At 64.3% G+C, this 57,671-nt stretch carries 41 protein-coding genes and 2 pseudogenes (1 of these 43 running past the window's edge); 22 read left to right on the top strand and 21 right to left on the bottom strand.

Annotated features, from left to right (window positions below):
- The 5 genes from FFY45_RS10975 to FFY45_RS10955 form a co-directional block, all read left to right on the top strand.
- Nucleotides 1-671, top strand: the 3' portion of a protein-coding gene (locus tag FFY45_RS10975; RefSeq protein ID WP_176340453.1) for a sugar MFS transporter. Its footprint begins 604 nt before the window's first position; only the last 671 of its 1,275 coding nucleotides appear in the window; its start codon lies off the left edge, out of view; the stop codon is at nt 669-671.
- Between the two features lie 40 nt (nt 672-711).
- Nucleotides 712-1,779, top strand: a complete 1,068-nt coding sequence (locus FFY45_RS10970; RefSeq protein ID WP_104549636.1) for a LacI family DNA-binding transcriptional regulator — start codon at nt 712-714, stop codon at nt 1,777-1,779.
- A 5-nt stretch (nt 1,780-1,784) separates the two neighbouring features.
- Nucleotides 1,785-2,813 (top strand): SIS domain-containing protein, encoded by a 1,029-nt coding sequence (locus FFY45_RS10965; RefSeq protein ID WP_006451305.1) that lies wholly within the window; start codon nt 1,785-1,787, stop codon nt 2,811-2,813.
- A 2-nt stretch (nt 2,814-2,815) separates the two neighbouring features.
- Nucleotides 2,816-3,970 carry an N-acetylglucosamine-6-phosphate deacetylase gene (nagA, locus tag FFY45_RS10960; RefSeq protein ID WP_176340452.1) on the top strand — a complete coding sequence of 385 codons (1,155 nt, stop codon included), beginning with the start codon at nt 2,816-2,818 and terminating at the stop codon, nt 3,968-3,970.
- Between the two features lie 551 nt (nt 3,971-4,521).
- Entirely contained in the window at nt 4,522-7,185 is a 2,664-nt protein-coding gene (locus FFY45_RS10955; RefSeq protein ID WP_255171932.1) for a TonB-dependent receptor, read from the top strand.
- A 257-nt stretch (nt 7,186-7,442) separates the two neighbouring features.
- Here the strand turns inward: FFY45_RS10955 and FFY45_RS10950 are convergent, their stop codons facing one another.
- Nucleotides 7,443-8,681, bottom strand: a complete 1,239-nt coding sequence (locus FFY45_RS10950; RefSeq protein WP_176340451.1) for a multifunctional CCA addition/repair protein — start codon at nt 8,679-8,681, stop codon at nt 7,443-7,445.
- Between the two features lie 771 nt (nt 8,682-9,452).
- Nucleotides 9,453-11,426, bottom strand: a complete 1,974-nt coding sequence (locus tag FFY45_RS10945) for a transglycosylase SLT domain-containing protein (protein WP_176340450.1) — start codon at nt 11,424-11,426, stop codon at nt 9,453-9,455.
- Nucleotides 11,427-11,695: 269 nt separating this feature from the next.
- Here FFY45_RS10945 and FFY45_RS10940 point away from each other — a divergent pair, with 269 nt between their 5' ends.
- Complete coding sequence (locus tag FFY45_RS10940; RefSeq protein WP_176340449.1) at nt 11,696-14,575, top strand: TonB-dependent receptor; 2,880 nt, start codon at nt 11,696-11,698, stop codon at nt 14,573-14,575.
- A 758-nt stretch (nt 14,576-15,333) separates the two neighbouring features.
- On the opposite strand, the gene betA is transcribed toward FFY45_RS10940, so the two are convergent.
- From betA to FFY45_RS10905, 7 genes are all read right to left on the bottom strand, one after another.
- A complete protein-coding gene (gene betA / locus FFY45_RS10935) occupies nt 15,334-17,004 on the bottom strand; it encodes a choline dehydrogenase (RefSeq protein ID WP_023903500.1) in 1,671 nt (556 codons plus the stop codon).
- Nucleotides 17,005-17,163: 159 nt separating this feature from the next.
- Entirely contained in the window at nt 17,164-18,636 is a 1,473-nt protein-coding gene (gene betB / locus FFY45_RS10930) for a betaine-aldehyde dehydrogenase (RefSeq protein WP_176340448.1), read from the bottom strand.
- 40 nt (nt 18,637-18,676) lie between these two features.
- Nucleotides 18,677-20,656, bottom strand: coding sequence for a choline BCCT transporter BetT (betT, locus tag FFY45_RS10925; protein ID WP_176340447.1), 1,980 nt, complete (start codon nt 20,654-20,656; stop codon nt 18,677-18,679).
- Between the two features lie 136 nt (nt 20,657-20,792).
- Entirely contained in the window at nt 20,793-21,530 is a 738-nt protein-coding gene (locus FFY45_RS10920) for an endonuclease/exonuclease/phosphatase family protein (RefSeq protein WP_176340521.1), read from the bottom strand.
- Between the two features lie 49 nt (nt 21,531-21,579).
- Nucleotides 21,580-22,395, bottom strand: coding sequence for a thiol:disulfide interchange protein DsbA/DsbL (locus FFY45_RS10915; protein ID WP_074058257.1), 816 nt, complete (start codon nt 22,393-22,395; stop codon nt 21,580-21,582).
- A gap of 91 nt (nt 22,396-22,486) precedes the next feature.
- A complete protein-coding gene (locus FFY45_RS10910) occupies nt 22,487-23,137 on the bottom strand; it encodes a thiol:disulfide interchange protein DsbA/DsbL (protein WP_104551501.1) in 651 nt (216 codons plus the stop codon).
- Nucleotides 23,138-23,230: 93 nt separating this feature from the next.
- Complete coding sequence (locus FFY45_RS10905) at nt 23,231-24,031, bottom strand: c-type cytochrome (protein WP_176340446.1); 801 nt, start codon at nt 24,029-24,031, stop codon at nt 23,231-23,233.
- Between the two features lie 144 nt (nt 24,032-24,175).
- Here FFY45_RS10905 and yihA point away from each other — a divergent pair, with 144 nt between their 5' ends.
- The gene (yihA, locus tag FFY45_RS10900; RefSeq protein ID WP_006451633.1) at nt 24,176-24,799 is read left to right on the top strand and encodes a ribosome biogenesis GTP-binding protein YihA/YsxC; all 624 of its coding nucleotides are present in this window, start codon (nt 24,176-24,178) and stop codon (nt 24,797-24,799) included.
- Between the two features lie 372 nt (nt 24,800-25,171).
- Nucleotides 25,172-26,536, top strand: coding sequence for a glutamate--cysteine ligase (locus FFY45_RS10895; protein ID WP_176340445.1), 1,365 nt, complete (start codon nt 25,172-25,174; stop codon nt 26,534-26,536).
- 248 nt (nt 26,537-26,784) lie between these two features.
- Here the strand turns inward: FFY45_RS10895 and FFY45_RS10890 are convergent.
- The 3 genes and pseudogenes from FFY45_RS10890 to FFY45_RS10885 form a co-directional block, all read right to left on the bottom strand.
- A pseudogene (locus FFY45_RS10890) lies at nt 26,785-27,852 on the bottom strand (ATP-binding protein); the annotation flags it as partial.
- A gap of 77 nt (nt 27,853-27,929) precedes the next feature.
- A pseudogene (locus FFY45_RS22460) lies at nt 27,930-28,296 on the bottom strand (two-component sensor histidine kinase); the annotation flags it as partial.
- Nucleotides 28,293-29,012, bottom strand: a complete 720-nt coding sequence (locus FFY45_RS10885) for a response regulator (RefSeq protein ID WP_095575415.1) — start codon at nt 29,010-29,012, stop codon at nt 28,293-28,295. The gene FFY45_RS10885 and the pseudogene FFY45_RS22460, both read right to left, overlap by 4 nt.
- Nucleotides 29,013-29,149: 137 nt before the next feature.
- On the opposite strand from FFY45_RS10885, the gene FFY45_RS10880 reads away from it, so the two are divergent.
- The 7 genes from FFY45_RS10880 to fghA all read left to right on the top strand — a co-directional run bounded on the left by FFY45_RS10880 (nt 29,150) and on the right by fghA (nt 37,897).
- Complete coding sequence (locus FFY45_RS10880) at nt 29,150-30,250, top strand: glycosyltransferase (protein ID WP_176340443.1); 1,101 nt, start codon at nt 29,150-29,152, stop codon at nt 30,248-30,250.
- A gap of 210 nt (nt 30,251-30,460) precedes the next feature.
- Nucleotides 30,461-30,769, top strand: coding sequence for a hypothetical protein (locus tag FFY45_RS10875; protein ID WP_176340442.1), 309 nt, complete (start codon nt 30,461-30,463; stop codon nt 30,767-30,769).
- A 269-nt stretch (nt 30,770-31,038) separates the two neighbouring features.
- Entirely contained in the window at nt 31,039-34,635 is a 3,597-nt protein-coding gene (locus FFY45_RS10870) for a PAS domain-containing sensor histidine kinase (RefSeq protein ID WP_176340441.1), read from the top strand.
- 280 nt (nt 34,636-34,915) lie between these two features.
- Nucleotides 34,916-35,191, top strand: a complete 276-nt coding sequence (locus FFY45_RS10865; RefSeq protein ID WP_023905100.1) for a metal/formaldehyde-sensitive transcriptional repressor — start codon at nt 34,916-34,918, stop codon at nt 35,189-35,191.
- Nucleotides 35,192-35,254: 63 nt separating this feature from the next.
- On the top strand, nt 35,255-36,364 hold the full coding sequence (locus FFY45_RS10860; RefSeq protein WP_006451640.1) for an S-(hydroxymethyl)glutathione dehydrogenase/class III alcohol dehydrogenase: 1,110 nt from the start codon (nt 35,255-35,257) through the stop codon (nt 36,362-36,364).
- 68 nt (nt 36,365-36,432) lie between these two features.
- The gene (gfa, locus tag FFY45_RS10855) at nt 36,433-37,008 is read left to right on the top strand and encodes an S-(hydroxymethyl)glutathione synthase (protein WP_176340440.1); all 576 of its coding nucleotides are present in this window, start codon (nt 36,433-36,435) and stop codon (nt 37,006-37,008) included.
- 58 nt (nt 37,009-37,066) lie between these two features.
- Nucleotides 37,067-37,897 (top strand): S-formylglutathione hydrolase, encoded by an 831-nt coding sequence (gene fghA, locus FFY45_RS10850; protein ID WP_176340439.1) that lies wholly within the window; start codon nt 37,067-37,069, stop codon nt 37,895-37,897.
- Between the two features lie 432 nt (nt 37,898-38,329).
- Here fghA and FFY45_RS10845 read toward each other — a convergent pair whose 3' ends face one another.
- Nucleotides 38,330-39,739, bottom strand: a complete 1,410-nt coding sequence (locus FFY45_RS10845; protein ID WP_176340438.1) for an aminotransferase-like domain-containing protein — start codon at nt 39,737-39,739, stop codon at nt 38,330-38,332.
- Nucleotides 39,740-39,869: 130 nt separating this feature from the next.
- On the opposite strand from FFY45_RS10845, the gene FFY45_RS10840 reads away from it, so the two are divergent.
- Together FFY45_RS10840 and FFY45_RS10835 are read left to right on the top strand one after the other, a co-directional pair.
- Nucleotides 39,870-40,661 carry a PhzF family phenazine biosynthesis isomerase gene (locus FFY45_RS10840; RefSeq protein ID WP_176340437.1) on the top strand — a complete coding sequence of 264 codons (792 nt, stop codon included), beginning with the start codon at nt 39,870-39,872 and terminating at the stop codon, nt 40,659-40,661.
- On the top strand, nt 40,658-41,584 hold the full coding sequence (locus tag FFY45_RS10835) for a DMT family transporter (RefSeq protein WP_176340436.1): 927 nt from the start codon (nt 40,658-40,660) through the stop codon (nt 41,582-41,584). Before FFY45_RS10840 ends, FFY45_RS10835 begins: the two co-directional genes overlap by 4 nt.
- 41 nt (nt 41,585-41,625) lie before the next feature.
- On the opposite strand, the gene FFY45_RS10830 is transcribed toward FFY45_RS10835, so the two are convergent.
- A complete protein-coding gene (locus FFY45_RS10830) occupies nt 41,626-41,964 on the bottom strand; it encodes a hypothetical protein (RefSeq protein WP_023905094.1) in 339 nt (112 codons plus the stop codon).
- A gap of 759 nt (nt 41,965-42,723) precedes the next feature.
- Nucleotides 42,724-43,668: a DegV family protein gene (locus FFY45_RS10825; protein WP_176340435.1), complete on the bottom strand. Its 945-nt coding sequence runs from the start codon at nt 43,666-43,668 to the stop codon at nt 42,724-42,726.
- A 474-nt stretch (nt 43,669-44,142) separates the two neighbouring features.
- On the opposite strand from FFY45_RS10825, the gene FFY45_RS10820 reads away from it, so the two are divergent.
- Together FFY45_RS10820 and FFY45_RS10815 are read left to right on the top strand one after the other, a co-directional pair.
- Nucleotides 44,143-44,958, top strand: a complete 816-nt coding sequence (locus FFY45_RS10820; protein WP_176340434.1) for a GH12 family glycosyl hydrolase domain-containing protein — start codon at nt 44,143-44,145, stop codon at nt 44,956-44,958.
- Between the two features lie 238 nt (nt 44,959-45,196).
- Nucleotides 45,197-45,994 (top strand): GH12 family glycosyl hydrolase domain-containing protein, encoded by a 798-nt coding sequence (locus FFY45_RS10815; protein WP_439333526.1) that lies wholly within the window; start codon nt 45,197-45,199, stop codon nt 45,992-45,994.
- Between the two features lie 201 nt (nt 45,995-46,195).
- On the opposite strand, the gene FFY45_RS10810 is transcribed toward FFY45_RS10815, so the two are convergent.
- The 5 genes from FFY45_RS10810 to FFY45_RS10790 form a co-directional block, all read right to left on the bottom strand.
- On the bottom strand, nt 46,196-47,803 hold the full coding sequence (locus FFY45_RS10810; RefSeq protein WP_176340433.1) for a rhamnogalacturonan lyase B N-terminal domain-containing protein: 1,608 nt from the start codon (nt 47,801-47,803) through the stop codon (nt 46,196-46,198).
- A gap of 209 nt (nt 47,804-48,012) precedes the next feature.
- Entirely contained in the window at nt 48,013-48,339 is a 327-nt protein-coding gene (locus tag FFY45_RS10805) for a hypothetical protein (RefSeq protein WP_043889875.1), read from the bottom strand.
- 138 nt (nt 48,340-48,477) lie between these two features.
- Entirely contained in the window at nt 48,478-48,885 is a 408-nt protein-coding gene (locus tag FFY45_RS10800) for a ribosomal maturation YjgA family protein (protein ID WP_439333527.1), read from the bottom strand.
- Between the two features lie 160 nt (nt 48,886-49,045).
- Complete coding sequence (locus FFY45_RS10795; protein ID WP_176340431.1) at nt 49,046-50,326, bottom strand: amidohydrolase family protein; 1,281 nt, start codon at nt 50,324-50,326, stop codon at nt 49,046-49,048.
- Complete coding sequence (locus FFY45_RS10790; protein ID WP_176340430.1) at nt 50,323-51,723, bottom strand: amidohydrolase; 1,401 nt, start codon at nt 51,721-51,723, stop codon at nt 50,323-50,325. Before FFY45_RS10790 ends, FFY45_RS10795 begins: the two co-directional genes overlap by 4 nt.
- A gap of 140 nt (nt 51,724-51,863) precedes the next feature.
- Between FFY45_RS10790 and FFY45_RS10785 the strand changes: the two genes are divergently transcribed.
- Nucleotides 51,864-52,424, top strand: a complete 561-nt coding sequence (locus FFY45_RS10785) for a DUF924 family protein (protein WP_176340429.1) — start codon at nt 51,864-51,866, stop codon at nt 52,422-52,424.
- 352 nt (nt 52,425-52,776) lie between these two features.
- Here the strand turns inward: FFY45_RS10785 and grxD are convergent, their stop codons facing one another.
- Nucleotides 52,777-53,703, bottom strand: a complete 927-nt coding sequence (grxD, locus tag FFY45_RS10780; protein ID WP_176340428.1) for a Grx4 family monothiol glutaredoxin — start codon at nt 53,701-53,703, stop codon at nt 52,777-52,779.
- 60 nt (nt 53,704-53,763) lie between these two features.
- On the opposite strand from grxD, the gene FFY45_RS10775 reads away from it, so the two are divergent.
- Nucleotides 53,764-54,540: a polysaccharide deacetylase family protein gene (locus FFY45_RS10775; protein WP_176340427.1), complete on the top strand. Its 777-nt coding sequence runs from the start codon at nt 53,764-53,766 to the stop codon at nt 54,538-54,540.
- A 415-nt stretch (nt 54,541-54,955) separates the two neighbouring features.
- Nucleotides 54,956-57,139: a TonB-dependent siderophore receptor gene (locus FFY45_RS10770; RefSeq protein ID WP_176340426.1), complete on the top strand. Its 2,184-nt coding sequence runs from the start codon at nt 54,956-54,958 to the stop codon at nt 57,137-57,139.
- Nucleotides 57,140-57,671: the final 532 nt, after the last annotated feature.

The following is a 57,671-nucleotide window of genomic DNA, read 5'->3' as shown; positions in this document are numbered from 1 at the left end:
TACTGTTGCTGTTGGCCATCGGCGTATTGTTCTCGCCGTTGCCCGAACTCAAGGCCTCCGAGGCCAATGCAACGCCCGGCGCTGCCGGCGTGCAGAAATCCAGCATCTTCCAGTTCCCGCATCTGTGGCTGGGCGTGTTGTGCCTGTTCGTGTACGTGGGCGTGGAAGTGATGGCCGGCGATGCGATCGGCACCTACGGTCACGGCTTCAATCTGCCGTTGGACAGCACCAAACTGTTCACCTCCTACACGCTGGGCGCGATGCTGGTGGGCTATATCGCCGGCCTGGTGCTGATTCCGCGCGTGATCTCGCAGGCACGCTACCTGAGCGTGTCGGCGGTGCTGGGTGTGCTGTTCTCGCTCGGTGCCTTGCTCACCCACGGCTATGTGTCGGTGGGCTTCGTTGCCGCGCTGGGCTTTGCCAACGCGATGATGTGGCCGGCGATCTTCCCGCTGGCCATTCGCGGGCTCGGCCGCTTTACCGAAATCGGTTCGGCATTGTTGGTCATGGGCATTGCTGGTGGCGCGATCATTCCGCAGCTGTTCGCCATTCTCAAACAGCACTACGACTTCCAGGTCGTGTTCGCTGCGCTGATGGTGCCGTGCTATCTGTACATCCTGTTCTATTCGCTGCGCGGTCATCGCGTGGGCCTGCCGGCCCAGGCCAAGTGAGCGACGCGGCATGATGCGTTCCGACGAACAAGGTACCTCCATGCGCAGGCCCACCATCAAAGATGTCGCCGAGCGCGCCAAGGTCTCGTTGAAGACCGTGTCGCGCGTGATCAACAACGAGCCATCGGTGATGCAGGCCACGCGCGCGCGCGTGCTGCGCGCCATCGCCGATCTCGACTACGAACCCGATCCGTCCGCACGCAATCTGCGCAGCGGTACGCCGTTCGTGATCGGTCTGGTGTACGACAACCCCAACCCGTATCACATCATCGCCATTCAAAATGGCGTGCTCGCCGCGTGCCGTGAAACCGGCTTTGGCCTGCAGATCCATCCCTGCGATTCCACCTCGCCGCTGCTGGCCGAAGAATTGGCCGAATGGGTGCAACGCTCGCGTCTGGCCGGCGTGGTGCTGACCGCACCGATGTCCGAGCGCCCCGAGCTGATGGCAGGGCTGGCCGCGCGCGGCATCAAGAGCGTGCGCATCATCGCCGCCACCGATGACCCCGGCGATGGCCCGTGCGTGTATATCGACGACCGCGCTGCGGCCTACGAGATCACCGAACATCTGATCCAGCTCGGTCATCAACGCATCGGCTTCCTGTGGGGCGGCCCGCAGCATCGCTCCAGCGGCGAGCGCTACGCCGGTTACGAAGCTGCGTTGAAGGATTACGGCATCACGCTGGACAAGCATCTGGTGATTCCCGGCGACTACACCTTCGACGATGGCTTTCGTGGCGCACGCCGTTTGCTGTCGTTACGAGAGCCGCCCACCGCCATCTTCGGCAGCAACGATGAAATCGCCGCCGGCGTGCTGGCGGCGGCCAAGTCCACCGGCATGAACGTGCCGTATCAACTCTCGATTGCCGGCTTCGAAGACAGCCCGTTTTCGCGTCAGTCCTGGCCGGCATTGACCACCGCCAAGCAGGCCACCGACGACATCGCGCGGCATGCCGCACGCCTGTTGATCAGCCAGCTGCGCAGCGATGCCTACGACGACCAGCCCGCGCAATTGCAGAACCGCGGCTTCGTGCCGCAACTGGTCGTGCGCGGTTCCACTGCACCGGCGCAACCGCCGGCTGCCAAATCCTCTCCCACCGAATCCGTCTGAGCCCGATGAGCCTTCCCCTCGAAACCGATACCTTGATGTTCCGCGAGGCGGCGCAGACCGCCGACGTGGTCGCCGCACAGTTCGCCCGCAACGCCGACACCATCGCCGCACTTGCGCAATCCCTGCGCGACACACCGCCGCCGTTCGTGGTGACCTGCGCGCGCGGCAGTTCTGATCATGCAGCGACCTATGCCAAGTACCTGTTCGAAACCCAGCTTGGCATCGTCACTGCCTCGGCATCGCCGTCGGTGGGCTCGGTCTACGCGGCACCGCTGCAATTGCGCGGCGCGCTGTACATCGTGATTTCGCAATCGGGCAAGAGCCCGGACCTGCTGCGCAATGCCGAGGCCGCAAAGGCTGCCGGCGCGCGCGTGGTCGCCCTGGTCAACGTGGAAGATTCGCCGCTGGCGCAATTGGCCGAGGTGGTGATTCCGCTGGGCGCAGGCCCGGAGAAAAGCGTGGCCGCCACCAAGAGCTATCTGGCTTCGCTCGCTGCAGTGCTGCACCTGGGCGCGGTGTGGAAGAACGATCCCGCATTGTTGGCCGCGCTGGATGCATTGCCGCAGCAGTTGCGCAACGCCTGGCAGGCCGACTGGTCTGCACTCACTGCCGGCCTGGTGCCCGCACACAACCTGTTCGTGCTCGGTCGCGGCCTGGGCCTGGGCGCGGCGCAGGAAGCGGCCTTGAAGTTCAAGGAAACCTGCGGCCTGCACGCCGAAGCCTATAGCTCGGCCGAGGTCAAACACGGCCCGATGGCGCTGGTGGGGCCGGGCTTCCCGGTGCTGGTGTTTGCCCAGCCGGATGAAACCGGTGCCGGCACGCGTGCACTCGCCGCCGAATTCCGCGCGCGTGGCGCACAGGTGTGGCTGGCCGCGCCCGATGGCGACCTGCCGCTGGCCGATGCCGCACATCCGGCCAGCGCACCGCTGCTGACCGTGCAAAGTTTCTATCGCGCCATCAATGCGCTCGCATTGCAGCGTGGCCACAATCCCGATTTGCCGCCGCATTTGAACAAGGTTACGGAAACGGTTTGAACATGGATGCTTCCCCGATTCAAGCGTTGTGCAATGCACGCGTGCTCATCGACGACGGCCTGCAGGATGGGCTGGTTGTCTTGCTGGCCGGCACGCAGATCCAGGCGGTCGTGGCGGCCGACGATGCGCGTGTTGCGCAGGCGCACACACGTGTGGATCTGGGTGGCGCCACCTTGTTGCCGGGCTTTATCGACATCCAGGTCAATGGTGGTGGCGGCGTGCTGTTCAACAACGCGCGCGACCCGCAGGCACTGGCCACGATCGCTGCGGCGCATCGCCGCTTCGGCACCACCGGCATGTTGCCCACGCTGATCAGCGACACCGCCGAGGTGATGGCCGAGGCGATCGACGCCACGCGCCAGGCGATCGCGCAGGGCGTGCCCGGTGTGCTCGGCATCCATCTGGAAGGCCCATACCTGAGCCCGGCCCGCAAGGGCACGCACGACGCGCACAAGTTCCGCCTGCCGGACGCGCACGAGATTGAGGTCGACACCTCGCTGGACAACGGCGTCACCCTGATCACGCTCGCGCCCGAGCGCGTGCCGTTGGACGACATCCGCGCCTTCGTTGCCGGCGGTGCGATCGTGTTCGCCGGCCACACCGCAGCGACATACGAGCAGGCCCACGCCGGTATTGCTGCCGGCGTCAGCGGCTTCACCCATCTGTACAACGCGATGTCGCAACTGACCGGGCGCGAACCCAGTGCTGTGGGCGCCGCGTTGGAAGACCCTAACGTGTGGTGCGGCGTCATCGTTGACGGCGTGCACGTGCACCCTGCCAGCCTGCGCGTCGCGTTGGCGGCCAAGCCGCGCGGCAAGGTGCTGCTGGTCACCGATGCCATGCCGATGGTCGGCGCCGACAGCCCCAGCTTCGATCTGTATGGCGAGACCATCACCGCCGTGGACGGTGTGGTGCGCAACGCCGACGGCGCATTGGCCGGCTCCGCCCTGGACATGGCCACCGCCGTGCGCAACAGCGTGCAATGGCTGGGCGTGGACCTGGCCGAGGCCGCGCGCATGGCGTCCACGTATCCCGCGCAGTGCATCGGCGTGGGCGATCACCTCGGTCGAATTGCGCCGGGCTATCAAGCGGATCTGGTGCTGGTGGATGCGGATGTGCAGGTATTGGCGACCTGGGTGGCCGGGCAGCGCGCGTAGGCGTGCGTGCCGGTGCGTGGATCCATGCCGCGCTGCAAGTTGCCGCAGCCGCATGGACTCGCAGCGTTTCTGCAGCAAAAGGCGAGTGCTTTGTGGTGAGAGCGTTGCGTACGAGTACGCGCCACATCCAAGCATGCAAACACTTTGCATCGCAACATCTGCGTGCGCAGCCTTATGGCATCAGGTCTTCATGCGCAGTGGTCTGCCCACACACAAAAAAGAATGCGATGGCGATCACGTCGTCATTCCGTTATCTGCGTTGAATTCGACGAATTACACATAAATCAGGCTGTTTGTGTCGTTGAGTTGACAGCGCGGCTTGCGGGAGGCACCTTCGCTGATAACGTTGTCAGCGAACAGGAGCACACTCCGAATTCATGCAGACGTTGCCGCCGATCATGCATCGGTCTGGCGCCTTGACCCGCACGCCACGAGGCAGTGCGGGACGTTGCTCGCTTCCGGCACAGGGGACGGAGTGCGGGCATGGCACGCGCATCGCGCGTTCTTGCGCAACTCACCGGTTGCGACGTATCAGCCTAGAGGTCCACGCAATGGTGTATCCCCGTGTGTTCGAGTTGTCCGGTCATTTCCTGTGTCATGCGCGTGCACCGCGTCGTTCGCTACTGAGCGCAGCGGTCCGTGGTTTGCTGTTGGGTGGCGCGGTTTTTGCCAGCACTGCGGCACTTCCCGCATTCGCGCAGGAACAGCCTGCACCTGCCCAGCAACAGGCACCCGCGCAAACTAATCCATCGGTCTCCACCTTGGATGAAATCAAGGTGGTGGGTTATCAGGCCAGTCTCGGCAAGGCGCTCAACGTCAAGCGCAATGCCGATGCGATCGTCGATGCGATCAGCGCCGAAGACATCGGTAAATTCCCCGATACCAACGTCGCCGAATCGCTGTCGCGGCTCTCCGGCATCACCGTGGACCGGCAATTCGGCGAAGGCGAAAAAGTCAGCATCCTCGGCACCGATCCTGCGCTCAATCGCGTGCTGCTCAATGGCCAGACCATTGCCTCCACCAGTTGGGGCGGCGACCCCAACGATCCGGATAGCCGCTCGTTCAACTACAGCACCCTGGCGCCGGAAGTGGTCGGCTTGATGGAGGTCTACAAGACCCCGGAAGCACGCATCGACGAAGGCTCCATCGGCGGCACCGTGATCGTGCACACGCGCAAACCGCTGGATCTCGAGCGCAATACGCTGACCGGCACGGTGAGCTACGGCTATAACGATCGCTCCGAAGACCCCAAGCCGAACGTATCGGCGTTGTACAGCTGGAAAAACCAGGACGAAACGCTGGGCGTGCTCACCTCGGTGATGCATTCGCAGCGCGTGTTGCGCCGCGATGGTGTGGAAATTTTCGGCTACGACAACGTGGAAGGCGCAGGGTTTCCGCCGGGTGTGGTGGGCAATAACACCGGTGTGTTTCCGACCTCGATCAACACGGCCTTGTTTCAGCAGACGCGCAAGCGCGATGGTGTCAGCGCCGCATTGCAGTGGAAGCCGGATGCCGACTTCGAGCTCAATCTGACCGGTTTGTACGTCAAGGAAAGTTTCGACAACTACAACCAGAGCCGCTACGGCTACTGGGGCTCCAACCCGGGCGATGCGCAGGCGCTGGGCTTCGAAAACGGCGTTGCCACCTCGGGTACATTCGGCGATCAATCCACCACGTTCCTGGACGGTTATCTGCGCAACAGCGATGTCACCACTGGCAGCATCCACTTGCGTGCCGACTGGCATGGCGATGGCTGGAATGCATCCAGCCAGGTGGGTTACACCAGTTCGCAAGGCGGCGCCGAGCGCATCTACGGCATCCAGTTCCGCAATCTTGCCGGCTACAGCTACAACATCGACGGGCGCCGCACCGCGATGGACTACAGCACCGACCCCACCAACGCGGCAGCGATGCAACTCAACAATGCATCGGCCAGCCACAGCCCGCAGTACGACAAAGAGCGCTATCTGCAGCTGGACTTCGATCACGCGGTGGAGTGGGGCCCGTTTACGCAGATTCTGACCGGCATCAAGCTCACCAATCACGCCACAGGGCAATCGGCGTACAGCCGCACCTGGACGCCGAACGATGGCAGCACGCTCGCTGCGTTCTCGCCGGGCACCACGCCATCGGGCTATCTGGATGGCATATCCACCAGCGCCGATATGCAGCAATGGTCGACGATCAACAGCGGCGCGATCAGCCAGTACATCAGTGGACTGGAAGGCGATGACGGGCTGCCGATCAGCTACGCCGGCAACTACAGCATCGAAGAGCAGAACCGTGCGTGGTTCCTGCAGGCCAATTTTTCCGGCGAGCGCTATCGCGGCAACATCGGCGTACGTTATGTGCATACGCGCGATTCCACCGACGGTTTCAGCTATGCGCCGGGCGGCGGCTACACGCCGGTCAACTTCCTCAACAGTTATGGCAAGTGGCTGCCGGCCTTCAATATCGCCTACGACCTGCGCGACGATTTGATGGTGCGCTTTGCCGCCTCCAAGGTGATCGCGCGGCCGCGCTACACCAACATGACCCCGTACGTGGCCACCGACGACACCACGCTCACCGCATCTACCGGCAATCCCGGTCTGAGCCCGTACGAGTCGACCAATCTGGGCGCATCGCTGGAGTGGTATTTCTCCGACAGCAGCCTGCTCAGCAGCGAATTTTTCTCGCGCGACATCTCCAACTACATCCTGACCACGGTGGAAGACCGGGTGTTCTTCAACAACGCCACCGGCGGTTCGAGCACGTATCAGACCTCCGTGCCGACCAATGCCGGCGATGCCAAGGTGCGTGGCGTTGCGCTCAACCTGCAGCACAACTTCGGCAACGGATTCGGCGTGGTGGCCAATTACACCTATTCCGATTCCAAGACCGACGGCGATTACAGCCTGCCGTACAACTCGCGCAATGCCTACAACATCAGCCCGTACTACGAGCAGGGCAAATGGAGCGCGCGGGTGAATCTGGGCTGGCGCTCGGAGTACTTCACCCAGATCGGCCGGCTCAATGGCCAGCAAATGACCGACGCGTTCACCCAGGTGGATGCATCGTTCGGCTACCAGGCCACCGAGCGCCTGCGCGTGGCGCTGGAAGCCACCAATCTGCTGGACGAAACCTACTTCAGCTACATCGGCAACAAGAACCAGCCGTACTACATCTACAAGAACGGCCGTTCTTTCATGTTGAGTCTGAATTTCAAGCTGTAGAGCGCACGGTGTGGGGAGGTACGCACGGGCGCGTGGCCGGCATCGATGCTCATGCCACTGCGCGCCCGGTGTGCTTCCTGCAAATACTGCGCTTCTTCGCGTCGCGCAGAGCGTTGCGCCTGGCAATTCATGCGTCTCACGCGGTGCAATCAGCCGCGTAGGAGCGCACCTGGGCGCGAGGTGGCTTTCACGAATGATGCTGGCCTAGCTCACCGATCCACCGGCACAGCGCCGCTCCCCCAACAAGCAGCGGCTTCTTACTCCACGCGCTTTAAAACGCGCGCAGCCGCAATCGCGGCAATCCGTGCCTTCGCCAATGCCTCACCGATCTGCGGGCCTTGCAAACCTTCTGCAGCCAGGTCGCGTGCGTTGATTGCGAGCGCAGCAGCATGCAAGCGCTTGAGTTCTTCGCCCTGCGGATAGGCTGCGTTTTCGCTGCCCAGTCGGCCACGCTTGTCGGCTTCGCAGACCAGGGCGAGCTGTGCGATGCGTACCGGTCGGCGGAACGCATCGCAGCGCATCAGCAGCTCGTGCACGGTGCGGTCGCGTAGTTCGGCCAGGCGATGCACGTTCAAGTGTTCGCGGCAGGCGGTGACGGCGAGCTGGCGATACTCCTGTGGCACCTTGAGGCGTTCGCACAGTGCCTGCAGCGGGGCGACGCCGCGTTGCTCGTGCATGATGTGGCGTGGCCATTCGTCGGGTGGTGTGAGTGCCTTGCCCAGATCGTGGGTGAGCGCGGCAAAGCCCACCAGCGCATCGCCCGGCGCTAGCCGCGCGGCCATGTCGCTGACCATTTCCTGGTGGATGCCGGTATCCACTTCAGGATGAAACTCGGCGCGTTGCGGTACGCCGTACAGCGCGTCGATTTGCGGCAGGATGACGCGCAGTGCATCGGTGTCGTGCAGGGTGCGCAAAAATGCAGAGGGCTGTGCGCTTGCCAGTACGCGACGCAACTCCTGCCACACGCGTTCGGGCACCAGGCTGTCGAGTTCGCCGCTGGCGGCCATTTCGCGCATCAATACGGCGGTCTCTGGCGCGATAGTGAAACCCAACGGTGCCAGTCGTGCCATGAAGCGCGCGGCGCGCAAGACGCGCACGGGGTCTTCGACGAACGCCGGGCCTACATGACGCAGCACGCGTGCTTGCAGATCGCGCGCGCCGCCGTAGGGATCGAATAGCTCGCCAGTGTCTTCGTCGCGCGCGATCGCATTGATGGTGAAGTCGCGGCGCAGCAGGTCTTCTTCGAGCGTCACCGACGGGTCGGCATCCACCACGAAGCCGCGATAGCCACGCCCGGACTTGCGCTCGGTACGCGCCAACGCATATTCCTCACCGCTACGCGGATGCAGAAATACCGGGAAATCCTTCCCCACCGGTTTGAAGCCCAGGCTTTCCATCTGCGCCTGATCGGCACCGACCACGACCCAGTCGCGGTCGCCAGCAGGCTGGCCAAGCAGGGCATCGCGGACTGCGCCGCCAACGAGATAGATCTTCATCGCTACATGATGCCCGATGCGGTGCGCGAGTCGAAACAACGCGAACTGATTATGGTCGGCGTCTGGCTAGGCTTGGGTGGTCAAGTGATGCCAACACATAAATCTCAGCGTATAGCAGCGGTTGGTCGGTGCGGATAGATCAGTCGTAGAGCGGAGAGCGGCTGATCTTTGGCTTGGCTGCAGGATCCTTGCCCGCCTACCGTCGCGGGACACGCCGCAAGTACGTCCGTGTAGGCTCTTACGCGGCATCCGTCCCGCGACGGTAGGCGGGCAAGGACCAGTCGAGATGGTCGGTGTGCGAGGTGCAAGCAATGCATGAAGTGTGGCGTCTAGTTAACGGCGCGCTCAATCAGCTTCCCAAGACAAGCGGAGAAACAAGCGGGCTTTCAACAAGTGACCTACAACCTTTTCAGCGTCCCAAGGCAGACGTAGCGATAGCCAGGTTTTGACCCGACCACCGACCAACTTTCTGGTGCGGTGTCCTCGCCGATTGCGGGACCGTGTGGCGGCATGGATGCCGCCACCGAGCCTCCAGGGACGGATTCACGGCGTGTCCCGCAAGCGGCGAGGGCACCGCGCCCTCGACCGACTCAGCTTTTGACTGCACCTAACCTATGCAACGACCCTCGGTTGCCTTGAAGCGTTAGAGGATGTTGATACAACAGTCGTCAGCGAAGATTGTCTGATTCGCAACTTGGCCGAAGCGAACATGGGCAAGGACACAAGCAAGATCACCTCGTCCGGTAGCCGTGCTCGTCGGCTAACTGGAGCTCAGTCCTGCGCCGCGTTGTTGGCGGTCTGGCCCGGCGTGCACACCGGCTTCAAGCGCTTGTCCACCAGCTTGCCCATCAAACGATCGCTCAGCGGTAGCATGTCGCCGTTGAGTTGCCAGTCGTAGATCACGCTGAAGGCCAGCACGCGCGCCACGTACTCGCGGGTTTCCTTGTAGCTGATGGTTTCGATCCAGAAGTCCGGCTCGAAGTTGGGCCGCTGCGATTGCCAGCGCCCGGTCGGGCCCGGGCCGGCGTTGTAGGCGGCGATGGTGAGGTAGGGCAGGCCGTAAGTGTTGAGCAACTGGCGCAGGTAGGCGGTGCCGATGGCGATATTGGTGTCCGGCTCGTACAGGCTGGTGGCGCCTGCGTAACCGGGCAGGGCGATGCCCTTGGCCACGGCGGCGCCAGTGCCCGGCAATACCTGCATCAGGCCCATCGCGTTGGCAGGCGAGCGGGCGCGTGGATTGAAGATGCTTTCGGCACGAATTTCTGCTGCCACCCAGGCCGGGTCGATCGCGTTCTTGGCGGCTTCGCGGCGGATGCTCTCATCGTGATACAACGGAAAGCGCAGCGAATACAGCCGTTGTTCGTCCGGCTGCTTGCCCAGCGCAAATACCGCGCGATCGAACCAGCCATTCTCGCTGGCCACCTGCACCGCCAGACGGCGTTGGGTGTCGTCGAAGCGGGTGGCGGCATCGTTCCACTCGGCCACGGCCCAACCAGGGCGGTCGATCTGGAACAAGGCGATTGCGCGGATCAATGCCGGATCGCGCGCAACGGCCGCCTTGGCCTGCGGGTTGTCCTTGGGTTCCCACGGACACAGCCGATATGGCTGCTGCAGGCGATCGGCGGCCAGGAAGCCGTGGAAGGTCGGCGATTGCGCGGCCGCGCGATACAGCGGCTGTGCGGCCGCGGCAGCGCCGGTCTTCTCGGCCAGGCGCGCTTCGAAATACTGCCAGCGCGAATCGCTGCGCTGGGTGGCGGACATCTTGCGGATCGCGGCCAATGCAGCCGGCCAGTCGCCACGCGACATCGCCTCACGCGCGCGCCATTCGTGCAGGCGTTCGTCGTACGAGGCATCGGGCACTGCGTTGAGGCGGCGCGCCGAATCCGGCAAGTACGAGGCCACTGTCCACAACGCGATCTGGTACAGCACCTGGCCGCGCTGCGCCTCGCTGAAGCCGAGTGCGGTGGCCAGTTGCGGCAGCTGTTGCTCGGCCGCGTCCGGGTCGCTCTTGGCCAACTTGGCCAGCCCATCGACAGCGATGCCACGGCTGCGCTCGGTCTTGGGCCAACCCAGTGCACGCGGGTGGACCTTGTCCAGAAAGGCGGCGTAATCGGTGGCCAGTGCCAGATCAGCCGCCGGCAAGCCGCGCGCGGCGGTGCGCATCACCGCTGGCAGTTGTGCATCGGCCGCCGCTTCCACGCGCTCCCAGCGCAGCGCCGGAGTGAGCTCACCCCGCGACTCCAGCCCGGCGACCACCGGATCGCAGGCATCGGGCAGCGCCTTGCCGTTACGCCATAGCGTGAGCGCATCGCGGCTCCATTGCGCATCGGCCTTGCCGGTGGCCTGACGCGCGGTGAGCTGTGCGCAGCGTAGGCCGAGGTTGTCGGTGGATTTCCAGTTGGCCAGCAGCGTGGTCCAGTCCTGGCGACGCGCTACGGCCGGCAGCCAGGTGCTGCGGAAGCTCTCCGCCACCGGTTGGCCCGCGTAGCGCTGCAGAAACCCCTGCGCCTGCGCATTGGAAACGCTGTCGATGCTGCGCTTGAGCGTGGCGAATTCCAGCCAGCCATACAGCGGGTGGCGACTCAACGCACTGAGTTGACCAGCATCGGATTGACCGCGCTCTGCAGCGGCGATGGCATCGCGCATGGCGGTGAGTTGCGGGTCCAGGCTTTGGGCATGCAGTGCAGTGCTGCCAAGGCACAGCAGGCCGACGAAAACAGTGGCAAGACGGGGGGCATAAGTCATTGCGCGATGATACCGAAGCACGCATGAGCGCTTGAGTGAATACGCGTTGCAGCGTTTCGAACGCACACATCTCAGCGTGCAGGCGTAGCGCGTGAGGGAACGCGTCATCGCACGCTCGCGTTCGTGCGCGCGCGACGGCGGCCACTGCGACCTGCTGGGCAGTGCCGCACTGCCAGCTTGCGGCGCGTTAAGGTTTCGTTTAAAAGTTGGGGCGGACCGCAGGGCACGGGGGCGTGCGGATACTCGAAATCCTTCTGGAGAGAGAACGGATGAAGCGTCTGATTGGCCCTCATCGGTCATGCCTGGCCGTGCAGTTGTCGTTGTGTCTGATTCCCACACTCGCCTGGGCGCAACAGCCCGAGGCCGCCCCGAGCACGCGCACGCTCGACAGCGTGCAGGTCACCGGCACGCGTATCAAAACCGCCGAACTGCAGGGCCAGGTGCCGATCCAGACGCTCAACCGTGCCGACATCGAACGCACCGGCCTGACCTCCATTGGCGAGGTGCTGCAGGAACTCACCGCGTCCGGCTCGGCGCTCAATGCCAAGTTCAACTCGTCCGGCAATTTCGGCTTTCCGCCCGATGGTGGCGGCGTGGGCGCAGGCTCGGCGCAGGTGGATCTGCGCCATCTCGGGTCCAAGCGCGTGCTGGTGCTGGTGGATGGCATTCGCTGGGTCAACGAATCTTCGGCCTCCGGCGTGGGGTCGTCGACCGATCTCAACACCATTCCGCTGGCGATCGTGGAGCGCATCGAAGTGCTCGAAGACGGCGCCTCGTCGCTGTACGGTTCGGATGCGATTGCCGGTGTGGTCAACATCATCACCCGGCGCAGTTTCGACGGTGCGCAGGTCACGCTCAACTACGGGCAGTACGGCAAGGGCGATGGCGCCAACCAGGGCATGGACCTGGCCTGGGGCACCAGCGGCGAGGATTTCAGCCTGTTTCTGGGTGCCAGCTACGTCAAGCAGGACCCGATCTATGCACGCGACCGCGCGCAGGCACGCTTTCCGATTCCGGGCACCGGGCTGACCTTCGCCAGCTCGGCAACGCCGGATGGGCGCTTTCAGTTCGTCGACCCCAACACCGGTGTGCGTCAGAACCTCACACCCAATGCCGGCGTCGGCACGCCGCAATACGATGGCAGTGCGGGGTGTACACGCAGCGACGATTACCACTGTTTCGGCACCGCTGACCGCTACAACTTCGCCGAGCAGAATCTGCTGCTGACGCCGTCCGAGCGTAAGGGCGTGTTTGCGCAATTTCGCTATTACTTCAACGACGATGTGCAGTGGTATGTCAAAGCATTGGGCAACCGGCGCGAGTCGACCAACCAGGCCGCACCCGAGCCGATCTTTCTCGGCCCCGATGCCGGCACCGGCAATCCGCTGGCCGACAACATCGTGATTTCGGCGCTGAATCCGTTCAATCCGTTCGGCTTCGAGTTGAACTCGGCCACCAACCTGATCCAGATCGGTCGCCGCCCGGTGGAAGGCGGGGCGCGTCGGTTCGAGCAGCAGGTCGATACGCAATACTTCGGCACCGGCCTGGTCGGCACCTTCGAAGGCGCGGCGCGCACGTGGTTCTGGGACGTCAACGGCATGTACAGCAAGAACAAGGCCGAGCAGACCAACCACGGTAGCTACAACCTGTTCAACATCAATCTGGGGTTGGGCGATCCGGCCGCCTGTGCGGCAGTGGCCGGCTGCGTGCCATTGGATATCTTCAGCGGTGCCGGCAGCATCACGCCGGAGATGTTGCGCTGGATCCAGCCGGTGGTGCGCGATCGCAGCCAGAACGAATTGAGCCTGTTCACCGCCAACCTCAGCAGCGAGTTGTTCCAGTTGCCCGGCGGTGCGGTGTCGTTCGCCACCGGTTACGAATACCGCAAGTACGAGGGTTCGTATCAGCCCGATCCGCTCACCGTGGCCGGCCGCTACAACGGTGTGCCATCGCTGCCGACCTCGGGCAGTTACGACGTCAACGAGGCCTATCTCGAACTCAATATCCCGATCTTCGCCAATTCGTCGTTGGGCGACAAACTCGATTTGAATATTGCCGGCCGCTATTCGGATTACTCCACCTTCGGCGGCGAGTTCACGCCCAAGTACGGCCTGCGTTGGCAAGTCACCGACGAGTTGGTGTTGCGCACCAGCTATGCAGAAGGCTTCCGTGCGCCGACCATCGGCGAGTTGTTCGGTTCGGCGGCGCGTGCGGATTTGCAGTTGTCGGATCCGTGTTCGATCGGGTTGGGCGGCACCGCGCCGCGTGGCAGTGCTGCCAACTGCGCTGCGCTCGGTGCACCGGTGGGCTATCAACAGGCCAATCAGCAGATTTCGGTCACCACGGGGGGCAACGAGCAGTTAGATCCTGAGCGCTCACGCAGTTTCAGTGCCGGCTTCGTGTTCAGCCCGGGCTTTGCGAGCAATGCGAGCTGGTCGGATCGGCTCGATCTGGAGATGACCTTCTATCGCCATCATGTGGATGGGGCGATCCAGGCGATCAATGCGCAGACGCAGCTGGATCTGTGCGTGGATACGTTGGATGCGCTGTACTGCAACGGCATCACGCGTGCATCCACCGGGGGCATCAATGCATTCAACAATCGGTTGACCAATCTGGGTTCGATCAAGACCGACGGTTGGGATGTGGATCTGTTCTGGACGCTGCCGGAAACTGGCTTGGGCCGCTTCAAGTTGTCGTGGCAGAACACCTTCGTGGGCCGTTACGAGGCGCTTGGTGCGGCGGGGCAACGGCAGCCGCAGGGGCCAGGCATCGAGGTGGTGGACAGTGCGATTCCCGAGTGGACCAGCAACGCGGTGCTGGATTGGTCGCTAGGCAATTGGACGGCATCATGGACGGCGCGCCACATTTCCAAACTCACCGAGCAATGCGGCGATGCGGTGGAATTCTCAGTGTGTTCCGATCCTGCCGTGGGCACCAATCGGCTGGATGCGATCACGTACCACGATGCGCAAGTGGGCTATCGGGTCGATTGGCTCAAGGGGCTGCAACTCACGGCCGGTTTGAACAACGTGTTCGACAAGGATCCGCCGCTCTGCCTGTCGTGCTCCCTCAACGGCTATGACGCATCCACTTACGATATTCCCGGTGGGCGCTTCTGGTATGCGCGTGTGGATTTGAAGTTTTAGTCCATCAGGTCGGACGGTCGTAAAGCGGAGAGCGGCTGATCTGTGGCTTGGCTGTAGGGCCCTTGCCCGCCCACCATCGCGGGACACGCCGCAAGTACGTCCGTGTAGGCTCTTACGCGGCATCCATGCCAAGTAAGGTCCCGCGACGGTGGGTGGGCAAGGGCCCGTCGAGATAGTCGGTGTGCATGTTTTTCAAGCAATCAGCAAACTGTCTGGTGCGGTGTCCTCACCGATTGCGGGACCGTGTGGCGGCATGGATGCCGCCACCGAGCCTACACGGACGTACTTGCGGCGTGTCCCGCGAGCGGTGAGGGCACCGCGCCCTCGACGACCCAAGCTTTCGACTTGGGCTTTTGATACACCCAAACTGCGCGACGAGTCGAAATTTCCGTCGTTTCGAAATGATCGGACAGTGTGGGTAGATCACGTGTAGAGCGGATGATCTGCGGCTTGGCTGCAGGGCCCTTGCCCGCCCACCGTCGCGGGACACGCCGCAAGTACATCCGTGTAGGCTCTTACCGGAAGGTCCCGCGACGGTGGGCGGGCAAGGGCCAGTCGAGATGGTCGGTGTGCATGGCTTTCAGTAAAACAATCAGCACACTGTCTGATGCGGTGTCCTCGCCGATTGCGGGACCGTGTGGCGGCATGGATGCCGCCACCGAGCCTCCACGGACGGATTCACGGCGTGTCCCGCGAGCGGTGAGTGCACCGCACCCTCGACCTAAGGCAACCGATCGCGCTCTTTAACGATCAACAGATCACCCACGCACAGGTGCATCGCCTGCCACGTAGTAGTCCGCCGTACTGCGTGGCAATGGCGTGCGGCCACGCATACGGTCGGCGATCTTTTCGGCGATCATGATGGTGGTGGCGTTGAGGTTGCCAGTGATGATGCGCGGCATGATCGAGGCATCGATCACGCGCAGACCTTCCATGCCGTGCACGCGGCCCTGTCCATCGACCACCGCCATATCGTCGGTGCCCATCGCGCAGGAGCAGGAGGGGTGATAGGCGGTTTCTGCGCGCGCACGCACGAAGGCGTCGAGTTCGGCATCGGTCTTGCAGTCCGCACTCGGGCTGATCTCGCGGCCGCGGTAAGCGTCCAGTGCAGGCTGGGCGATGATCTCGCGGGTGATGCGGATGGCATCGCGAAATTCCTGCCAATCCTGATCGGTGGATTGGTAGTTGAACAGGATCGACGGATGCTGGCGCGGGTCGCGCGACTTGGCATGCACGCGTCCACGGCTGGGCGTGCGCATCGAGCCCACATGCGCCTGGAAACCGTGTTCTTTCACCGCATTGCTGCCGTTGTAATTGATCGCCACCGGTAGGAAGTGGTACTGGATGTTGGGCCAGTCGAATTCCTCGCGCGTGCGAATGAAGCCGCCGGCCTCGAACTGATTGCTCGCACCGGTGCCGGTGCCGGCGAACAACCACTCCGCACCGATCGCCGGCTGGTTCCACCACTGCAATGCCGGATACAACGACACCGGCTTGGTGCAGGCGTACTGGATGTAGACCTCGAGGTGATCCTGCAGGTTCTGGCCAACGCCGGGCAGGTCGTGCACCAGTTGCACGTCGAGCGCACGCAGCAAATCAGGTGCGCCGACGCCGGAGCGTTGCAGCAGCTGCGGCGAGGCGATTGCGCCTGCGCACACCAGCACTTCGCGGCGTGCACGCGCGTCGATGCCTTCGCTGCTGTTGCCGACCAAGTAGTGCACGCCAATGGCGCGCTTGCCGGCAAACAGGATGCGATCGGTGGTGGCATGGGTGACGATGTGCAAGCCATCGCGCGGACGTGCCATGTCCAGATAGCCGCGCGCCGTACTTGCGCGACGCCCCTGCGGCGTCACCGTGCGGTCCATCGGCCCGAAGCCTTCCTGCTGATAGCCGTTGAGATCGTCGGTGCGCGGATAACCAGCCTGCACGCCGGCATCGACCATGGCCTGGAACAGCACGTTGTTGTCGTTCTTCGGCGTGGCCACGCTGACCGGGCCTTCGCCGCCGTGATAATCGTTGGCGCCGATGTCGCGCGTCTCGGCTTTGCGGAAGTACGGCAATACATCGCGGTAGCTCCAGTCTTCCAGGCCCGGCCGCTTGGCCCAGTGGTCGAAATCCAGGGCATTGCCGCGGATATAGCACATGCCATTGATCAACGACGACCCGCCCAGCCCTTTGCCGCGGCCGCACTCCATGCGCCGGTTGTCCATATGCGGCTCCGGCTCGGTTTCATAGGCCCAGTTATAGCGGCGTCCCTGCAGCGGGAAGGCGAGTGCGGCCGGCATCTGGGTGCGGAAATCCAGCCGATAATCGGGCCCGCCGGCCTCCAGCAGCAACACGCTGACGCCCGGGTCTTCGGTCAGGCGCGCGGCCAGCACGTTACCTGCCGAGCCGGCGCCGATGATGATGTAGTCGTATTCGCGTTGCATGGGGTTCTCCTGTTGCGGCGCCGGCTTGAAGCGGCTTTCAAAACGATTGCGCAGTGGGTCAGCGATGCCTGTGCCCGAAACGGCAGCACTGCCCGCGCGCTGCGGTTTGTGCATATCGCCGATGGCGCTGGCGACTGCCTGCCAGGTGGTGTCAGCCGCTCAAAACACCGACGCGTAGCGTTCCAGTTCGACCTGGACAGACTTGGTACGCGTGTAGGCCTGCAAGGTGGCCAGCCCGTTCTCGCGGCCCACACCGGATTGCTTGTAGCCACCTACCGGCATCGGTGCCGGCGATTCGCCCCAGGTGTTGATCCAGCAGATGCCCGCTTCCAGGCGATGAATCAGACGATGCGCGCGTGCAAGATCCGGCGTCACCACGCCTGCGGCCAGGCCGTACGTGGTGGCATTGGCGCGTGCGATCGCTTCGTCCTCGTCGTCGTAGGTGAGCAGGCTCAAGACCGGCCCGAAGATTTCTTCGCGCACGATGGTCATCACGTCGGTGCAATCGCTGAAGATGGTCGGTGCCACGTAGCAGCCTTGTGCCAGCGCACCATCGCGCAGACGCTGCCCACCGCACAGCAGGCGCGCGCCTTCGGCCTTGCCCTGTTCGATGTAGTCGAGCACGCGCTGCATGTGCGCGGCGCTGACCATCGGGCCGAAGGTGGTGCGCGCGTCCAGCGGGTCGCCGATCTGGATGCGTTGCACGCGTGCCAGCAGCCGCGCTTCGAAGGCGTTGCGCAGTGCGCGCGGTACGAACACGCGCGTGCCATTGGTGCACACCTGCCCGGAGCTGTAGAAGTTGGCCATCATGGCGATGTCGGCAGCCAGGTCCAGATCGGCATCGGCGCAGACGATCAGCGGCGACTTGCCGCCCAGTTCCATGGTCACGTCTTTCAACGACGAACTCGATGCACTTGCCATCACCTTGCGTCCGGTCGCGGTGCCGCCGGTGAAGCTGATCTTTTCGATCTGCGGATGTTCGGTCAGCGCGGTGCCCACGCTGGCGCCGTCGCCGGGCAGCACGTTGAACACGCCATCGGGCAGGCCGGCTTCGGTAAAAATTTCGGCCAGCTTGAGTGCGGTCAGTGGCGTCACTTCGCTGGGTTTGAAGATCATTGCATTGCCGGCCGCCAGCGCAGGCGCGGCCTTCCACAGTGCGATCTGGATCGGGTAATTCCACGCGCCGATCGCGCCCACCACGCCCAGTGGCTCGTGGCGCGTGTAGAAGAAGCTGCCTTCGCGCAATGGCACCTGCACGCCCTGCAGCGCGTGCGCCACGCCTGCGTAGTACTCCAGCACATCTGCGCCGGTGACGATGTCCACGCTGCGGGTTTCGCTCAGCGGCTTGCCGGTGTTGAGGGTTTCCAGTTCGGCCAGTGCGTCGTTGCGCTCGCGCAGCAACGCCACCGCGCGCAGCAGGATGCGCGAGCGCTCCACCGTGGTCAGCGCGGCCCATTGCTGTTGGCCGGCCTTGGCGCTATCCACCGCCGCGTCCAGATCGTCGGCGCCGGCGTTGTGCACATTGGCCAGCACTTCGCCGGTGGCAGGATTGATGACCTCGAAGGTGTGGCCGCCGCGGGCGGGAACATAACGGCCGCCGATATACAGCAACTGGTCGGGAAAACGTGGCATGACAAACCTCCTGTGGGGCGCACGCCGCAGCGGCGGCACCTCAGCGCGTGAGATGCAGAAACTGCAGGTGACGCTCGTATTGATCGATGATGTCGTTGATGATCTGTTCGCGGCTGTAACCGACCAGGTCGTAATCCTGGCTGCCTTCGTACAGATACACTTCGGCGCGGTAATAGCGCTGATTGCGCAGACGCTGGGCGGCGAACGAGGGCGTGAGGTAGCCGCGCATCACCACCTGGTAGCGGAAGCCTTGCTGCTCGCCGTGATCGACGCTGATTTCCATATCGTCGTCGTCGAGCCGGCTGCTGACCTGCCAGCCTTCTTCCTGCAGCTGTGTGGTGACCGCTTCGATCGCCGGGCGCACCTGGTCGTGCATGAAGCGATAGACCTCATCGCGTGCGGGGAAATGCATCGCCTGGCCCAGCCGCTGACGCCAGCCGCGGTGATTGCGCGATTGCCCGATCAACGGGCTGGGGCTGTAGAGCTGCGCGCGCTTGCGCTGCGATTCTTCGCTGAGCGCGCGCGACAAGCCCCACGCCATCAGCAACAGCACGGCAGAGAACGGCAGCGACGCCAACACCACCGCTGATTTCAATGCGTCCATGCTGCCGGCAAGCAAGAAACCGGCGGTGACCACGGCGGTGAGCACGCCCCAGAACACGCGCAGCCAGCGCGGGCCGTCGTCGTGCGGCTGGCCGCCGTGCGAGGACAGCGTGGACAGCACCACCGTGCCGGAATCGGCGGAGGTCACGAAGAACACGAAGCTGACCGCCACCGTCACCGTGATCACCGCGCGGCTCCACGGGTAGCCCTGCAGCAGTGAGTACAGCACCGTCTGCGGCGCATCGATGGCCTGTTGCGCCAGTGCGCCCTGGCCGTGATGCAGCAACTGGTCCAGTGCGCTGTTGCCGAAGATCGACAGCCACGCCAGGGTGAATCCCAGCGGGATCAGCAACACCCCGAGCACGAACTCGCGAATGGTGCGGCCGCGCGAAATGCGCGCGATGAACAGCCCCACGAACGGTGCCCAGCCGATCCACCACGCCCAATAGAACACCGTCCAGTTGCCCAGCCAATCGCTGCGGCCGCCATAGGCATACACGTCGAAACTCTTGTTGACCACACTGCCCAGGTAGTCGCCCAGGTTCTGTATCAGCGCGTTGAGCAGGTATTGCGTAGGGCCGGCGAACAGCATGAACAGCAGCAGCGCGATCGCCAGCAGCATGTTGATGTCCGACATCCAGCGCACGCCTTTTTCCACGCCGGACACCGCCACCAGAATGGCCGCGCCCATCATTGCCACGATCAGCGCCACCTGCACCCAGTGCGTATGCGGCACATCGAACAAGGTGCTCAGCCCGGCATTGAGATGCAGCACGCCAAAGCCCATGTCCGCACCGATACCGAACACGGTGGCCACGATGCCCAGCGCATCCACGGTGTAACCGATCGGCCCGTTGATGCGCTTGCCGATCAGCGGATACAGCGCCGAGCGCAAGGCCAACGGCAAGTTGTGCCGAAACGCGAAGTAGGCCAGTGCCATCGCCGCCAGCGCGAACACGCCCCAGCCATGCAGGCCCCAATGCAGGAACAGCAACTGCATCGCCTGACGTGCGGATGCTTCCCCGCTTCCGGTGCCGCCTTGTGGCGGTTGCAGATAATGGGTGAGCGGTTCGGAGACGCAGAAGAAGAACAAGGTAATGCTGATGCCGGCGGCGAACAGCATGCCGGCCCAGGAGAGATAGCTGAATTCAGGTTCGTCGTGGTCGGCGCCGAGCTTGATGTTGCCGTAGCTGGACAAGGCCACGCCGAGCACGAACACCAGGTACACCGTCATCGCCAGCAGGTAGTACCAGCCGACATTGCGCGAGGCCCAGGTCTGCGCATCCAGCAGCACGCGGCCTGCATCCAACGGAAACAACGACACCAGCAACGCAAACGTACAGACCACCGTTGCCGCCAACACGAACACCGGACGCAAGGTGCGCACCGGTGCCAGTTGCGGCTCTACCGCACTCATACCAGCGCACTCATAAGAGGCGTGTCACGGACTGTGTTCCCAACGAAAAACCGCCTGCGTTATCGCACAGGCGGTGTCGAGGGGGTGTCATCGGTCGAGTTCGCCTATGCGAACCCGTAGCCACTTTTCGCGGTATTTAACGCAGCAACTGCGTCGGCACGCGGATATCCATGCCAACCGCCAGATGATCTGAAAACGCCGCGGGAATCGCTTCGATGCGTTCGATCGTCAGACTGTCGCTGACCAGAATATGGTCGATCGCCCGATCCGGGCGCCAGCTCGGAAAGGTGTGCACTTCGCAGCTTGGCGGTTGCAGGCGCGTATGCCGATACAGCGCCTGCATCTCTGGCCGGTCGGCCATGCAGTTGAAATCGCCCATCAACATTGCGTTGGGATGGTCGGACAACAACTCGGCGATGAAGGCCAGTTGCGCCATGCGCGAATTGGCGCCCAGCGACAGATGCGCCACTGCCACCGCCAAGCCGTCGCGGCCTTCGCCGAATTTGGCCAACAGGATGCCGCGCCCGCCGATCCTGCCTGGCAGGGCGTGGTCCTGTACTTCCAGCGGTTGCAGCTTGCTGAGCAGCCCATTCGCGCTGGACGCCACCCCGCCCATGCGGCGGTTGGGCTGATGGCTCCAGTAATCGAAGCCGGCGCGCTCGGCCAGGTAGTGGGTCTGGTTGGTGAAACCCGAGCGCAGGCTGCCGGGGTCGGCCTCCTGCAAGCCAACGATGTCGCGTTCGCCGGCCAGCTTGGCGATGCTGTCCAGGCTGGTGCGCTTGCTGCCCAACGGCAGCGCGTGCGACCAGCTGCGGGTGACGTAATCGCTGTAGCGACGGGTGCTGGAGCCGGCCTGGATATTGGCGGTCAGCACCCGCAGGGTGCGCGAATCCGAAGCGTTCACTGGAGGGCGATCGCTCGGGTCACTTGGCCAGCGTGGCGCGTTCGCGCGCGATCAGGTGATCGGCGATACGCAGCATGTCCGGGAAGCTCTGGCCCTTGACCAGGTACTTGCCGTTGACGATCAGCGACGGGGTGCCGGTGAGCTTGCTGCGGGTGGCGAACTGCTTGGCGCGGTTGGTCTTGGCCGACACGCCGAAGCTGCTCATGGTGTCGATGAAGGTCTTCTGGTCCACGCCATACTTGGCGTAGAACGCGGCGATGTCCTGCACCGAGTCCTTGCCGCGCTCGCCCTTCAGGGTCTGGTCGACATGGATGGCCTTGTACAGCGCTTCGTGGGTCTTCTCCTGCACGCCCAGCGTTTCGGCGGCGTAGAAGGCACGGCCGTAGTCGTCCCACGGGCCACCGAACATCGCCGGCACGTAGACGAAATGCACGTCAGACGGCAGCCCGGCCTTCCACGGCCCGATCAGCGGCTGGAACGCATTGCAGGCAGGGCAGACATAGCCGAACACCTCGGCCACTTCGATCTTGCCGGCGGCCTGCTGGTACGGCTGGCCACCTTCGATATCCAGATAGTCGGTGCCGGCGACCGGCTCGGGGCCGTTCGGTGCACGTGGGGCGGCGCTGGGTGCGGCGGCGGGGGGCGTGCTGGCGCTCTCGCCAACGGCCGGCGGTGCGGCGGGGTCTGTGGCCGGAGCGGCAGCGGCCGGAGCAGGCGCCGTCTCGGCAGCCGGCGTGGCAGCGGCAGGTGCGGTGTCGGACGAACCGTCCTGGGCCTTGCAGGCGACCAGGATCGGCAGCAGCGCCATCAGCGTCAGGGCGAAGCGGGTCTTCATCGGATTGGATCTCCAGCGTGGGGCGAGAAAAGGGCCGGACGGCCGCGGGGCGCATGATGCCACGGGCGGCCGTCGGTGGCGGTTACGCGGTTCAGCGCTTGGCAGGCGCAGCGTGCTCGCGGGCGATCAGATAGTCGGCCACGCGCAGCATGTCCGGGTAATTGCGCGCGCCGATCAGATAGCGCCCGTTGATGATGATGGCCGGGGTGCCGGGGAGCTTGCTGCGCTTGGCGAAGTCGCGCGCGGCATCGAGCTTGGCGTCCACCGCCGCGCTCTTGTAGGTCTCGACGAAGCGCTGCTGCGGCACGCCGTAGTCGGCGTAGAACGCCGCCAGTTCTTCCGGTGCCACGTTCTGGGAAGGCACGCTCTGCTTTTCGTGGATCGCCTCGAACATGGCGCGATGGCTGCGCTTGGCCACGCCCAGGATGTCGGCGGCGAAGTAGGCGCGCGCGAATGCATCCCAGAACCCGCCGAATGCCGCCGGCACCGGGGTGAAGCGCACATAGGCCGGCTGCTTGGCCACCCAGGCCTCCAGGGTTGGCTCGAAGTGCGCGCAGTGCGGGCAGGTGTAGCCGAACACCTCGGTCACTTCGACCTTGCCGGCCAGCGGCGCGTACGGCTGGCCGCCGTCGATCACGATGTAGTCGTCGCCTTCGACCGGCGGGGCGTTCTTGTCGGCGGCGCAGGCCACCAGCGGCAGCAGGATCAACAACAGCAGGGACAGACGGGAAAACAGCTTCATGCAGGCTCCGTGGGGATAGGGGGAGGACGGGAAACGACGACGCCGGTCGCGGGACCGGCGTCGTGAAGCGGTGTGGCAGCCGTAGCGTTCAACTCATGAGCGTGCGGGCGTCCCCGCAGCGGGTGCTTGCGCGGCGGCCGCATCGTCGGCGCGGTCGTGCAGGCCTTGCAGATAGCTGGCCAGCGCCTGGATCTCCTGCTCGGTCAGCGGGTGCGCCACCTGCGCCATGATATTGAACAGCGCCGGGTTGCGCTCCTGGGTGGTGCCGGCCTGGTATTCCTTCAGGCGCCGCGCCACGTACTCGGCATGCTGGCCGCCCAGGCGCGGATACGCCGGGCCCGGATTGCCGCTGCCGGACGGACCATGGCAGGCCATGCAGGCGGGCACGCCGCGTGCGATGTCGCCACCGCGGTAAAGCTTCTCGCCGACCTCGTAAAACTTCAGGCCCTGGTACGGCCCCTCGTTGACCACCGCATCGTCGGCCACGCCGGCGGCAGACTTCTGGGTGGCGAAGTAGGCGCCCAGGTCGCGCATGTCCTGCGCAGAGAGGTCCTTGACGAACGGCACCATCACCGCCGCCATGCCGCTATTGCGCTCGCCGCTGGCGATCAAGGCCACTTGATGCGCCACGTAGCGCTCGGTTTGGCCGGCGATACGCGGGTACATGGCGACGGCCGGGTTGCCGTCCGGGCCATGGCAGGCCGCGCAGGCAGCGGCCTTGGTCTGGCCGGCCTTGGCATCGCCCCAGGTGGTCTTGGACAGGTCCACCTCCAACGGCGCAACGCGCACAGGTGGCGGATCGGGGATCGGCGTCACCGCCGATTGCGCAAACGCCACGGCCGCAATGACCGGCACGGCGAGGGCGGCGAGGACTAGCACACGAGCATGGCGCATCAGCTAAAGCTCCGTATGGACCCGACCTGCGCGCGTTTGATGCTGGCTGTGGCAGGCGTGCTTCGATTATCGACACGCCTTTGCGCCAGGGTCAACGAACAGTGCAGCAAAACCGGCAGAGCCCGAACGTGCGATCCTAGGGGGATGTCGCTCCTTATCGAACAAGCCCGCTACCACCTGTCCGCCCACAACGCCCGGCAATTGCCCGACGATGGCGGCTACGAGGTGGCCTTCGCCGGCCGCTCCAACGCCGGAAAATCCAGCGCGCTCAATGCGCTGACCCGCCAGAACGCGCTCGCCCGTGTGTCCAAGACGCCTGGTCGTACCCAGCAGCTGGTGTTCTTCCAGATCCAGCCCGAGCGCTGTCTGGTGGATCTGCCCGGTTACGGCTACGCCAAGGTGCCGCAGGATCTGCAGGCGCACTGGCAGGCCTTCATCGACCGCTATTTCCGCACCCGCGAAGCCTTGCGCGGGCTGGTGGTGGTGATGGACATCCGCCACCCGCTCAAGGATTACGACCTGCAGATGCTCGGCTATGCCGCCGAACGCGGCCTGCCCGCGCACGGGTTGCTGACCAAGGCCGACAAGCTCGGCCGTGGCCAGCAGATGCAGACCCTGCAGAAGGTCAAGAAAGAAGTGACCTCGCGCTTTGGCGACAGCGTGACCGTGCAGACCTACTCCGGCGAATCGCGCCAGGGCGTGGACGAACTGCGCGGCATCGTCGGCGGCTGGCTGGGTCTGGATGGGGCGCCGCCTGCCGCCGAGTGAGGCAATAGACGCTGACTTCATCCCCGCGCCTATACCCGGGGCGGCTTAACGATGGCGGGCTTCGGCCCGCCGTTTGCGTTTCAAGACGGTGCTGATCGGTGCGTGCCCGGCAGGTGCGATGCCGGATGCGCAGACACGGGCGCAGTGCAACAGCCCGGCAGCGCCTGGCTGCACGCGCCTGGGTAAGGATCGCCGGGACGCGTACTGGATCACGTTGAGGCATGGATCGGCTGCCGTTCGCCCATCGGTGGAAATGTCATGCCCTGTCGGTGTCGCCAATCCTTTCGCGCCGGGCGGTTATAGTGCGGGCCTTGCGGTGGCAGGGGAGTATCCCCACATCGTTCCCCCTTCATCACGTCTGCGAGCCTGCCCTTGTCGAGTCCCAGCCACGTTGCCGAAACGCCGATCACCGAACGCGCGGAGCTGGTCCAGGTACTTGCCTCGGGCGAGAAGCCCAGCGCGGACTGGCGGATCGGCACCGAGCACGAAAAGTTCGGCTTCCAGCTCGACGACCTGCGCGCGCCCACCTTTGAAGGCGAGCGCGGCATCCAGGCGCTGCTGACCGGCTTGACCCGCTTTGGCTGGGAGCCGGTGCAGGAAAACGGCCACACCATCGCGCTGCTGCGCGACGGTGCCTCGGTGACGCTGGAGCCGGCCGGGCAGCTGGAACTCTCCGGCGCAGCGGTGGAGACCCTGCATCACACCTGCGTGGAAACTGGCACCCATCTGGACGAAGTGGCGCAGGTTGCCGGTGAGTTGCAACTCGGCTTTCTCGGCATGGGTTTCCAGCCGAAGTGGCGCCGCGATGAAATGCCGTGGATGCCCAAGGGCCGCTACCAGATCATGAAGAACTACATGCCCAAGGTCGGCTCGCTCGGCCTGGACATGATGACGCGCACCTGCACGGTGCAGGTCAATCTGGATTACGCCACCGAAGCGGACATGGTGAAGAAGTTCCGCGTGTCGCTGGCGCTGCAGCCAATCGCCACCGCGTTGTTCGCCGATTCGCCGTTCACCGAAGGCAAGCCCAACGGTTACCTCAGCTACCGCTCGCACATCTGGACCGACACCGACGCCGATCGCACCGGCATGCTGGATTTCGTGTTCGAAGACGGCTTCAGCTACGAGCGCTACGTCGATTACCTGCTCGATGTGCCGATGTATTTTTCGTACCGCGACAGTGTGTACGTCGATGCCAGCGGGCAGAGCTTCCGCGATTTCATGCAGGGCAAGTTGCCGGCATTGCCGGGTGCACTGCCGACGCTGCGCGATTGGTCGGACCACATGACCACCGCGTTCCCGGAAGTGCGCTTGAAGAAGTATCTGGAAATGCGCGGCGCCGATGCCGGTCCGTGGGATCGGCTGTGCGCGCTGTCGGCGTTCTGGGTGGGGCTGCTATACGACGACACCGCGCTGGATGCGGCCTGGGATCTGGTCAAGGACTTCAGCCCCACCGAGCGTCACGCGCTGCGCGATGGCGTACCCAAGCATGCGCTCGGGCTGCCGTTCCGTCACGGCACGGTGCGCGATTTGGCCGTGGAAGCGGTCAAGATCGCGCGCGAAGGCCTGCGTCGGCGGGCGCGCTTGAATGCCGACGGTCAGGACGAAACCGGCTTTGTGGATGTGATCGCCGAGATCGCCGAAAGCGGTGTCACCGCCGCCGAGCGCAAGCTGGCGCTGTATCACGGTGCATGGAACGGCGATATCGATCGGGTGTTCCGCGAGTTTGCGTACTGAGTGAGCAAGCGTGGGTTGAAGGGCTGCGGGGGGTTGCCGATGTGGCGCGCCGCTGCAGTTCTGCCCGCCTTGACCTGAGTGCGATGAGGCGCCATTAGCTGCCGCCTCATCGCGCATGCGGTGCTCCGGCGACCTCCCGTCGCGGCGATCTCGGTAGCGTGACACGCAGGCGATGGCATCACGCGCGCGCTGCCGCACTCGCAATCAGCGCGTCCGGGTCCGGTAAAGACCCTCGATCCGATCCAGGCCTAGCGCCGTTCCGGCATGCACGGCAGGCGCACCGTCACTCGTAGGCCGCCACCTGCTGCACGGTTGTCCAGGCGCAGGTCGCCGCCATGCGCCAGCACGATGCTGTGCGCCACCGACAGGCCCAGCCCGATGCCGCCGGTATCGCGGTTGCGCGAAGACTCGCCACGTACGAACGGCAGCAGCAACTGTTCGCGCTGGGTCGGATCGATGCCGGGGCCGTCGTCGTCGATCCATAGCACGCCGTCTTCGCCGTCACGCTGCAGCTGCAGACGCGCGCGTTTGCCGTACTTCAGTGCGTTTTCCAGCAGGTTCATCACCGCACGGCGCAAGGCCAGCGGGTCGCCATCCAGGGTGATCGCCGGGCCGGGCAGCAGCTCGGCCTCGGCGCCGATGTCGGTGGCGTTGTCGACCACGCTTTCCACCAGCAGTCGCAGATCCAGCGGCGCGCGTTCGCCGCGGTGGCGATCGTTCTGGATGAAATCCAGCGCGGCGGAAATCATCGCCTTCATCTCGTCGATGTCGGCCAGTGCCTTGTCGCGTAGCGGTGGCTGCAGGCCGTCCAGACGGAACGACAGGCGCGCCAGCGGCGTGCGCAGGTCGTGCGCGATCGCTGCCACCATGTGGGTGCGCTCGTTGATCAGGCGGTTCAGGCGCGCCTGCATCGCATTGAACGAGTCGGCCGCGCGCACGATCTCCGGCGGGCCGCTGCGTTGCAGTGCAGCGGCATCCGGGTTGCGGCCCAGCCGGTCGGCGGCTTCGGCAAAGCGCTTGATCGGCGCCGACAGCGCACGCGAGAACCACCACGCCAGCGGCACGTTGGCCAGCAGGCCGGCCAGGAACAGCAGCACCACGTGGGTCTTGAACTCGGCCGACAACCGCCGTGGCGGTGATTCCACCGTGCGCCAGCGGCCATCGGGCTGCTGCAGCGCGGCGGTGAAGCCGTCCAGCAGCGGTACGCCCGGGGTCAGCCGCTCGCTTTCCCAGGCGCCCGGGGCGTCGTCCGGGCGCAGTCCGTTGCCGAACGGCGAGGCGCCGGGATGGCGATCGCGGTGCCAGTCACCCGGCTCTGACGGCGATCGCTGCAAGGCAGCGCGGCGATTGCCGGCAGGGCTGCCATCGCCGTCATTGGCCTCGGACGCCTGCGGTTGGCCCGGCAGCGACATGCCGACGCGCGGGCCCGGGCGATCGTCGGCGCTGCGGTAGAAGCGCACGCGCTGCTCGGGCACATCCAGCCAATGGGCAAGCAGCATTTCGGCAAACGCATCGCGCACCTGGCCTGCTGGCGGCAGCGGTGCCTGGGCAGACTCGCGCACCGTCAAGGTCTGGGTGCCGGCCGGCATGCGCGTGGACAGCAGTGCCACCACCTCCGGTGGATGTACCGGAGGCTCGTAGACCGGGGTGCGCATCACCAGCAGGGCGATGCCGACCGCCTGGGCGGTGAGCAGGGCCACCGCCAGCAACACGAAGGTACGCGCAAAGATCGACAGCCCGCGACGTGCCGGGTTGCTCACAGACGCGAGACGCCCGGCAGCAGCATGTAGCCTTCGTTACGCACGGTGCGAATCAACTCGGTATGCACGCGCTCGTTGATCTTGCGGCGCAGCCGGCTGATCTGGCTGTCGATGGCGCGGTCGTAGACATCGGTATCGCGGCCGCGCGCATAGTCCAGCAGTTGGTCGCGGCTCAGCACCCGCTGCGGATGCTCGACGAAGGTGCGCAGCAGCGCGAACTCGCCATCGGAGAGGTTGATGAAGATGCCGGTGGGGTCGCGCAGGTCGCGGCGTACCACATCCAGCCGCCAGCCGGCGAATTCGTAGACGTTGCCGCGGTGGTCGGCCTGCTCGTTGCTGGCCTGGCTGCGGCGCAGCAGGGCGCGCACCCGCGCCAGCAATTCGCGTGGATTGCAGGGTTTGGCCAGGTAATCGTCGGCGCCCACTTCCAGGCCGATGATGCGGTCGGTGTCGTTGCCCAGCGCGCTGAGCATGATGACCGCGGGGGAACCGCGCTCGCTGGCCAGGGCCCGGGCCGCGCTCAGTCCGTCTTCTCCGGGCATCATCACGTCGAGTACGATGAGGTCCGGGCGGCGCTGCGCGATGCTCTTGCGCATCTCCGCCACGTTTTCGGCAACGTCCACCTGGTAGCCGTGGGCGCTCAGGAACTCGCCGATCAGCTTGCGCAGGTCCGGGTCGTCGTCAACCACAAGAACGCAGGGTTGTTGCAGGTCCATGGAGGTCATCGTCGGTGGCGCGGAGGTTTGGCCGCGCAGGGTGGTGGCTACCGGATACATGGTGCTCGCAGTTGCAAGGCTGGAGCACGCATCATAATGATTGAATTTGTCATCCATTGGCACACGTGTGACGCGACATGACAGAACCGGACATCGCCAAGGAAGCCATCACATCGACACTGTGCCGCTGCAACGGCGAGTGCGCGCATGACAAGGCGTTTCCGATGATGCGGGTGATCAGCCGCGACAACGGCGTGGGCCTGACCCGCGACATGGTGCTGATGGCGCAGACCCTGCGTGCTGGCGGTGTGCCGGTGCAGGAAGTGGGATTCACCAGCCAGCGGGTGCACGACACCCTGCGCGAAACCCGTCTGTGGGCCAGCCGCGCGCTGTTCGGGCGGGTGCCGGTGCAGATCTTTTCCGAACGTGTGTATGCGCGCTGCCTGCCGCTGGGCCAGGCCAACCTGCTGGTGCCCAATCCGGAGTGGATGCTGCCCAAGTGGCTGCCGCGGTTGCCGCGCTTCGACGCCGTGCTGTGCAAGACCCATCACGCCGAGCGGATCTTTCGCAATCTGGGCTGCACCACGCGGTTCATCGGATTTACCAGCCCGGATCGCTACGACCCGCGGGTGCTGCGTCAGCGTGCATTCTTCCATCTGGCCGGGCGCAGCACCGCCAAGGGAACCCGCGTGCTGCTGGAGACCTGGAAGCAACATCCGGAGTGGCCGCTGCTGACCGTGGTGCAGAGCCCGCGCACCGCCGGCAAGCCGGTGGTTGCTGCCAACATCGATCACCGGGTGCGCTATCTCGACGATGCCGAACTGCGCCGGCTGCAGAACGCGCATCTGTTCCATATCTGCCCGTCAGAAGCCGAAGGTTTCGGGCATTACCTGATGGAAGCGTTGAGCGTGGGCGCGGTGACATTGGCGACCGACGGCGAGCCGATGAACGAATTGGTCAGGCCCGAGCACGGCGTGCTGATTCCGGTGGCCGACGTGCGCCAGCGGCGTCTTGCCTCGTATTACTACGTCGATGCGGCGGGAATCGCGCACGCGGTGGAAACCGCATTGGCGTTGCCACAGGCGCAGCTGGATCAGTTATCGGCCAATGCGCGTGCCTTCTATCAGGCCAACGATGCCGCATTCGCTGCGCGCTTTCGCGCTGCGGTGATGGCATCGCTGCCTGAAAATGCCGTTGACTCCGCCGTCAGCGTGGCACCGGCCGTCGTCGAGAACTGACGCGTTAGCGCTTGCGCGTTTGTGCAGCAGCGATAGCGGCACGATCAGCGCATGCCGTCGCCCGCCTGCGCTTGGCGGATGGCGACACGCGTGCGACACATGCGCGGCACACGCACATGCAAGGCTTTGCTGGACGAAAGCGCGGGCGTCGCCCGCCCTGCCACGTGCATGCACGACGCACACGTGTGCATCCATCCAGGGAGATCGACGATGGTCCAAACACGCCCCGGCTTTGCCGTCACCGCTGCGCTGCTTGCCGCACTGAGCATGAGCGGCTGCGCCAGCCTCTGCGGCGCTCCGGGTGGCGCGCCGCCGCTGCCACCGCCGCCGCCTGAGCGCGGCCATCATGGCCCACCGCCGCCGCACGATCCCGAATTCGATGCAGCGCTGCAGGCCTGCGCTACGGCGCAAGACATCGCGTTGCCGGTGCCGGATGCGCCACCGCCTGGGCCGCCACCGTCATCGTTGCTGCAATGCCTGGAGGCGGAGGGATTCGAGCCGCCGCCGCGTCACGGCTGAGATCGATGCGCGCAGGTACTGCAGGTACCTTGCCGCTAGCGGACGTTGCCGTACAGCAGACTGCAGGTGTTTCGCCAGATAACGCTGCAAGCCAGTGACCACCAGCTTGCGGTCGCGTCGGCTGCGCATCCGAAGACGCAGGCTTGCGCGTGCACCAGCACGGCAGATGTCGAGCACGCTACTACAGCCTCTTCGCTCGCGATTACGCATTGTGTCGCTTCACCCTTGGCGAGAGATCGGATAATGCGCGCAGGGAGAAACCAGTCACGATGAAACGTGCGCCTGGCGAGCAGATCGACGACGTGGAACGTGTCGAAAGCGCTGCAAGCATGCAGGAAGAGCTGGCCGGCATGCGCAAGTTGCACGCGCTACAGGTCAGCCTTGCAGCGCAGAGCGAGATGCGTGTAGCGCTGCAGGACATCACCGCGCTTGCCTGCGCGTTCGCGCGCACCGAGTGCGGTTGCGTGCAACTGGTCGACGAGCACAGCAACGACATGGAGCTGCGTGTCTATCGCGGGCACGACGAGCGCAGCCCGTTCGTGCAGCAGTTCTTGAAGGACGGTTTTCAGGCGACCTGCGATACAGTGCGCCGCGAGCGCCGGCAGCTGGTGATCGAAGACATCGAAACGTTCACCCCACTCAAGGGCACGCCGGATTACGAGGCCGCGCTGTGCAGCGGGATTCATGCTGCGCAGTTCACGCCCCTGTTCAATCGTGCCGGCGTGTTGCTCGGTTTGCTCAGTACGCAATTCACCCTGCCGTATCGGCCGGCAGAGCATGAACTCAGGTTGCTCGAACTGCTTGCATGGACCGCCGCCGACTATGTCGAACGCAATCGTGCTCAGGCGGCATTGCGGACCAGCGAGTCGCGGCTGGCTGCGTTGTCGCTGGTAAGCTCCGAAGTGCATTACCGGATGAGCCCGGATTGGGGCGAAATGCGCGCATTGACCGGTAAAGGCTTTCTGGCCGATGCGGTCAATCCCAATCGCGCCTGGCTGATGGATTACATTCCCGATGACGATCGGGCAATGGTGCGGCAAAAGATCGATGCCGGCATCCATGCAAAGACACCGATCATTTTCGAGCATCGGGTACGACGTGCGGACGGCAGCCTGGCCTGGATCGCCACCAAGGGCGTGCCGGCACTGGATGCGGAGGGAAACATCACCGAATGGTTCGGCACCGCCGCCGACATCACCGCGCGGAAGCAGGCCGAACAACGCCTGCGCGATAGCGAGGCGCGGCTGGCGCTGGTGCTCGATCAGATTCCGATCGGCGTCGGTCTGTTCGATACGCAAGGCCGTTTCACGTACAAGAATTCGCAGCTGAGCGATCAGTTGACCGATCGCATTCCTTCGCGCGATGGCGTGCGCGCAGCCGAGTGGCAGGGCATCGACCAGCAAGGCAACCCGGTGCCACCGCAGCAGTTTCCCGGTGCGCGCGCGTTGCGCGGCGAAGACACCACAGCGCCGATCGATTTCCGCCACCTCGATGGAACCGCCGAATGTTGGTTACGTGTCACTGCGGTCGCATTGCGCGATGGCAGCAGGGTGACCGGTGGATTGACCGTGGTGCAGGACGTGACCGGACAACGCCGGGTGCAGGCGGAACTGGGCATGCTAGCCGAGCGTAACCGCGACATTCTTGAAAGCATTTCCGATGCGTTCTATGGCGTCGATGCGCAGTGGCGCTTTACCTATATCAATCGCAAGGCCGAGGCGCTGTGGGCGCGCTCGCGTGCGCAATTGCTGGGCAAGGTGATCTGGGACGAGTTCGCCGCGTTGATCGGCTCTGCAACGCACACCGCGCATTTGCAGGCCGCACAAACGCGGCAGATGGTTCGCCTGGATGTCGCCTCGCCGGTGCTGGGGCATTGGGTCGACATCAGTCTGTATCCCACCAGCGATGGCGGCATGTCGGTGTATTTTCGCGATATCTCCGACAAGAAACGTGCGCAGGAGCAGCTGCGTGCCAGTGAAGAGCGCTTCCGCACCGCTCTGACGATCGAAACCGTGGGCGCGACATATTTCGATATGGATGGCCGCCTGACCGATGCCAACGATGCGTTCTTGAAGATGAGCGGCTACAGCCGTGCAGATGTTGAAGCCGGTACGCTCAACTGGCAGAACCTGACCCCGGCGACCGCGCGCGAGTTGACAGCGCAGGCCTTTCAAGAGTTGAAGGCCAAGGGCAGCACCACGCCCTATGAGCGCGAATATCTGCGCAAGGACGGCTCGCATCGCTGGGCGTTGTTTGCCGCCAAGCGGCTGCCGGATGGTACCGGTTTCGAATTCGTGCTCGACATCACCGACCGCAAGCTGGCCGAAGCGGCGTTGCGCGAGGTGCAGGATCGCAATGCCTTCTTGTTGAAGCTGTCCGATGCGCTGCGGCCGCTGAGCGACCCGGCCGCGATCCAGGGCAACGCTGCGTGCGTGCTGGGCGAGCACTTGCATGCCGGCCGCGCGTACTACGTTGAAGTGGATCGCAAAACGCAGCAGTACGTTGTCGAACGCGATTGGCATCAACCCGGCGAAACCAGTCACGCGCGGCGCTTCGCACTGAGCGATTGGCCGATGCCCTGGCTGACCGACGCGCAGACATGGGTGGTGCGCGACACTGCCATCGATGCGGCATTGCCCGACGATCAGCGCGCGGCCTATCTGGGCAATGCCATCGGTGCGCTGATCGTGGTGCCGCTGATCAAGAGCGGCCAGCTGGTTGCCAGCTTCGTGGTCAATCAGCGCACTGCGCGCGATTGGACGGCCGCCGAGATCCGGCTGGCCGAAGAAACCGCAGAGCGCACCTGGGCGGCATTGGAGCGCGCACGCGCACAGGGCGCGCTGATCGAAAGCGAAGAGCGTTACCGCGTGATTCTTGAAAACGCGCTGGATTACGCGATCTTTACCACCGACACCAGTGGCTACATCCAGACCTGGCCACCTGGTGCCGAAGCGGTGTTCGGCTGGACCGCCGAAGAAGCGGTGGGTCAACACATCGCCATGACCTTCGTTGCAGAAGATCGCCTGGCCGGGGTGCCGCAGCGCGAGATCGAACAGGCGCACCACACCGGCTTTGCCCCCAATGTCCGCTGGCATCAATGCAAGGACGGCCGCCGCGTCTTCATCGAAGGGGCGACCCGGCCGCTGCGCGATGGCGGTGTCGAGCCGCTGGGGTATCTCAAGATCGGCCAGGACGTCACCCGGCGCCGGGAGTGGGAAGATCGCCAGCAGGTGTTGCTGGCCGAACTGCAGCACCGCACGCGCAACCTGATGGGCGTGGTGCGTGTGGTCTTCAATCGCACCCAGCGCAGCAGCAAGACCATCGCCGAGCTGGCGCTGATCTACAACGACCGCCTGGACGCGCTGGCGCGCGTGCAGGGATTGCTCTCGCGCTTGAACGACGGCGATCGCATCCTGTTCGATGAGTTGATCCATGTCGAACTCTCGGCGATGGGCGCGATCGACGCGCAAGGCCAGGGTGAGCAGGTGGTGCTGGATGGCCCCAGTGGCGTGCGTCTGCGCTCCAGCACCGTGCAGACGTTTGCGCTGGCGCTGCATGAGCTGGCGACCAATGCCAACAAGTACGGCGCGCTCGCCCAACCCGGCGGCCAGTTGCAGGTGCGTTGGCGCCTGCTGCGCACCAATAACGGCACGCGGCTGCGGATCGAATGGAGCGAAACCGGCGTGACCATGCCAACGCCCGGCGAAGCGCCACAAGGCTCCGGGTACGGCCGCGAGTTGATCGAGCGCGCGCTGCCGTATCAACTGCAGGCCGAAACCACCTATGAGCTGGGCCCGGATGGCGTGCGCTGCACCATCGAGCTGCCGGTGTCGGAAAGCATGCGCCTGGAGGGGGATGAGGGATGACGCTGGATGCTGCACGTGCACACATCAGCCACCGTCATGCTGCACTGCGGCCACTTTGCTGATTGCGGTCGCGGATTTCCTGCGCAGGGCACAAATTTTTGATCTGTGCGTGTCTTTGCACAGACCGCGCCACAGTCCCTGTTGGCGGCATTCTCGCGCGCATCTGCGTTGATCGAACATCACGTTGCCAGCCGGCATCTTCGACACAACGCCCCCGATGCCCATGGCTTTTTTCGTCCGAATCCATATACTGCCCCCCAGTATTTGGATCGGGGCCGCCATGCCGCATTCGCCGCAAGAGAAAAAGCGGGCGCTAGCACGCGTGCGCCGCTTGCGTGGACAGTGCGATGCACTTGAGCGGGCGCTGCAGGCAGGCGCAGACTGCGCGCCTGTCTTGCAGCAGATCGCCGCGATCCGGGGGGCTGTGAATGGGCTGATGTCGCAGGTGCTTGAAGCGCATATCCGGGAAGATTTCGGGCATGCCGCAACGTCCGATGCGCAACGCGCCGAACGGGTGCAGGAATTGCTCGGCCTGGTCCGGTCCTACCTCAAATGAACTCCCACCGGGTCGGCGCATGTCGCACCCGTCCTTGAATCTCATCGTCAGGAGCGTCATCCAATGAAATCCCGTGCAGCAGTTGCATTCGGACCCGGCAAGCCGCTGGAAATCGTCGAAATCGACGTCGCACCGCCGAAGGCCGGCGAAGTGCTGGTCCGCATCACCCATACCGGCGTCTGCCACACCGATGCGTTCACGCTGTCTGGCGACGATCCGGAAGGCATCTTTCCGTCCGTGCTGGGCCACGAAGGCGGCGGCATCGTCGAAGAGATCGGCGAGGGCGTCACCAGCGTCAAGGTCGGCGATCACGTGATCCCGCTGTACACCGCCGAATGCCGCAAGTGCAAATTCTGCCTGTCCGGCAAGACCAATCTGTGCCAGGCAGTGCGTGCCACGCAGGGCAAGGGCCTGATGCCCGACGGCACCACGCGCTTCTCGTACAACGGTGAGCCGATTTATCACTACATGGGCTGCAGCACCTTCAGCGAGTACACCGTGGTGCCGGAGATTTCGCTGGCCGTGGTCAACCCGGAAGCGCCGCTGGAAAAGGTCTGCCTGCTCGGTTGCGGCGTCACCACCGGTATTGGTGCCGTGCACAACACTGCCAAGGTCAAGCCGGGTGAGAGTGTGGCAGTGTTCGGCCTGGGCGGCATTGGTCTTGCGGTGATCCAGGGCGCGGTGCAGGCCAAGGCCGGGCGCATCCTGGCCATCGACACCAACCCGGGCAAGTTCGATCTGGCACGCAGCATGGGCGCCACCGATTGCATCAACCCCAAGGACTACGACAAGCCGATCCAGGAGGTCATCGTCGAGTTGACCGATGGCGGCGTGGACTTCAGTTTCGAGTGCATCGGCAACGTCAACGTGATGCGGTCGGCGCTGGAGTGTTGCCACAAGGGCTGGGGCGAGAGCGTCATCATTGGCGTAGCTGGCGCAGGCCAGGAAATCAGTACCCGTCCGTTCCAGCTGGTGACCGGCCGCGTGTGGCGCGGCTCGGCCTTCGGCGGTGTCAAGGGACGTACGCAATTGCCGGGCATGGTGGAGCAATCGATGAAGGGCGAGATCGATCTGGACCCGTTCATCACCCACACCATGCCGCTGGAAGAGATCAACGAGGCCTTCCACCTGATGCACGAAGGCAAGTCGATCCGCACCGTGATTCACTTCTGACCGTACGGCCAGGATCGGCGCGCGGCCGCTTCCGCGCACGTGGTACCCGATACTCCGGGAGGGGCATGATGACCAGCGTCTCGATTCATCCTTCGGTAGACAGTGGTGTTGCGCGTGGAGGTGCAGAAAGCTTTCAGGGGGGAACCCTTGAATGTCATTGCGCCAGCGACAAGGTGACCGTGGAAGTGGGTGCGCAGACCTCGCATAACCACGCCTGCGGTTGCAGTAAATGCTGGAAGCCGGAAGGCGCGACCTTTTCGGTGATTGCAGTGGTGCCGCGCGACAAGGTCACGGTCACCGCGCATGCGGAGAAGCTCAAGATCGTCGACGAAAGCGCGGCGATCCAGCGCCACGCCTGTACCGGTTGCGGCGTGCATATGATTGGCCGCATCGAGAACAAGGACCATGCGTTTTATGGTCTGGATTTCATCCATACCGAGTTGTCGCAGCAGTCGGGCTGGTCGCCGCCGGGTTTTGCGGCGTTCGTGTCCTCCATCATCGAAACCGGCACGCCGCCGGATGACATGGACGGCGTACGCGCGCGCCTCAATGAGCTCGGCTTGACCCCGTACGACTGCCTGTCGCCGGGATTGATGGATGCATTGGCGGCCAATGTGGCACGCCATAAGGGCCTGCTGCACTGACCGCCCAACCCCGCGGCCGGCATCCATGTCGGCCGCAGGTTTTTATCGAAGGAATCTCATGGAACGTATCGAACACCGTGCCTGCTTCGGCGGTTGGCAAGACGTCTACCGGCACCAGTCGCAGAGCTTGAACTGCAGCATGCAGGTCGGCGTGTATCTGCCACCGCAGGCTGCCGATGGCCCGCTGCCGGTGCTGTACTGGCTCAGCGGCCTGACCTGCACCGAACAGAATTTCATCAGCAAGGCCGGCGCGCAGCGTTACGCGGCCGAGCATGGCGTCATTCTTGTCGCACCCGACACCAGCCCGCGTGGCGACGAGGTGGCCGACGCGGACGGCTACGACATCGGCAAGGGCGCCGGCTTTTATGTCGACGCCACCGAACAGCCGTGGGCCGCGCACTACCGCATGTACGACTATGTGGTGAACGAATTGCCGGCGTTGATCGAAGCAACATTCGCCACTACCGGTGCGCGTGCGATCAGCGGCCACTCGATGGGCGGGCACGGCGCCTTGACCATCGCGTTGAAGAACCCGGACCGCTATCGCAGCGTGTCGGCGTTCTCGCCGATCGTGGCACCGAGCCAGGTGCCGTGGGGTGAGAAGGCATTTGGCCATTATCTGGGCCCGGATCGTGATACGTGGAAAGCCTACGATGCCACCGCGTTGATCGCGCAGGTACAGGAGCACTTGCCGCTGTTGATCGATCAGGGCGGTGCAGATGAATTTCTTGAGAACCAGCTGAAAACTGCGCTATTTGAACAAGCTGCCAAGGCTGCGGGTTATCCGGTCACAGTGCGGCTGCAGCCTGGTTACGACCACAGCTATTACTTTATCTCGAGTTTTATCGGCGAGCATATTGCGCATCATGCTGCGGCTTTGCGTTCGTGATTGCTTGATTGCTTGATTGTGGAAATAGCCGATCGTTTGTTGCGTTTGTTAAGTTTGTGGCGTGTGCGTGGCAGTAGACCTCGCGCAGTTGCGTGCGTTGCATTGCGTGCGTTGCCGTGTTGCCTGGACCGGTGGGGCATGAATAAAGCGCCGAGCTGATTTCCCTTCTCCCTTCGGGAGAAGGTGCCCCGAAGGGGCGGATGAGGGTACGGGCGAAGCCACGTGCAGTTGGAACGACATGAGGGCTTCGCCCCGTACCCTCACCCCAGCCCCTCTCCCGTGGGGAGAGGGGCTCGCCATTGCGTATCTGAAAGTCCGCGTCGAGTAGATGCCGGCGACATCGTTGGTTTTGTTCAACAGCAACAGCAACAGCTGACGCCAAAGCAACAGCTGACGCCAACGCCAATTCAAAAGTTGATGCCAACAACCAAGCTAACGCGCCACCTGCGCCGCAAGCTTGCCCAATCGTCGCATCGCGCGTTCCAGCGTGTCGCTCCACGGCTGGCCGCAGGTCAGCCGCAGGTGATCGGCGTAGTCGCCGCGGCTGGAGTACAGATGGCCCGGCGAGGTGCCGATACCTTCGGCCAATGCGGCTTCGAACAATGCCTGGCCGCTGCCGCCATCGGGCAATTGCAGCCACAGCGAGAGTCCGCCGGCCGGGTCGCCCACCCGCGTGCCCTCCGGCCAATACCGCACGATGGCATCGCGCAGGCGTTGGCCGTTGTCGGCCAGGGTACGGCGTAGCTTGCGCAGATGCCGTTCCAGATCGTGCTGCGCCAGATAATCGGCCAGTGCCAATTGCGGCAGGCTGGCGCTCCCGACGGTGGAAAAGTATTTGGCGCGCACCAATGCTTCGGTCCAGTCGCCGCCTAGCAACCACCCCACGCGCAGTCCCGGCGACAGCACCTTGGAGAACGAGCCGCAGGTGATCACGTTGGCATGTGTGTCGAAGTGGCGTAGCGGGCGCGGTCGCTGGCCCGACCAATCCAGTTCGCCGTAGATATCGTCTTCGATCACCACGGTGCCGTGGCGTGCGCAGCTGTCGAGCAGTGCGCGCTTGGCACTGTCGGGGGTGAGGCTGCCGTTGGGATTGTTGAAGTTGGGCACCAGCACCGCCGCGCGCACCGGCGTGCGCTGCAGCAGCGCGTCCAGGCGTGCCACATCGATCCCGTGGCCGGCGCGGTTGGGGACTTCCAGCACCTTGAGTCGTAACGCAGCCACCGCCTGCAGGATGCCGTGGTAGGTGGGTGTTTCCACCAGCACCACATCGCCCGGTGCGGTGAGTGTGCGCAGTGCCAGGCTGATCGCTTCCATCGCGCCGGCGGTGATCACCACTTCTTCCGCGGCTACGGTGGTTGCGCAGTGTGCGTAACGCTGTGCGATCTGTCGGCGCAGTGCGGTGTGGCCTTGCGGCGGTGCGTAGTCCAGCGCTGCAGTGCGTTGGCGCCGCAATTGACGCGAGAGTGCTGCCGCCAACTGTGCAGCCGGCAGCAATGCAGGTGCGGGAGTGGCGGTGTGCAGCGGCAGCAGGTCGGTGCGCGCCAGGGTATCGAGTACGCGCTGCAAGGCCGGGTTGTCGACCATGCCGGGTTTGCGCCGCCGCGCTGCGGGTGTTGCGACAGGCAAGGCAGAGGCGGTGGTGCGCACGAAGTAGCCGGAGCGCGGCCGCGCCTGCACGCGGCCTTCGCGTTCCAGTTGCAGGCATGCCTGCACTGCCGTTGCCGTGCTGATGCCGTGATTGGCGGCCAACTGCCGAATCGAGGGCAGGCGCTCGCCGGCACGCAGGGTGCCGCCTTCGATCTGCTGCCTCAACTGGGTGGCCAGCGATTCGTACAGGAGCATGTACGGGCGCCCTTTATCTGTATTGGTCAATTTGCAGCGTATCTGAATCTGTCATGGTCGTGTACTGCGCTGCAGACTGGCTGTGCCCGGTGAGTGCGCCAGGCGGTTGTTTTCTTTTGTGAGGTTGGCCGTGCTGCTTCCTGTGTTTATCGTCGATGCGTTCACCACGGCGCGTTTCAAGGGCAATCCTGCGGCTGTCGTGCCGTTGCAGGAATGGCTGCCGGAGTCGCTGATGCAGGCGATTGCCGGCGAACACAATTTGTCGGAAACCGCATTCTTCGTGCGCGACGAGAGCGGGGTATTCGACATCCGCTGGTTTTCTCCCATCAAGGAGGTCGGCTTCTGCGGGCATACGACCTTGGCCAGCGCGTTGGTGATTGCCATGCATCAAGGCGCTGCATTCCCGTTGCGATTGCGCGCGCCTGCCGTCGGTGAGATCGAGGTCGCCAGGGTGGCCGAGAGTACCTTCGAGCTGCGCTTCCCCAACCAGATGCCGTCGCTGGTGCCGGTAGTGCCGCAAGCCTTGTTGGAGGCGTTGTCGATCGCGCCACAGGCTGTCTATGCAAACGCGCAGGCCTACATCGTCGTCTACGCCGATGAAGGACAGGTGCGTGAGGTAACTCCCGATCTGAGCCGGATGTTGGTGCTGGCGCCGCGCGATGTAGCGGTCACCGCGCGGGGCGTCGGGCATGACTTCGTCTCGCGCTATTTCTGGCCGGCCAATGGCGGTAGCGAGGATCCGGTGACCGGGTCGATCCATGCCGCGTTGGCGCCGCTGTGGGCACAAACGCTTGGCAAGACGCGGCTGCGTGCGCTGCAGGCATCGGCACGCGGCGGTGAACTCGATTGCCGGGTCGAGCCGCAGCATGTGTACGTGCGCGGCAGCGCTGTGCAGTATCTGCAGGGAGCGATTGCGCTATGAGCGTGTCCTTGTCTGCTCAAGCGACCTCGGCGGGCGCAGCGCGACGTGCAATCTGGCAATTGCTGGTGGCCGAAGTGCTGATCGGGTCGGTGGGCGTATTCGTGCACGAAAGCGGGCAGGATCCGGTGACTGCGGTGTTCTACCGCTGCCTGTTCGGTGCGCTGTTTCTGACGGTATGCGGTTTGATCGGTGGGCAGCTGCGCGGCCTGTGGCGCGAGCGTGCGCTGTTGCGCGATGCGGTCATCAGCGGTGTGTTGCTGGTGCTGAACTGGGTGGCGTTGTTCGCCGGCATGGCGCGTTCGTCGATCGGTGTGGCGACGATGGTCTACCACGTGTTTCCGTTCGTGATGTTGATCCTTGCCGCATTGCTGCAGGGCGAGCGCACGCGGCGTGTCGATCTAGCCTGGACGTTGCTGGCATTCGTCGGTGTGGCCTGTTCGGCCGATCCGGCGCGGCTGTGGCAGGCGGCCGATCGCGGTTATCTGATCGGGATCGCGCTCACCTTGCTGGCGGCATTGCTGTGCGGGGCGTCGTTGCTGATGTCGCGGCGCATCAGCCGAGAGCGGCCGCTGGCGGTGGTGACCGTGCAGTGCTGGGTCGGCACCTTATTGCTGGCAGGGTTTTCCAGTGGCGCCGCGCTGCATCCGGGGCTGCACTGGCTGTGGCTGGTGGGCTTGGGCGTGATCCACAGCGGCATCGTGTATGTGCTGTTCTATTCGTCCTATCGCCATCTGCATGTGGCCACGATTGCGGTACTGGCGTTCGTCTATCCGCTGGTCACGCTGTTGCTGGACTATCTGCTCTACGGCCACGCGCTGGTGCCGGTGCAATGGCTGGGCCTGGCATTGATCGTGATCGGGACGCTGGCGGTAAATCTGAAGTGGCGTTGGCCGCGGCGGGTGGCGGACAGCGCGCTGACCTGAGTGGAGTTGCCGCCGCGCCGTACGCGCGGCGGCAGCGGGCTTCAACGCACGTCGCGCAGTTCCCAGTGATGTCCGGCCAGCGCCTGCATGCGCTGTTTGAGCAGGTCGCCGGGGATGCTGGTGGTGGCGACCAGATCGATCCGCAGGTCGCCCTGCTTGCCGGTGACCGTGGCCGAGGGATCGGTAACGCCGAGGCTGGGATCCACCGCGTCCGGGTCGGCCTGCAGCTGGCGCCAGCGATCGAACCAGGCCGGGTCGCGCAAGGCGGCCTGCAGCTGTTCGGCAAAGGCCTCGGCACCATGGGCGCTGAAGCTCACGCTTGCATCGCCGCCGCGGGCGAGCTTGGGGTCGGGCAGGCTGATCGAATAGCTGACGGGCATGTGCGAAGACTCTGGTGGATGACGTTCGCACGTTAGTGCAGCGGCGGTGAGTATTCCGTCGACAGGTGTGCAGGCATGTAGCTCTCTGCGATCCATTTCTACTTGGAACCAAGCTTTTGACCCGTATCTGAAAGACGCTACAACTCGAAATACTGTTTGCGTTGGAGTGGTTGGATGGTGCGGATAGGTCAGGTGTAAAGCGACTGATCTGCTGCTTGGTCGCAGGGTCCTTGCCCGCCCACCGTCGCGGGACACGCCGCAAGTACGTCCGTGTAGCTCTTACGCGGCATCCATGCCGCGTAAGGTCCCGCGACGGTGGGCGAACAAGGACCAGTCGAGATGGTCGGTGCGCAGGGTTTTCAGCAAAGCAACCTGTAAATTCCCTGGTGCGGTTTCCTCGCCGATTGCGGGACCGTGTGGCGGCATGGATGCCGCCACCGAGCCTCCACGGACGGATTCACGGCGTGTCCCGCGAGCGGTGAGGGCACCGCGCCCTCGACCAACTGGGCTTTTGGCTTCGTCCAAGCGACGCCACGACGCAAAATTTCGGTTGTCTCGAAGTGATTAGATGGATTCACGGCGCGTCCTGCGAGTGGTAAGGGCACCGCGCACTCGACCCACCGAGCTTTTGACCGCATCTAAACGTCGCGACGATTCAACATCATCTCTGTGGCTGTAAGCTGATTGCACGATGTAGACGAATCAGTTGCAGAGCGATAGCGCTGCCGCTTGGCTGCAAAGCCATCGACCGAGCCTGCTTCAGGCAGAAAACGTATGCGGCTCGGCTGCAAATGCCACTGCCAGTGCGCCCTTGCCCACGTTGACCATGCCGGTCAGGCTCATCACGCTTTCGAACAACTCCACACCGTGGCTCTGGCAGGCGGCCTGCAAGGCTGCGTAGCCGGGCAGGGCGTGCAACTCGGTCAGCTCGCCGCCGTAGCCTACGCATACGGTGGGCGTCATCAAGCCCTCGCGGAGCTTGCGCACGGTGAAGCCGAACAGCTTCTCTGCGGATGGCTCGAAACCCTTCAACTTGGCCACCGGTTCGGTGACGCCGCGATACGCGCGCAGCACCGGCTTGATATCCAGCGCACTGCCCAGCGCGGCGCTGATCAAGCCCACACTGCGATCGCCCTTGGTGCGGGCACGCGCACGCAGGTAATAGAGATCGCGCGGAATCATGTAGCCGTAAGTGTGTTCGGCCAGCTGCTCGAGCCGGGCGCGAATCGCCGCTACGCCCTGGCCCTGCTCGCGCAGACGCACCGCCTCCACCGCGGTGATGCCCTGGCCGGCGAACAGGTTGAGCGTATCGATCACGCGCAGTGCGAACGGCGAGGTATGGCCGGCCGCCTGGCGGATCGGCTTGTAGTCGTTGAGGATCGCGAAGCTGGCCTGCATGGCGTTATCGAAGATATGGCTGCGCAGCTTGGAGATGGTCAGGCAGAACACGTGGTCGTAGTCGATGACCAGCCGCTGCAGGAACAGATCGCGGATCTGGTTGACCGAAAACGGTGTGGTCTCCGCCTCGTGACCGCGCTCGGCCACATGCGCGTGCAGGAAGCTCAGCGTGGCCTCTTCATCGCGGTGATCGGCCAGCACTGCTTCGCCGATGCGTACGCTGATCGGCAGCACGATGACGTTGTTGCGTTGGATGAAGTCCTGCGGCAGATCGCACGCACTGTCCACCACGATTCCGATGCGCATCGTCGCCCCCTTCGGCTGTTGCGTCGTCTGTAGTGCGAACGCTATCGCAAAACTGCCGTGGCGCGTAGGACTATCGGTCGGCGCGTCGCTGTCGTGGCGCAAGGTGACGCGTTCATCGGCGTGATGCAGCCGTCGGCAGCCACAGACGCATCGCGCAGGGCATGCACAAACGGTCGCTTGCGTGGCGCAATCACTGCCTACGCGTGATGCGGCTCTGCAACATTCGTGGTCGTGGCGTTGTGTGCCTCCTGACTGATACATCCTGCTGGCAGCCGATAACGAACACAAACTGAGGACCCGCGCACGCTTCGCGTGCCAGATAGCACCCGCTATGGTGCATGGCGAGCGAGGGCTGCCGGAATTGCTATAGCTCCGCTCACAACGGCGCTGCTAGGGTCCGACGCCACCGCTGCAAGGCGGCTTTCGACAACGCCGTACTGGCGTTGCCGCGCGGAACCCACACGGAGAGTCAACATGCACAACAGCCAATCCAGCACCCTCACTCACACCGGTGCGCAGGCGCCGACCACGCGGCGGCGTGCATCGCGCTGGTGGAAAGCAGCATTGGCAATCGGTCTGGTGGCGCTCGCGCCGGCGGCACTGGCCGGGTCCTACAAGATCTTCGGCAACCACTATGCGTGGGTGAACAATTTCAACGATCCCAACAACATCATCCAGGGCACCTTTGGCACCGGCAGCACGCCGGAGTTGACCGTGACCTTCAACTTCGCCGACTACAACCTCTACGGCTATCCGGCGATCGTGCGCGGCTGGCATTACGACTGGAATCCGACCAGCGACACCTTGTTCCCGAAGCAGATTTCCTCGCTGAGCAAGATCCCGCTCAAGTTCACCTATAGCGCGGGCGGCACCAATCTGGCCGGCGATTTCGCCTACGACATCTTCTTCCGTTGGGATACCGCCAAGGGCAATCCGCAGCTGGAAGTGATGATCTGGGGCGACCACAACTCCTGGCCGATCGGCACGCTGACCGCGAGTAATGTGATCACTGCCGGTGGACGCACCTTCGACCTGTGGGAAGGCTTCAACTCCGGTGCCGGCTACTACGTCTACACCTTCATACCGACCGGCACTGCCGGCCAGCCCACGCTCAGGACCAGCGGCAGCCTCAACGTGGATGCCAAGCCCTTCCTCACCTGGCTGCAGACCAACCGGTCCAAGGATGGGCGCTACAACAACAGCATGTATCTGCATGCGGTTGAAGCGGGTTTTGAAGTGGTGCGCGGCAATGGCTGGGCCAAGGTCAGCGCCACGCTCGACGCACAGTAAGCTGCAATAACGTGGTCTTTTGTGCGGCGCATGCATGCGCCGCGCATCGGACGGGGCCACGGTGATCGGTCTGCAGGGATGGCCACGTCCTCGCCCCGTCAGCGCGAGGGTGTCCGTTGCCAGTGGCGCCAACGCGTCGATGGCGCCGGATGCGTAATGGTCGTTCGTTCACCGCTCGGCGCGTTGCGCTGCACGCTGGTGGACGAACGTTTATCCATCCATCATCGGAGTCCACCCCATGCAGTTGCACAACAGCTTCCGTTCGCTGACGTCTGTTGGTTCCAACCGGTTGCCGCGTGCTGTTGCGCTGGCCTTGATACTGGTCGCATCCAGCGCCAGCGCCGCTACCGGCGAGACCAAGGTCTACGGCACGCAATACGCCTACAACAATAATTTCAACGACAAGAACAACAACATCAAGGCGAGCTTCGGCTCGGGCAGTACGCCGAGCATGACCGTGACCTACAACCTGCCCAGCGGAACGTTGTATGGCTATCCGGCCATTTGCCGCGGTTGGCACTACACCATGAACCCGGCGACAGACAGCTACTTTCCGCATCAGGTGTCCAAGATCGGCAGCCTGAGCGGCGCAGTGGCGTTCACCACCAGCGGTAGCGGGCAGACCGGTGACTTTGCCTACGATCTGTTCTTCCGCAAGGACGCCAGCAAGGGCGATCCGCAGCTGGAAGTGATGATCTGGGGCGCCAACAATTCCTATCCGCTGGGCGCGCTGACTACCGCCAATGCCATCACCTCCGGCGGCGTCACTTATGACCTTTGGGAAGGCGATAACTCCGCTGCAGGCTATTACGTGTACACCTTCATTCCGCACGGCACTGCGGGCAACAGCAATGCGTTGCCGGCAAAGGGTAATCTCATTGCGGACGTCAAGGCGTTCTTGACCAAGCTGCAGGAGTTGCGTGGCGGCGATGGCCGTTACAGCAACGCGTTGTATCTGCAGGTAGTGGAGGGCGGCTTCGAAGTCACCGGCGGGATGGGTTCGGTGTCGCTGAGTGGGGCGATCACCGCCAAATAAGCGCGGCGATCAGCAGACCTACGCGTAGCGAGCACCTGGAAGCGGCATGCTCCCGCGGACTCTGGCGCAGGGATCGCATGGGCCGATTGCAATCAGCGGTCAGGCGCACTCGAAGCGCTACTCGGTGGTCGTGTGTCGTCGTTCCTGAGCTGTGCCACCCACCGCACGTGTCTGTGCGCGGTGGGTGGCAGGCAGGTGCTCTTACATCGCCACTAGCTGGATGCTGTCGAACACGAACGCCGGGCTGAGGAAGCCATCGTCCGGCGATCCGGAGGCGACGCCGATCTCGATGCGGTTGCTGCCGGCCTGCAGCGCCGAGGCAGGAATGTCCACCTCGTACAGCGTGTTGTTGCCGCGCGTGGTGCCACGGGTGATGCCGCGCGTCTTGGGTTGGTTGGGTGTGGCCGGTAGCGGTCCATTCCAGCGCGCATTGACGCTGATCTGCGGACGCGCGCTGACCTGGCTCAGTGGCACGAAGATGCGCAGGCGATAGCCACGCACTTCATTGGCCGCCAGGGTGAAGTCGATGCGGTTCGGCGTGTTGATGCTGCGCCACTGCACCGCCGGAAAGCTGTTCACACTGCTGGAGCCAACGGTGTAGGTGACCGGTGCCCAGCTCATGCGTTTGTCGGAGGGATGCGCGCGCGGCAACAGGTCCGCATACCGGAAACCGGCGGGCGTGCCATCGGCAATGCCGATCTGCCACTTCGGCGTGCCCGCCAATGCCACTGCCTGCAGCGCGGCTTGTGCCGTCGCATTGGCAAACACTTCGACATCGCGTTGCGCCACTTCCCGTTCGTTCTGGTAGAGCGTCATGCGATAGCGTCCCGGGCGCACGCCGGCAAGCTGGTAGTCGCCGCTGCCATTGGCCGTGGCCCAGTACTGCGCCTGGTCGCTGCGCAGGCCGACCACGGCAGGCTGGCCGGACAACACGCCGCTGACGCGCCCGCTCACCGCACCGCGCCCGGCATCGGCGAGATAACCGCTCAGGCCCAGGCTGGCGTCGACAAAGCTGGTGTCCAGTTGCGCACTGGAGGGCGCACCGCCATCGGTAAACAGCAGCCCGTACACGCCGTGGAAACCGCCTCGAAACGCCTCGGTCTGGGTGTGGTCGGAATACATGTAGTTGTAGAGCTCATGCGTCACGCGGGTTTTTTGCGTAGCGATGTCCTTGAAAAACGGCCCGCCGGAACTGCGCTCGCGATTGCCCATCAGCATGAACGCCGCAACCCCCGAACCGCTGACCCCATGCACCTTGTCGTCGATCATGCGGCGTGCCGAGTAGAACTTGGAACTGGTGCGTCCATCCGGCAGCAAGAACACATCCTCGCTCTCGACCGGCGTACCCACGTTGGAATCGGGTTCCTGCTGTGCATTCGGTAGCTTGGCCACATTCAAGCGGGTGACGAAGCGCAGCTCTTCGCCGCCGACCTTCGACAGTGTCGGTGCATACGTTGCCATGTAGATCGCGTTGCGGCCCGTGCGTGCAATGTAGTACTGGGTCAGGTCGCCTGCCCTGGCCGAGACGACGATCGCCCCACCTACCGTGCGCGCCTCCACGCTGGCGCTACCCAGCCCGGAGGCCAGCTGCGTGCCCTTGGACTCGGTGGTCTGCAACTCGTTGTCGCGATAACGCATCGACACGATGTCGCCATTGCTGGCGTTGACCGAAAACACCAGTTGGGCGCCGGTGTCCACGATGAAGCGATCACCGCTGCGGGTCACGCCGAAGGCAGCCATGGCAGGTGCGCTGACGCTGCCGTAGAACAACAGTGCGCATGCCAGGATGCGCAGGGTAGGGCGGGGCATATCGATCTCCGAGTGGGGGTGTCGCTGTGATGCCGACGCGCGATGCTAGGCGAGCTGGACAGCGACAACGATGACCACGCGTATAGAGCGTGCGCCCTGTTCGAAGTGGCGTGCCGAAACGCAGTGGAGGTCACGCTCTCTGTCTGCAACCTGGAGGCACGAAGCGACCGATGGACGGTGCTGCCTGCATTTCACCGCGGTGACATGCGTCAGTGCAGCGCGTCGCGCGCCGACTGGATCGCCAGCACCCACTGTTCGCGTTTGCCGATCACGAAGCGATGTTCGCCGCCATCGTCCAGTTGAACCACCAGCGAGGTCGGCGCAACCGGCAGCAAGCCGAACAAGCGTGTCCAGCGCAGTTGCATCGCCTCGATCTGCGCCAGATGCACGGTCAACGATTGGGTCTGAATATTGAGGGCATGCGGCTGAAAGTGCAGCGCATCGGCAGTGAGGATCAAGCGCCCGCCCACCGCTTCCAAGCCACGCTGCAGATTGGCGGGTGCCTGGCGCAGCACGACGCGATCGATCGAGCGCAATCCGCTGCCCTGGAACAGCGAGGTCACCGCGGTACCCCTGCCATGCAGATCGGCCGCGTCTGCCGGTGCAAGGCCGCGACTGTTTCGATCAGTGCCGATGGTGAAACGCAAGACATACGGTAGACCCGGGGGAGTGCATCACTGCTGCGGATGTCGCCCGGAAGACGCAGCGACACGGCATGACAGCACATCGCCAATGTACGCCACGCCACCGCCAACCAGATACATCGCCAGATCGTGCAGGGTTGCGGTGTTACCGAGCGCGATAGATGCGGCGCTGCCGGGACGCAGGCCGAGCCGGTCGGCCAGATGGATCGCCTGCAAGGCTTCGATCACGCACCCGATCGCCACCGCCAGCAGCGCCGCCCAACGCGGTGAGAGCGCAAGCACACCGCGCAATCCGCAGTAGACCAGGATCACTGCCAACACATCGCCCAGGCTGCCGCGCACCCACGGCCCACCGAGCCGACCGGCGCCGATCGCTACTTCGATCAGCAGCACGGCGAGTGCAAGCAGCAGATACAGCATGCGTGCGCGTGGAGACATCGGCATCAGGGTGTGCCTGCCAGATGACAGCCGTGTGTGCTCTCGGCAAGAGGGGCGCCGCGCGGCGCAATCCCCCTTCCTGCGTGGGCAGCGGTGCAGCACATCACACACTCGCTCACTACGAACATGCGCGTGACAAGCACGGCCGTTACAAGCGCGCTCACTTCAGATACGCACGCGGCAACGGTCCTGCCTGTTGCATGTAACGGTCGCGCAGGTCGGTCTGGCGCGAGCGCATCGGCATGTCGCGGCCACCCAGCCACACCTGTTCGGCATAGTGGGCGACATCCAGCGGATCGCCGTCCCACAGCACCAGATCGGCCTGCTTGCCGACCGCGATGCTGCCGATGCGATCGGCCACACCGAAGATCTCCGCCGGCACGCGGGTCAGCCCGGCCAGGCCGGATTCCCACGGCAATCCATTGGCCACCGCATTGCCGGCCAACTGGCGCAGCTTGCGCGCGTTATGCGAAGCATCGCCGCTCTGGGTGAAGCTGACCTCTACACCCGCCGCGCGCAGACGTGCGGCGTTTTCCAGGGTCGCGCCGATCTGGTCGAAGGTGGATGGCAGATCTGCCAGCGCATCCACCAGCACCGGTACCTTGGCCTGCGCCAGCTGCGGTGCGAGCTTCCAGGCTTCGGTGCCGCCGGCAATGGCGATGCGGACCTTTTCGCGCTGTGCCCAGCGCAGCAACTGGCGAATATCGGCGGCACGTTCCACCTGCACCACGATGCGACCTTGCCCGCCCAGATACTTGGCCAGCACGTTGCGGCCAACCGGCGTCAGCAGCGCATGCGGCGAATCGGCGGGCACGCGTCCACGCGCTTCGGCAACCAACTGGTCGAGCAGCATCCACTGCGCCGCACGCGAGCTGCCGGTGAGATCGGATGCGGCTGCACCGATGCGGATAAACAGGGCGTGCGGGCCGATCGGGTCGGGGCTGCCATCCAGCCGTACGATGCCGCCTTGTCCGGCGATAAACGCGCCGCTGGTGGTCGCGCCCAACGCAGTGAAACCGATGCCTTCCACGCGTGCCACCGGCACCAGCACCGAGTCGGGGTTGTAGGCCAGGGTGACGTCGAATTCCGGGCGCATCGGCTGATCGCTCAGCTTGACACCGCTGTCCACGGTGCTGTCTTCGCCGGAGACTTCTTCGATGCCGATCTCGGTGATGCCGCCGAACAACGCCGGGGTCAGCGGGCGTCCCTTTGCCTCGACCACGCGGCCATCGGTGGGCACAGCCAGGTGATTGCCGATGGCGCGGATCACCCCGCCCTGCACCAGCACATCGGTATTGCGCAGCGTGCCTTGTGCGGTGGCGGTATGTACCGTCGCGCCACGGATCAGCACCTGCTGCCCGAATGCGGGCAACGCAAGCGCAGCCAAGACCAACACTGACAACGCGCGCAGACGCGGGCGAACACCGGTCGCGCGGCTCATCGTGCCACCTCCTGGCCGAGCATGAAGTCCGAGACCGGCTGCAGTGCGCGGTTATGCCGGTCGTAGACCTGCGCGCCGTCGATATAGACCTGTTCGGCCAGCGCGTAGGAACTGAAAGGATTGCCGTTCCACACCACCACATCGCCCATCTTGCCCGGCTCCAATGCGCCGGTCTGTTTCTCAATGCCGAGCGCCTTGGCGGCATTGCTGGTGAGCCAGCGGATCGCGCGCTCGGGCGCAATCTCCGTGCCGCTGCGGCGCGCATTGGCGATCACCTTGGCCGCTTCCTGATTCAAGCGCTGGATGCCTTCTTCCGAATCCGAATGCACGATGGCGCAGCTGTTGGCCGGGCGGTCGACCATCGCGATGTTTTCCTGGATGCCATCGAAGGCTTCCATCTTGAAGCCCCACCAATCGGCCCACAGCGCGCCGCAGACGTTTTCCTGCGCCAGGCGGTCGGCCAGTTTGTAAGCCTCCACGCCGTGGTGGAAGGCGGCGATGTGGAAGCCGAACTCCTTGGACAGATCCAGCATGGTCGCCATCTCATCGGCGCGGTAGCAGTGGATATGCACGCGGATGTCGCCGTTGATGGCGCCGGCCAGTGTGTCGAGCTTGAGATCGCGCTTGCCGCCGGCATCGCCGCTGCTGTCGTTGTCGCCGCCGCGGCTCCACCAGTGGCGTTTTTTCTCGCTGTTCTTTTTCGGCGCGTTCTTGCGCAGGTACTCGGCCGCATCGATGAACGCGGCGCGATAACCGGCCACATTGCCCATGCGGGTCGCCGGGCCGCCTTTTTCGCCGTACACGCGCTTGGGGTTCTCGCCGCAGGCCATCTTCAGGCCCCAGGGCGCGCCCGGGAACTTCATGCCCTGGTAGGTGGTGGACGCTACGTTCTTGAGTGTGACGCCACGGCCGCCGATCAGATTGGCCGAGCCCGGCAGGATCTGCAGCGAGGTGATGCCACCGGCCAGCGCGGTGCCGAAGCCCGGGTCCTGCGGCCAGATCGAATGCTCGGCCCAGACATTGGGCGTGACCGGTGCGGTCATCTCGTTGCCATCGCTGTGCGCGCTGACGCCTGGGCTGGGATACACGCCCAGATGCGAGTGCACGTCGATGATGCCGGGCGTGACCCACTTGCCGGTGCCGTCGATGCGACGTGCATCGGCCGGCGCCTCCAGCCCGCGCCCGACCGCAGACACCTTGCCGTCGCGCAGCAGCACGTCGGCATCGTCCAGGCGCTGCCCGGTGCCGGTGAGGACCGTGGCGTGCTGGATCAGCACCGGCCCGGAGGCGAGCGCGTGATAGGTACTGGGATACGGGTCTTGCACGAACCGCGATGCCGCAGACGCAGGCCCGCACAGCACAGCCGCGCCCAGCGCGGCGAACAGGATGGAACGCATGGATTTCCCCGGTGCAACGAAAACGTCAGCAGCAAACCTAGCGGCCGGCGGCGTGCTTGCCAAGTGCTGCGCTCTCGGTGGCGGCGGGCTCATCACATGCGCGCGTGCATGCTGTGCCGTATTCGTCAGGGGAAACGTCGATGATTGCCAAATCAGAGCGCAACAAACAGGCCGATGTGGTGTTGGCTTTCTGGGAACTGGCCGGCCCGGCCCGCTGGTTCACGCACAACGATGCGTTCGATGCCAACTTCCGCCAGCATTTCAGCGAGCAGCACTTTGCAGCCGCTCGCGGCGAGTATGCGCACTGGATGGAAAGTGCCGAAGATGCATTGGCCTTGCTGATCCTGCTCGATCAGTTCCCGCGTAACGCCTTCCGCGGCAGCGCGCATTCCTATGCCACCGACGGCCTGGCGCTGCAGCATGCCAAGCAGGCGCTCGCCAGCGGTTTCGATCGACAGGTCTCCGCGCAATTGCGGCTGTTCTTCTATTTGCCGTTCGGGCATGCGGAAGATCTGCAGGAGCAGTCGCGCGCGGTGCAGCTGATCACGGCGTTGGACGATGCCGAAACCACGCACTGGGCGGTGCATCACCAGCAGATCATCCAGCGCTTCGGGCGCTTCCCCCATCGCAATGCGGTGCTGGGGCGGGAGAGCACTGCGGAAGAACAGCAGTTTCTCGATGACGGTGGATTTGCCGGTTGAGGCGCGGCGGCGGGTTTCTCGGCGCTGTTTAAGTTACAGCGTTCCTAGGGCTGTTACTTCAGTGCAGGGCCCTTGCCCGCCCACCATCGCGGGACACGCCGCAAGTACGTCCATGTAGGCTCTTCTGCGGCATCCATGCCGCATAAGGTCCCGCGACGGTGGGCGGGCAATGACCAATCAAGATGGTCGGTATGCAGGCTTTCAACAAAGCAACCTACAAACTTTCTGGTGCGGTGAGGGCATCGCGCCCTCGACCCTCGATGGAACACCACAGCTCTAAACCGAGACAGCAACAGCACGCACCGGCGAATCAACAGCTACGTCACCACTGCTGCGCGATCGGTCGTGGTACTCAGTACTTCGCCACGCCGTTGTCCACCTGGTCCGACCACGCATCGATGCCGCCGGTGACGTTGTAGACGTTGCTGAAGCCCAGGCTACGGAAGTGCTCGGCCGCCTGCAGGCTGCGGCCGCCGCGGTGGCACAGGAACGCCAGCGGGGTGTCCTTGGACAGCTGTTCGATGGCGGCACGTTCGTGCGCGTCCAGCGTGCGGAACGGGGCGGCAACCGAAGCCAGCGCACGCTCGTCGGCCGGGCGCACGTCCACCAGGGTCAGCGTGCCGGCCTTGAGACGGTCGTCGGCATCGCGCACCGACAGCTCCTGCACCGGCTTGGGCGCGTTGGGGTTGTCGATGGCCAGGCCGCGGCCGCGGATATCGTCCACCCAGTCGATGGTGATGCCGTCGGCGCGGCGCGCACTGGCCAGATCGAACTGCACGCGCAGGCCGTTGGATTCGGCCGCGATGGCGTTGGGGTTGGTCGGCGCCAGCTGGAAGTTCGGCTGGAAGTCGGCGTCGATGGACAGCGTCAGCGAGGCGTCCGGCGCATCGGCCAGCGCGCCCTTGAGCATCTCGACCGCCGCCGGGGTGACGGTAATCTTGGGCGGAGTCCGGTCTGGTGCCTGCAGGCCGAGCATGCTGCTCAGCTCGCCGCTGTCGGCCATCTGCAGAATGATGTCGCTGCCGCCGACCAACTCGCCATCCACGTACAACTGCGGAATGGTCGGCCAGTCGCCATAGGCCTTGATGCCTTCGCGGATGTCCTGGTCGGCCAGCACGTTGACGTGGGCATAGTCGATGCCCAGCCCGTCCAGCACGCCGACCGCCTTGGCCGAGAAACCGCACTGCGGCATGCTGGGCTGGCCTTTCATGAAGAGCACCACGCGGCTGGATTGCAGCAGCGTATCGATACGGGAACGCAGGGCGGGATCGAGGGACATGGCAGCACTTCGGTCAGATCGTGGAGGCGGACCATTCTACGCCGCGTGGCATCATGCGGTATGACCACGCTGCAAACGCTGTATCGCATTCCCTCACATCCTTACCGCTGGCTTGGCCTGCTCGCCCTCTCGCAGGCTGCGGTGGCGCTGTTGTGGTGGCACCTGGGCTGGATCTGGGGCGTGCCGGCGCTGTTGCTGTCGCACGCGCTGTTCGTGGTGCCGGTATTCCTGCCGCGCGCGCGCCTGTATGCGCCGGTACTGGCACGCCTGCCCGGACACGCGCCGCAGGTGTGGCTGACCATCGACGATGGCCCCTCCGACGACACCCCGGCGATGCTGGAATTGCTGGATGCCTACGATGCCAAGGCCACGTTCTTCTTGGTCGGCGCACGCGCCGAGCAGCGGCCTGAGCTGGTGCGCGAGATCGTGCGTCGCGGGCATGGTATCGGCAACCACAGCCACACCCATCCGCAGGCCTGGTTCTGGGCGCTGGGGCCGCGCCGCATGGCGCAGGAAATCGGCCAGGCGCAGCGCGTGCTGGCCACCATCACCGGGCAGGCGCCACGGCTGTACCGCTCGGTGGTGGGCATGACCAACCCGTTCGTCGCCTCGCCGCTGCGTGCGCATGGCCTGACCCGTGTGGCCTGGAGCGCGCGCGGCTTCGACGGCGTGCATTGCGAGCCGGACGCCACCATCGCCCGCATCGTGCGCGACCTGCGCCCCGGCGCGATCGTGTTGCTGCACGAAGGTGCCGCGCACGGCCACAACCTGACCATCCTGCGGGGCGTGCTGGAGGCGATGCGGGAGCGTGGCTTGGTGGGCAGGCGTCCGGACTGAAGGTCCCGGCAAAGCGGCTGCGCACCGCGAGGCGCGCAGCCCGGTGCTTAGTCCTTTCATGCCGGCACCTCGTGCTGGTTGCGCCGTGCATGCCCGGCTGAGGCCGCTCGCTGCGCTCTGTGAGCTGCGCCAGGATGCAGCTGACACAGCGCCGGATGTGATGCGCGCGCGCAGGGCCAATGCCTGTCGCGGTGTCGCCGCTGGGTCCGTCGGCTTGCGATCACCCGCTGCGACAAACAGACGTCAATCGCAGCCGTCAGCGGCAGACCTTGTGCCCTGATCTATTGACAGCCCTTTCACCTGGATCGAACATGCGCGCCCAGCCAGCAAATGGTGCGTGCCTTTCGATGGCATGCATGACGCCAGCCTCAGCGGCCGTCCCGGACGGCAATGTTTCGCTCATGAGGCTGACACCATGTCTTACCGCATTGCTCCTGCGCGCGCTGTTGTGCGTGCGGACGTCTGTTTGTTGAACGCTCGCCTGTCGTATTCCTTGCTGGCGCTCGCCTGCGCATGGCCGTTGTCTGCGATGGCGCAGTCGAGCACGCGTGATCCGGTCGACCTGGACCGCATGCAGATCCACGCGCATCGCGGCGCTGCCACCGAGGGCACCGACTCCTACACCGCCGATGTCGCGCGCAGTTCGACTAAGCTGCAGCTCTCGCTACGCGAAACGCCGCAATCGGTGGTGGTGGTGACCCGCCAGCAGATTGTCGACCGCAATCTGCAATCGCTGCAGGACGTCACCGACACCGTGGCCGGCTTCAACTCACCGACCTGGGATACCGAGCGCACCTACATCAACGCGCGCGGCTTCGAGGTGGACTACTACCGCATCGACGGCATCCCCACCGACTACAGCGGCGATGTGCAGCAGAACATGGCGATTTACGACCGTGTGGAAATCATCCGCGGCGCCAACGGACTGACCTCCGGTGCGGGCAGCCCGGCCGCGTCGATCGATCTGGTGCGCAAGCATGCCGACAGCGACGTGTTCACCGGCCGCGTGGATCTGTCGGCGGGGCGCTGGGACCGCTATCGCGGCACCGTGGACCTGCAATCGCCATTGAACACGGCAGGCAACGTGCGCGGACGGGTGGTGACCAGTTACGAAGACAAGCAGTCGTTCCGCGATTACTACAGCAAGCAATCGTCGCTGTTCTACGGCATTGTCGATGCCGATTTCAGCGATGCCACCAGTGGCTATATCGGCGTCAACAAGCAGCGCAACGACGGTCGCGGCACCACCTGGGGCGGGGTGCCGGCGTACTTCAGCGATGGCAGCCGCACGGATTTTGCGCGCTCGGATTCGTTCACTCCGCGCTGGGCGCGCGGCGTGGCCGACACCACCAATGCCTTCGCCGGCCTGACCCATCGCTTCGACAACGGTGCGCAGCTGCATGTGGAATATTCACATCAGCGTTTCGAAGCCGATTGGAAATCGGTGTTGTTCGGCTACCTCGATTATCCGGACAGGGACACCGGCCTGGGCCTTGCCAGCAACTTTGGTGGCCGCTATCCCACACTGAGTGCGCAGAACAGTCTGGATGCCTACGCCACCGTGCCGCTGACGCTGTGGGGCCGCGAGCACGAACTGGTGGCCGGCGCCACCTGGATGAATCGCAACCTGCGTAGCTGGTCCAACGCACCACTGCAACCGCTGAGCGCCGAAAGCGTCTACGCCTGGACTGGCCGCATGGCGCAGCCGGAGTGGACGCCGCTGAGCAAGGGCGAAGAACGCGAGGTGCGCCAGGTTGCCGCCTACGCTGCCGGCCGTTTCAGCCTGACCGATGCGCTCAAGGCCATCGTCGGCGCACGCATCACCGACTGGAAGAACACCGACCAACTGGTGCCGGCCAACTCGTACGAACGCCGCGGCCGCACCACGCCGTACGCGGGCCTGATCTTCGATGTGGACGATCACCATTCGCTCTACGCCAGCTACACCGGCATCTTCAAACCGCAGAGCAATCGCGACCGTAGCGGGCGGTATATCGAACCGCTGGAAGGCAACAGCTACGAGGTCGGGGCAAAGGGCGAATACCTCGGCGGCCAACTCAATGCGGCGTTGGCGCTGTTCCGTATCGAGCAGGACAACCTCGCCGTCAACGACCCCGGCCAGTTGGTGCCCGGCACCACCGATCAGGCTTATCTCGCTGCCAAAGGCACAGTCAGCCAGGGCGTGGAATTCCAGCTCGATGGCCAGCTTTCGGAGCAATGGCGCATCGCGTTCGGCTTTGCCCAGTTCGATGCCAACGACGCCAGTGGCGTCGATGTGAATCCGACCAGTCCGCGTCGCGAAGCGACGTTGTTCACCAGTTGGCAAACCGGCCCATTGCGTGTTGGTGGTGGTCTAAGTTGGCAGTCTGCCATTCACGAATTGATGTCTGGCCCACAGGGCAACACGCAACGGCTGACCCAGGGCAGCGTGCTGCTGGCCAACGCGATGGCGCGCTACGACATCAACCAGGCCTGGTCGGCGCAGCTCAACGTGCGCAATCTGTTCGACCGCAAGTACTACGCCAACATCGTCTACCAGAGCCAGTTGATCTACGGCGACCCACGCGATGTAGAGCTGACCGTGTCCTGGAAGTTCTGATCTCGCTCAAGGCGCCAGCCGCTAGCGGCATCCATGCCGCGTAAGGTCCCGCGAGCGGTAAGGGCACCGCGCGCTCGACTAACTAGCTTGTGACTGCATCTCATGACGCTACGACTCGAAATCTCGGTTGTCTTGAACGCATGGAGAGTGCGGATAGATCAGTTACAGAGCGGTTGATCTGAGGGTTTGCTGCAGGGCCCTTGCCCGCCCACCATCGCGGGACACGCCGCAAGTACGTCCATGTAGGCTCTTACGCGGCATCCATGCCGCGTAAGGTCCCGCGACGGTGGGCGGGCAAGGACCAGTCGAGATGGTCGGTGTGCATGGTTTTAAACAAAGCAACCGATCAACTCTCTGGTGCGGTGTCCTCGCCGCTTGCGGGACCGTGTGGCGGCATGGATGCCGCCACCGAGCCTCCAGGGACGGATTTACGGCGTGTCCCGCGAGCGGTGAGGGCACCGCGCCCTCGACCCACTCAGCGTTTGATCTGGACTTTTGACTGCATCCACCAAGATGCGGCCGACAAAACCAC

The sequence above is a fragment of the Xanthomonas hortorum genome, assembly GCF_011305375.1.
Classification (GTDB): domain Bacteria; phylum Pseudomonadota; class Gammaproteobacteria; order Xanthomonadales; family Xanthomonadaceae; genus Xanthomonas; species Xanthomonas hortorum_E.
Note: the sequence above shows the minus strand (reverse complement) of the source record. Positions and strands in the feature narration are given on the sequence as shown.

Excerpts from the sequence above, each read along its gene's own strand:
- FFY45_RS10970 (WP_104549636.1), top strand. The coding sequence starts at position 712 with ATGCGCAGGCCCACCATCAAAGATGTCGCCGAGCGCGCCAAGGTCTCG.
- FFY45_RS10965 (WP_006451305.1), top strand. The coding sequence starts at position 1,785 with ATGAGCCTTCCCCTCGAAACCGATACCTTGATGTTCCGCGAGGCGGCG.
- nagA (WP_176340452.1), top strand. The coding sequence starts at position 2,816 with ATGGATGCTTCCCCGATTCAAGCGTTGTGCAATGCACGCGTGCTCATC.
- FFY45_RS10955 (WP_255171932.1), top strand. The coding sequence starts at position 4,522 with ATGGTGTATCCCCGTGTGTTCGAGTTGTCCGGTCATTTCCTGTGTCAT.
- FFY45_RS10950 (WP_176340451.1), bottom strand. The coding sequence starts at position 8,681 with ATGAAGATCTATCTCGTTGGCGGCGCAGTCCGCGATGCCCTGCTTGGC.
- FFY45_RS10945 (WP_176340450.1), bottom strand. The coding sequence starts at position 11,426 with ATGACTTATGCCCCCCGTCTTGCCACTGTTTTCGTCGGCCTGCTGTGC.
- FFY45_RS10940 (WP_176340449.1), top strand. The coding sequence starts at position 11,696 with ATGAAGCGTCTGATTGGCCCTCATCGGTCATGCCTGGCCGTGCAGTTG.
- betA (WP_023903500.1), bottom strand. The coding sequence starts at position 17,004 with ATGCAACGCGAATACGACTACATCATCATCGGCGCCGGCTCGGCAGGT.
- betB (WP_176340448.1), bottom strand. The coding sequence starts at position 18,636 with ATGCCACGTTTTCCCGACCAGTTGCTGTATATCGGCGGCCGTTATGTT.
- betT (WP_176340447.1), bottom strand. The coding sequence starts at position 20,656 with ATGAGTGCGGTAGAGCCGCAACTGGCACCGGTGCGCACCTTGCGTCCG.
- FFY45_RS10915 (WP_074058257.1), bottom strand. The coding sequence starts at position 22,395 with ATGAAGACCCGCTTCGCCCTGACGCTGATGGCGCTGCTGCCGATCCTG.
- FFY45_RS10910 (WP_104551501.1), bottom strand. The coding sequence starts at position 23,137 with ATGAAGCTGTTTTCCCGTCTGTCCCTGCTGTTGTTGATCCTGCTGCCG.
- FFY45_RS10905 (WP_176340446.1), bottom strand. The coding sequence starts at position 24,031 with ATGCGCCATGCTCGTGTGCTAGTCCTCGCCGCCCTCGCCGTGCCGGTC.
- yihA (WP_006451633.1), top strand. The coding sequence starts at position 24,176 with ATGTCGCTCCTTATCGAACAAGCCCGCTACCACCTGTCCGCCCACAAC.
- FFY45_RS10885 (WP_095575415.1), bottom strand. The coding sequence starts at position 29,012 with ATGGACCTGCAACAACCCTGCGTTCTTGTGGTTGACGACGACCCGGAC.
- FFY45_RS10880 (WP_176340443.1), top strand. The coding sequence starts at position 29,150 with ATGACAGAACCGGACATCGCCAAGGAAGCCATCACATCGACACTGTGC.
- FFY45_RS10875 (WP_176340442.1), top strand. The coding sequence starts at position 30,461 with ATGGTCCAAACACGCCCCGGCTTTGCCGTCACCGCTGCGCTGCTTGCC.
- FFY45_RS10870 (WP_176340441.1), top strand. The coding sequence starts at position 31,039 with ATGAAACGTGCGCCTGGCGAGCAGATCGACGACGTGGAACGTGTCGAA.
- FFY45_RS10865 (WP_023905100.1), top strand. The coding sequence starts at position 34,916 with ATGCCGCATTCGCCGCAAGAGAAAAAGCGGGCGCTAGCACGCGTGCGC.
- FFY45_RS10860 (WP_006451640.1), top strand. The coding sequence starts at position 35,255 with ATGAAATCCCGTGCAGCAGTTGCATTCGGACCCGGCAAGCCGCTGGAA.
- gfa (WP_176340440.1), top strand. The coding sequence starts at position 36,433 with ATGACCAGCGTCTCGATTCATCCTTCGGTAGACAGTGGTGTTGCGCGT.
- fghA (WP_176340439.1), top strand. The coding sequence starts at position 37,067 with ATGGAACGTATCGAACACCGTGCCTGCTTCGGCGGTTGGCAAGACGTC.
- FFY45_RS10845 (WP_176340438.1), bottom strand. The coding sequence starts at position 39,739 with ATGCTCCTGTACGAATCGCTGGCCACCCAGTTGAGGCAGCAGATCGAA.
- FFY45_RS10835 (WP_176340436.1), top strand. The coding sequence starts at position 40,658 with ATGAGCGTGTCCTTGTCTGCTCAAGCGACCTCGGCGGGCGCAGCGCGA.
- FFY45_RS10830 (WP_023905094.1), bottom strand. The coding sequence starts at position 41,964 with ATGCCCGTCAGCTATTCGATCAGCCTGCCCGACCCCAAGCTCGCCCGC.
- FFY45_RS10825 (WP_176340435.1), bottom strand. The coding sequence starts at position 43,668 with ATGCGCATCGGAATCGTGGTGGACAGTGCGTGCGATCTGCCGCAGGAC.
- FFY45_RS10820 (WP_176340434.1), top strand. The coding sequence starts at position 44,143 with ATGCACAACAGCCAATCCAGCACCCTCACTCACACCGGTGCGCAGGCG.
- FFY45_RS10815 (WP_439333526.1), top strand. The coding sequence starts at position 45,197 with ATGCAGTTGCACAACAGCTTCCGTTCGCTGACGTCTGTTGGTTCCAAC.
- FFY45_RS10810 (WP_176340433.1), bottom strand. The coding sequence starts at position 47,803 with ATGCCCCGCCCTACCCTGCGCATCCTGGCATGCGCACTGTTGTTCTAC.
- FFY45_RS10800 (WP_439333527.1), bottom strand. The coding sequence starts at position 48,885 with ATGTCTCCACGCGCACGCATGCTGTATCTGCTGCTTGCACTCGCCGTG.
- FFY45_RS10795 (WP_176340431.1), bottom strand. The coding sequence starts at position 50,326 with ATGAGCCGCGCGACCGGTGTTCGCCCGCGTCTGCGCGCGTTGTCAGTG.
- FFY45_RS10790 (WP_176340430.1), bottom strand. The coding sequence starts at position 51,723 with ATGCGTTCCATCCTGTTCGCCGCGCTGGGCGCGGCTGTGCTGTGCGGG.
- FFY45_RS10785 (WP_176340429.1), top strand. The coding sequence starts at position 51,864 with ATGATTGCCAAATCAGAGCGCAACAAACAGGCCGATGTGGTGTTGGCT.
- grxD (WP_176340428.1), bottom strand. The coding sequence starts at position 53,703 with ATGTCCCTCGATCCCGCCCTGCGTTCCCGTATCGATACGCTGCTGCAA.
- FFY45_RS10775 (WP_176340427.1), top strand. The coding sequence starts at position 53,764 with ATGACCACGCTGCAAACGCTGTATCGCATTCCCTCACATCCTTACCGC.
- FFY45_RS10770 (WP_176340426.1), top strand. The coding sequence starts at position 54,956 with ATGTCTTACCGCATTGCTCCTGCGCGCGCTGTTGTGCGTGCGGACGTC.